The sequence below is a fragment of the Alcanivorax sp. HI0007 genome, from assembly GCF_001635525.1.
GTDB lineage: Bacteria > Pseudomonadota > Gammaproteobacteria > Pseudomonadales > Alcanivoracaceae > Alcanivorax.
In genome coordinates this window covers 1-55844 of the sequence record NZ_LWEJ01000093.1, presented here as the reverse complement: position 1 = coordinate 55844, position 55844 = coordinate 1, and the positions used below count along the sequence as shown (strand labels likewise).

Here is a 55844-nt window from a genome sequence, read left to right as displayed (position 1 = left end):
GGGTGAGCCGATCCTTTCACGGTATCGGCATACGGTCGGGACAGGCGTGGTCCCTTTTGTTCCAGAACAAGCATGCCGGCGATGACGTTTTCCCGGTCTGTGTCGTTGAGTGCATCGAACCATTCATCAAACCTGTCCGTGGTTTGAATCTGCCACATTGTCAGTCCTTCATCCTTGAATAGGCTATAGCCTATATAGGTTTTGTCCTATTAACAATATAAAGGGATAGGCGGGCTGAGGGGGAGACAGAGTAATTGGTTGCAGATAGAGGTTGGTGGCTTGGATGCCACCAACCTAGGCCGGAGATTCGCACCTCGAGAGATGTATTCGCTAACGCTCACCCTTCGGGCCGCCCTCCGGGCGTTACTCCGCTTCGCTGCGTTCCTACAGGAGGGGCCGTCAGGCGACGGAGCCGAACACCTGAATGATATTACCCAGCCGGGCGGTAAATTTATCGCCGCTGTTCAGCGGGCCGACGCCGGCCGGGGTGCCGGTGAAGACCAGATCGCCGGGTTCCAGGGTGAAGGTCTGGCTGATTTCGCTGATTAGCTCGAAAGTGGGGAACAGCATCTGGCCGGTGTGACCGTGCTGGCGCACCTCGTCGTTGATTTCCAGGGTCACGTTGAGCTTCTGCTTCACGGAAATACCGCGGGCATCGATAAAGCCGGAGACCGGGGCGGCGCCGTCGAAGGCCTTGGCCCGTTCCCAGGGGTGGCCTTTTTCTTTCAGGGTGTTCTGTACTTCACGCAGGGTCAGGTCCAGCCCGACGCCGTAGCCGGCGATGCTGAAGCGGACGTTGTCCAGGTTGGTTTCCCGGTGAATCCGTTTGCCGATCAGCACCACCATCTCCACTTCGTGGTGCACGGCGCCCTGCCCTTTGGGTAGCGCCAGAGGTTCGTGCAGGCTTACCAACGAGGTGGCCGGCTTCATGAACAAGATGGGGGCATCCGGGACGTCATTGCCCAGTTCCCTGGCGTGGTCCGCGTAGTTGCGGCCCACGCACACGGCCTTGCCCACGGGAATGTCGATGGGCGACCCGTCGATCCAGCGGTGCTGGTAACCGTCCTGATCCACCGGGGTGTTGATTTCATCAAACATCGAACAGCTTCCCCGGGTTCATGATGTTGTTGGGATCAAAGACGTGCTTCACCGCTTTCATGCAGGCGATTTCTTCCGGGCTGCGGGAGTATTCCAGGTAGGGCTTCTTGGTCATGCCCACGCCGTGTTCCGCAGAGATGGAGCCGTTGTACTTCTCGACGATTTCGAACACCCATTTGGACACGTTGTTGCACTGGGCGAAGAAGTCTTCCTTGGCCAGGTCCGCCGGTTTGAGGATGTTCAGGTGCATGTTGCCGTCGCCGATATGACCGAACCAGACGATTTCGAAATCCGGGTAGGCGTCCTGCACCACGGTGTCGATGTCTTCCACGAAGTCCGGCACTTTCGCCACGGTGACGGAGATGTCGTTCTTGTAGGGAGTGTGCGGCGCAATGGACTCGGAAATGCGTTCGCGCAGTTGCCACAGCTGGTCCAGCTGCTGCAGGGACTGGCTCATGACGCCGTCCAGTACCCAGCCTTCTTCCACACATTTTTCGAAGATGGCCATGGCCTGGTCGCCGGTGGCTTCGGACAGCTGTTCGAATTCCAGCAGACAGTAGAACGGGCACGCGGTGTCGAAGGGTTTGGCCACGCCGTGTTCCAGCACATGGGCCATGGCCTTGTCGGAAAAGAACTCGAAGGCGGTCAGGTCGATGTCCTGCTGGAAGGCGTGCAGGATCTTCATCACTTCCCGGAAGCCGGGGGCGCCCAGTACCAGGGCGGTCAGGTCTTTCGGCTGGCGGGCCAGTTTCACGGTGGCTTCCACCACAAAACCCAGGGTGCCCTCGGCGCCGATGAACAGGTGCCGGAAGTCGTAACCGGTGGCGTTCTTGATCAGGCCCTTGTTCAGGTCCAGCAGCTCGCCCTTGCCGGTGACCACTTTCAGGCCGGTGATCCAGTCACGGGTCATGCCGTAGCGGATCACCTTGATGCCGCCGGCGTTGGTGCCGATGTTGCCGCCGATCTGGCTGGAGCCGGCGGAGGCGAAGTCCACCGGGTAGAACAGGCCCTTCTCGTCGGCGAATTCCTGCAGTTGCTGGGTGATCACACCGGGCTGCACGGTAACGGCGCGGTCGAATTCGTTGAAATCCAGGATCTTGTTCATGCGATCAAAGGCCACCACCAGCTCGCCATTGGCGGCCACCGCCCCGGCGGACAGGCCGGTGCGGCCCCCGGACGGCACCAGGTGCAGGCCGTGGTCGTTGGCTATCTCCACGATCTGCTGCACCTCGTCGATGGTCTCCGGCAGCGCGATGGCGCTGGGGGCCGGGGCCCATACCTTGGTCCAGTCGACCCCGTAGCGCTGGGCGCTTTCCGGGTCGGTAAGGAGGCGATTGCCAAGCAAATCAGTCAGTTGCTCCAGCGCAGCATGGGCATGGGCGGTCATCAACGGGTCTCCTGAACGGGTCGTGCCGGGTGCTTGAGTCGGGCTCATGGGGACATGAAGAGAAGTCCCGCACGGGTTGCTCTCAATTTGAGCGCGCTATGGTACCATACGCGCCCATTTCACAGGCTACCGAGACTTCCATCATGGCCGATACTTCTCTTGAGAAGGACAAGATCCGCGTTCTCCTGCTCGAGGGCATCCACGAAAACGCCGTGGAGAACCTGAAGGCGCACGGCTACAGCAACGTGGAGCTGCTGCCCACTGCGCTGACCGGCAACGACCTGGCAGACAAGATCAAGGACGCCCATTTCATTGGCATCCGTTCCCGCACCCAGCTCACCGAAGAGGTGTTCCAGGCAGCGGAGAAGCTGATCGGCGTGGGTTGTTTCTGTATCGGTACCAACCAGGTAGACCTCAATGCTGCCCTGAAGCGTGGTATCCCGGTATTCAATGCCCCCTATTCCAATACCCGTTCCGTGGCGGAACTGGTGATTGCCCATACCATCAACCTGATGCGCGGCATTCCCGAGAAGAACGCCTCTGCCCACCGCGGCGGCTGGCTCAAGTCTGCCAAGGACAGCTATGAAATCCGGGGCAAGACCCTGGGTCTGGTGGGTTACGGCAATATCGGCGCCCAGGTGTCCGTACTGGCCGAGTCCATGGGCATGAAGGTGAAGTTCTACGACGTGATTCCCAAGCTGCCGCTGGGCAATGCCGAGCAGGTGAGCAGCCTCACCGAGCTGCTGGGCATGAGCGATGTGGTCAGCCTGCACGTGCCGGACACCGCCGACACCCGCTGGATGATCAAGGAAGAGCAGATCCGTGCCATGAAGCCCAAGGGCTACCTGATCAACTACGCCCGCGGCAAGGTGGTGGATATCGACGCCCTGGCGGCGGCCCTGAAAGACGGTCACCTGCTGGGCGCGGCCATCGACGTTTTCCCGGAAGAGCCCAAGGGCAACGACGACGAATTCATCAGCCCGCTGCGTGAATTCGACAACGTGATCCTGACCCCGCACATCGGTGGTTCCACCCAGGAAGCCCAGGTCAACATCGGCACCGAGGTGTCCGAAAAGCTGGCCCGCTATTCCGACAACGGCGCCACCCTGGGCGCGGTGAACTTCCCGGAAGTGGCCCTGCCGGCTCACCCGGACATGCACCGCCTGCTGCACATTCACAAGAACGTGCCCGGCGTGCTCACCCAGATCAACACCATTTTCTCCGAGAATGGCATCAACATCTGTGGCCAGTACCTGCAGACCAACGAAGAGATCGGTTACGTGGTCATCGATGTGGACAAGGGCTACAGCCAGTTGGCGCTGGAGAAGCTGCGCACCATCGACGGCACCATTCGTACCCGGGTGTTGTTCTAGGCGAGTCGGCGTTTCTCGGGGAGCGGCTGTTCGGGTCCTCCCTGAGAACGGTGAAACACTCGACAAAAAGCCGGTGGCGGGCTACCTTGCCTGCTCCGGCTTTTTTCGTATCTAACCTATGAGACGACTCAGGAAAGGATGCCTGTTGGTTGCAGGGCTGCTGGCATTGTCCGGCTGTGCCACAAACTCCCTGTTTGTGCCCTACCCCAATCAGGCCCAGCAATGGAAGGCCTCGCTGGCCACCGCTCCGGTGGCGCCGGCGGCCACCGAGAAGCTGGAAAAAGCCGCTGCTGGCGGCGATGGCGTCCTTTATCTGCAGGAACTGGGCCGGGTCAGCCAGCTCACCGGCCAGCGCGAGCAAAGCCGTGAGGCCTTTGCTGCTGCCATCCAGAAATACGACGAGGAGGATGCCAGTGCCCGTATCCAGGTCTCGTCCCTGGCGTCTTCCACCACTTCCCTGGTCACCAACGACAATGCCCGCAGCTACGTGGCCCCGGACTACGAGCGCATCTTCACCCATGCCTACCAGGCCCTGAATTACTGGGATGCCAACGACCCCACCGGCACCGCCGTGGAGTTGCGTGGTGCGGCCCTGGAACAACGGGTGGCCGCGGACAAGCGTGACAAGGAAATTGCCAAGGCGGAGGAAGCGGCAGAAGAAAACAACGTGGACCTGAGCCAGTTCGATGGCTATTTCCAGGGTATCAATGCGGTGGCCGGGGAAGTGAAGGCCAGTTTCCAGAATGCCTGGACCTTCTACCTGTCTGCCCTGTTCTGGGAAGCCCACGGCGAATACAACGATGCCCTGGTGGACTACAAGAAGGCCCTGGAGATTCATCCGGAGCTGGACATGCTCAAGGAAGACGTTGAGCGCGTGTCCAATGCCATGAAGGGCCGGCCTGAAAAAGACGGCATGGTAGCGGTACTGTACGAGCAGGGTTTTGTGCAGGCCCGGGAAGAATTCAGCTTGCCCATTCCCACGGTCCACGGCATCTTTTCGGTGGCCTTTCCCACCTATTCCCTGACCAGCAAGCCGCGCCCCAACAGCCTGCGGGTGCTGGACAGCGCCAGCCAACCGCTGGGGGAAACCGTGGTGCTGGCGGATGTGGGGGCCCTGGCCGCCAAGGACCTGAAAGAGCGGTTGCCGGGCATGCTGGTGCGCCAGACCCTGCGGGCCACCGCCAAGTACAACCTGCAGAAAAAGGCCAACGATGATTTCGGCCCGCTGGGGGCCTTTGCCACCCAGCTGTACAATCTGGTCAGCGAGCAGGCGGACCGGCGCAGCTGGCTGACCCTGCCTGCCTATGCCCAGGCAACACGATTTTCACTGCCCCAGGGGGAACATACCCTTGTATTGAGCACCCCCGGGGGCAATGCTACGTTGACGGTACCGGTGGTTAACCGTGGCCTCACCGTGATTCATGTGGCGGCCGTTCCCGGCCAGCTGATTACCCGCGTGTTACCCGTTCAGGAGGGACCCTTATGACACTGTTACGCCCGATGCTGGCGCTGCTGCTGGCGGCCATGCTGGCGGCCTGTTCGGCCACCAATATGGGCCGCATGGAAGTGGATGAAGACGGCGAGACCATCACCAAGGTCTATTCCAGCAACAGCCTGTTATCCAGCCGCATTTCCGTGCAGGACCTGAAGCAAAAGACCGTGGGCGACCTGCTCTACATACAGGCCACCCTGGAAAATGACTGGAAATTTGAACTGGATTTCCAATACAAGTTCAAATGGTTTGATAAGGACGGTTTCGAGCAGGCGCCGGAAGGCCAGCCCTGGCGGCAGGTGGTGATGGCAGGTCGTAGCCAGAACAGCGTCCAGGCCGTTGCCCCCAACCCGTCCGCCGTACGCTTTGAAATCTGGGTGCGCGAATAATCGTCGCGTGCCTTCCTAAAAGGAACAAGGAGAATCTCATAATGCTACGCCTACTTTCCCTGCTGCTGCTGGGCAGCGCCCTGGCCCTGTCCGGTTGTGCCTCCAAGGTGGATTACGGTGATGCCCAGGCCCGCGAAACCGTCAACACGGATTTCGGTTCCACCGACCTGCAGATGATCGCCGCCAAGATGGTGGATGACATGATGGTGTTTCCGCCCATCGTGCAGATGACCCAGAACCGCCGTCCGGTGGTATTCGTGGATCGCATCAAGAATAAGACCACCGAACACGTGGACACCGAGTCCATCACCGACACCATCCAGTCCAAGCTGATCAACTCCGGCAAGTTCCGTTTTGTGGACATGTCGGTGGTGGATCGCGTGCGTCAGCAGCTGGAATACCAGAGCGATTCCGGCATGGTGGACCAATCCACGGCCGCCGCCATGGGCCGCCAGATCGGTGCCGAGCTGATGATGTACGGTAACTTCTCCTCCATCGTCAAACGGGATGGCAGCACCAAGGACGTGTACTACAAGTTCACCCTCAAGCTGCTCAACATCCAGACCGGCATCATCGAGTGGACCAACGAAAAAGAAATCCGCAAGACTCGCAGCAAGAGCCTGTTCGGGTTGTAAGGACGCTGCACGCAACCGGGGTGACCGGCTGCGTGCAAGCTAACCAGACATGGAGGCCGTTATGACCAAGCACCTGTTCGCTCCGTTATGTTTCATCCTGTTGTTGTGTGCGTCGCTGGCCCAGGCTGCCACGGAGACCGTTTCTGTATCGGCCCGCGGCTACGGTGACAACCCGGAACAGGCCATGACCAATGCCCTGGTGGCGGCGGTGCGACAGGCCGGCGGGGTCAGCGTGGCCGTGGACCCGAACTTCCGCACCAATGTGCTGCAGTGGGTGGTTCGCCAGCAGGGTGATGTCAGCACCTGGATCGGTACCGAGACCTCGGTGCCGGAGCCGCAGCTGCCTACCCTGGGCAATATCAAGAGTTACCAGGTGCAGTCGGTGAAGCAGGTGGAAGACGGCCTGTGGCAGGCCAACGTGCAGGCGGAGGTGCTTCGTCCCAAGACTCTGGGTGCGGACCGCTCGCACCTGCCTGGTATTGCCATTACCACCTTCGACAGCCGCCAGCCCCTTTATGACCTGGGTGACGTGCAGGTGCCGGCCAGCCAGGTGCAGCGTCAGCTGCGCGATGATCTGGTTACCGCCTTTACCCAGTCCGGTCGCTTCCGGGTGCTGGACCGGGCCAACCTGGATGCCATTGATCAGGAGCAGTCCGTCGTCGCCAGCGGCAGTGTAGCGCCGGAAGAGCTGGCCCGGCTGGGGCAGCGCAAGGGGGCCGATCTGCTGCTGGTGGGCACCATCGAAGATTTCAGCATCGGCGACAGCCAGCGGGAATTCTATGGTGCCAAGTTTTCCGGTTATGAGCCGCGCATCCGGGTTCGCTATCGGTTGATCGATACCACCACCAGCGAAATCCTCTGGGCAGACCTGTTCGACTGGAACCAGTCTGAAGCTTCCATCCGCGAGGTGGCCCGTCAGCTCAAGATCGACGACCGTAACCACCCGGAGCGGCTGGCGGATGAACTCTATCCCGTCATTGCCCGGGCCATGGCCGGTGCCGCCACGGATGTGCTCTATCCGGTGCAGATCATCAAGGTGCAGGGCGATACCGTATTCCTGAGTCAGGGCCAGGGCCGGCTGGAGCAGGATGCCAGCATGCAGGTCTATCGCCCCGCCGGGGAAATGAAAGACCCGGACACCGGCCTGACCATCAAGCTGGAGGGTAACGCCCTGGCCACCCTGACCGTCACCGATGTGCGCCCGGATTATGGCGTTGCTCGCCTGGACGGCCCGGCCAGTAGCCCCCTGCAGGCCGGCGACCGGGTACGCAGTGCCGCTGGCGCAGACAGCCCGGCGGCCGGCCCCGCCGGGCAGGCGCCCAGCCCGGGCTCGTCGGAAGCGCCGATTCAGTGGTAACAACAAGCCCCCGACAGGGGGCTTTTTTTGGGTTCAGCCGGAGGCCATGTGTCCCGTCCCGACATTTCACGCCCCAACATCCTGCTGGTCTACGACAAGGAATGCCCGGCCTGCCACGCCTATTGCCAGGTGGTGCGCATCCGCGAAAGCGTGGGTGAGCTGCGTATCGTGGATGCCCGGGAAGACACGGAGGTGATGCGCGAGATTACCGGTGCCGGCCTGGATATCGATCAGGGTATGGTGCTGAAAATGGGCGACCAGCTTTATTACGGCGCCGATGCCATCCATGCCCTGGCCCTGATCGGCAGCCGCTCGGGGATCTTCAACCGTTTAAACTACTGGATGTTCCGTTCCCGGCGCGTCTCGAAAGTGCTCTACCCGCTACTGCGTTTCTTGCGCAATCTGTTACTGAAACTGCTGGGCAAGACCCGCATCAACAACCTCAACCAGCCCGGTCGTGATCGGTTCTGATGGGGGGCGTGGGTTTCGAGCACCACCCAGCCGCCGTTGGAGCTATGCTTGCATGGCGAACCGCCGTTGTCCTTGAAAGCGCTGCCCGGGATGGCGGTTCCAGCAATAGCTAGCCAGCATCTACCGCAGCAGCCATTTCCTGCTTACGCTTTTTGCTCGCCACCCGCGCCTTGCGTTTCTTCCACCAGATCACTACGCCGGTGATGGAGAGCATGGCCACGGCAATGCCCATGATCGATACGATGATACGGCCGGGCAGGCCGGCGATGCGGCCGGAATGCAGGGGGAACTGCAGCTGGTTGAACACATCGGCGGCGGTGCCTTCCCAGGGCACTTCGTCACCGATCAGCTGGCCGTTTTCGCCATCGTAGTAGAGGCTTTTCACTTTCATGCCGCCGCTATCGTGGTCTTCGCCCGGGTAATAGAAGCGCACCCCGAACACGGCGAAGTTGTCGCTGTAGAAGGTATCGCCGATGGGTTCTTGCCACTGGCGGTTATCCGCTTCGGTGCGCGCTTTATCGAACAGGGCCGGCCAGCTTACCTGCGGCTCTACCGGGTCATGCAGGGCGGTGGGGGTGCGGGTCTCGAAAGGCCCGGGGGTGGTCTCGGAGACCATGGACATGACCGGGTAGAAGATTTCCCGGTACAGGTTCAGGGAGAAAGAAGTGAACGCCAGAATCAGTAGCAGGCCGAACACCCACAGGCCCACGGCCCGGTGCAGGTCGAAATTCAGCTTGTAGGCGCCAGCGCCGCGGCGAATCATCCAGGCAGGTTTCCAGCGTTGCAGCCAGCTCTTGCCAGCGGGCTTTTGGGTACGGCGCTTACGCGGCAGGGTCAGTGCCATGGCGATAAAGGTATCGAACAGCCAGACCATGGCGGCGGCACCCATCAGCCAGATCCCCCAGCGATCAATGCCCTTCCACTCCGGCAGGTGCAGAGTGAAGTGCAGCTTGTAGAGGAATGACATCAGGTGTTCCGGGTGCAGGGAGATCTTGCCCCACAGGCGTTTGCCGACGATCTCGCCGGTGACCGGGTCCACGAAGGCGTGGTCGTAGTCCAGCTCATAGCGGCGACCCGTTTCCGGATTCACCCTGGCGTCCACCCAGATTTCCGCGTTGTGGCCGGGCTCCGGCTCCAGATGGAAAAAGCTGGCGCGTACCCGTGGGTCGGCCTGCTCCACCCGGTCCACCAGTTCCAGCATGGGCAGCGGTTGCCCTTCACTCTGGCTCTCGAACAGGTGCGGGTTGAGCCATTCATCCAGCTCGTGGTCCCAGGAGATCAGCGCCCCGGTCAGGCCGGCAATAATCAGAAAGCCGGCAATAAAGAGGCCGAACCAGCGATGAAGAACCACCAGAATTGCGCGCATGGGGCACCTGTGACGATCAGACTGAGCGCCGCAGTCTATCAGGAATAAAAGTAATTCTCATTGCGAAAGTGGCTCAGGCGTTCGCCTTGTTGCTGCGCCACAGCGGATAGGGAATCCCGGCAACCCGGTTGATGATAAAAGCCTGGGCGACCAGCAGGGCTACGGCGCTGATCAGCACCGGTAGTTGCTGCAGCTCATGCATCAGGCCCAGGGAGACAATCAGTGCCGTGGCCCCGGCGGGGGGATGGGCGACCCGCAACAGGATCATCAGGGCACTGGTGAAGCCCAGCGAAAGACTGGCCGCCACCACACGAGGCCATTCCACCCCGGTCAGAAACGCGGCGGGGGCATCGTCCAGCCCGCATATCCACAGGGCAGCCCAGCCACAGAGCACGCCGATCACGTGACCGCTGAGCACATTGCGCGGCGAGGCGGCTTCCGCCAGGGGCAGGTGAAACAGCAGAAAGGCGGTGGCCCCCAGGGAGGGAAAGATAAACGACTGCTGGGTAATCAGCGCCACGATGGCAATCAGGGCAATGCTCAACCCACCGTTGACCAGGTTGAACAGTGCCAGCACCAGGCGGGGATTGAACCGCTGGCTCATCACGTCCAGATGCAGTTGTCGCAACAGGCCTCCGACCAGTTGCTGGCGAAGCCTGTCGTTCTGCTCACTCATCGCACGCACTATTCCGGGGCAGACAAAGAGCGCGCATGGTAAGGCTTTGGCCAGGCTTGGGCAATTTTGGTGCAGGCCAGGATGAAAGCGCTTTTTAACAACGGCCCGGGGGTAAATCCGCTAGCATGAGCGGATCAGAAAAAGGAGATCACCGTGGAAGGCTTTTTCTCTCAGGCGCTGGTGCTGCTGGCGGCGACCCTGTTGTTATTGCCCCTGTTCCAGCGACTGGGACTGGGCAGCATTCTGGGCTATCTGGCGGCGGGGATCGCCGTGGGGCCGCTGGGGTTGGCGCTGGTCAGCGGCGGCACCGACGTGCTGCACTTTGCCGAGCTCGGTGTGGTGCTGATGCTGTTTCTGGTGGGGCTGGAACTGGCACCGCAACAACTGTGGGCGCAGCGGCGCCGGCTGGTGGGACTGGGGGCCAGCCAGGTGCTGCTCAGTGCCGCGCTGCTGGCGGGGGCCTTTCTGCTGCTGGGCTTCGAGACCAACGTGAGTCTGGCCATCGGCTTCACCCTGGCGCTGTCCTCCACCGCCTTTGTGGTACAGATGCTGGTGGAAAACAATCAGCTGGGTACACCCCAGGGCCGCTCCGCGTTCTCCATTCTGCTGTTCCAGGATCTGGCGGTCATCCCCATCCTGCTGCTGTTGCCCCTGCTGGCCGGCACCCAGGCCGGTGAGGACAGCCCGCAGTTGCTGGCCGGTCTGGTGGCATTGGTGGCCATGGTGCTGGCGGGCAAGTATGCCCTCAATCCCTGGCTGGGCTGGCTGGCGAAACTGCGCAACCGGGAGTTGATGATCGCCAGTGCCCTGATGCTGGTGCTGGGCGCCGCCGCTCTGATGGAGCACCTGGGACTGTCCATGGGCCTGGGGGCTTTCGTGGCCGGGGTTCTGCTGGCCAACTCGCCCTACCGGGAGCAACTGGAAACGGATATCCAGCCCTTCAAGAGTCTGTTGCTGGGCCTGTTCTTCCTGGCCATCGGCATGACCATGGATCTGCGCTTGCTGGTCGAAAGCCCGGGGGACATTGCCCTCTATCTGCTGGTGCTGTTGGGCCTGAAAGCCCTGGTGCTGGCGGTGATCAGCCGGGTACGCGGGGTGGAATGGCGCAACACCGCCCTGTTCGGCATCCTGCTCTGCCAGGGCGGTGAATTCGCCTTTGTGCTGTTCACCCAGGCCCAGGCCCTGAACCTGCTGGACAGCACCCTGGTGGGCCAGCTCAACCTGGTGGTGGCCCTGTCCATGGCCGCCACCCCGCTGCTGCTGAAACTGGTCACCCTGCTGTGGCCGGAGCGCAGCAAGAGCACCTCGCGCCCGGACCTGGAAGCGGAAGACATGCCCGACCATCACCCGCGGGTGGTGATCGCTGGCCTGGGCCGTTTCGGGCAGATCACCGCGCGGATCCTGGTGGCACGCAAGATCCCGTTCACCGCCCTGGATTCCGATCCGGACGAGATCGACATGCTGCGCCGCTATGGCAACGAGGTGTACTTCGGTGATGTGACCCGCCTGGACCTGTTACGCAATGCGGGACTGGAATACGCCCGGGTGCTGGTGCTGGCGGTGGATGATGTGGATGACTCGCTCAAGGCCGCGGAACTGGTACGTCACCACTTCCCTGATGTGACTATCGTGGCCCGGGCCCGGGACCGCTTCCACGCCTACAAGCTCCATGCCCTGGGGGTCGATCAGGTAATCCGGGAGACGTTCGAGTCCGCCCTGCTCAGTACCCGGGTGACGCTGATGCAACTGGGTGTGCCGGAATCCACCGCCATCGATCTGGTGCGCAGCTTCCGGGAACTGGACGAGACACTGCTGCGCGAGCAGGTGGAACACCAGCACGATGGCGACAAGCTGGTGGAAGCCAACCAGCGCGGCCGGGCAGAGCTGGAATCCCTGCTGTCCAGCGGCGACTGATGCGCGTTGCCGAGCCGTTGTCGCCGGGACAGGCGCCGGGCTCGCCGGGTCGCTCAAGCCAGGAGCGCCCCGCCAGCCCGGACAGGCGGAACTACAGCTTCAGCTTGTTCAGCCCACGGCTGATGGCCTGACCCAGGCCGGCTTTTACTACCGGACCGAGCAGCGGCAGCTTGCCTTCAAACTCGATCACATAGTGCAGCTGACTGCCGCCGTTGCCGTTTTCGGAAAAGCGCATGGTGCCCTTGTGGTTCTTCAGGGGGCTACCCTTGCTGATCTTGTATTCGATCAGTTCGTTGGGGACCACCTTGGTGACGGTTTCTTCGAACGGCGGCGCGATCAGGATGCGCATACGGCGGGTGGAGCCCACGCCGTTGGGGCTGTCGATGCCGGGCTTCACTCGCTTGATCTTGGCCGGGGCGAAAATCACTTCCAGATTTTCGTGGTCACTGAGAAAGTCGAACAGCTTGTCCACGGAAAACGGGAAGGTCTTGGTAATCTCGATACGCTGCATGTAAAGCACTCCGCTGGGGCCCGGCAGCGGGCCGGGCAAGTCTCACACCGGCATGGCCGGTAAACAGGATGTCGATTCTGACCGCTGCCCCGCAACCTGCAAGGTTAAATCGGGCCATAGGGGACGCGGCCCTGACGGGTTTTTCGGTAGGAGCTATGCTTGCATGGCGAACAGGCGCTTCGCCATGCAAGCATAGCTCCTACAAACACTAACCCCAGCCCTCGGCCAGCCACCGGGTCACCTTTGCGGCCGGCACCTCTCGGCAACCGCTGGCAAACTGCCCTGCCCATAACGGTGAGCAATCACCGCTGCCCTGTGCCTCTGCCGCAGCGCGTAACGGACCGATGGCATTGCCAGCCAACGGGAAGGCCGGCACGGCTCCCGGCATAGGGCCCAGGGTATCCATCAGCCGGTTCACCATGCCCCGGGCGGGACGCCCGGAAAACACTGTGGTCAGGGCCGTATGCCGGGCGCGTTCACTCTGCAGCCACTGCCGGTGCACGCCCTTGGTGGTGGCTTCCGGGCACAGCAGATAGGCCGTGCCCACCTGAACGGCGCTGGCGCCCAGCGCGCGGGCGGCCCGGACCCCTGCCGGGGTGGCAATGCCGCCGGCGGCGATCACCGGCAGGGAAATGGCGTCGCAAATCTGTGGCAGCAAGCTGAAGGTGCCCTGCTGCAGGCTGAGGTCGTCACTGAGGAAATGGCCGCGATGGCCGCCGGCCTCCAGCCCCTGGGCAATCACCCCGTCGGCACCGTGCTCTGCCAGCCAGAGGGCTTCTTCTACCGTGGTGGCGCTGGACAGCACCCGGGCCCCTGTGGCTTTTACCCGCGCCAGCAAGGCCGGGGCCGGCAAGCCGTAATGGAAGCTCACCACCGCCGGGCGAAACTGTTCCAGCACCGCCGCGCTGTCTTCGTCGAAGGGTTGCCGGGAGGGGCCGCTGGCAATGGCCGAGGTATCCGCTGCGAATTCCTCATAGAAAGGCCGCAGGGCGTCCACCCAGCGCTGCTCCCCTGCCGGGTCCGGCGCCGGAGCCGTGTGGCAGAAAAAATTCACATTCCAGGGTTGGTTGGTGGCGGCAGACAGTTGCGTCAGTTGTTCTTCCAGCCCCTGGGCACTGAGCATCCCCGCCGGCACGGATCCAAGACCACCGGCCTCGCACACTGCCGCAGCCAGGCGCCAGTCCTGCACGCCGGCCATGGGGGCCTGGATCAGGGGAAAAGCGGTATGAAACAGGGCAGACATGGCGGCTCCGGTCGCAGTCACGGGAAGCAGCCACGCTAACCGGAAACCGGCTGCCAGGCCAGCGTGGCGGCTAGTCGTTCAATTCCCGGCGTTCCCTTTCATAGTCGTCATAGGGCTTGCTGGCCCGCTCCATGCAGGCATCGTATTCCGACAACGGCACCTTGTCGCACTGGAGGCGGTTGTTGTGCTGGAGGTTGTCGTAGACCGCCTTCTCACTACAGGCGGCCAGCAGTGCGGCGAAGCTCAACAGCAGAAGTCCTTTCATGGGGTCAGGTTCCTTTGTGACTTAATCCGTGCCGGTTTTCTTCAGCGGTGCCTGCCCGCTGACGGCGGCGCTGCCTATGCCGCGGGGATCGCTGGCGGCGGTGACCTCATTGCTGCCCTTGCGCCACAGGATCGCCTGCATGTTGCCGTAATCGCGCCCGGTGGAGACCACATGGTGGCCGCGCAGCATCAGTTCCTTGGCGGCCTCGCTGCCGACAAACGCCGGCTCCGCCTGCACTTCATCGGGCAGGTACTGGTGATGGAAACGGACCCGGTTGACCCAGGCATCCACGGGCTGGTCGTTGGCCGCTTCCAGCACGCCCAGCATGACCATGGTGATGATACGGCTGCCACCGGGGGTGCCGAGGATGGCCACGCGGTCGTCGAATTCCACGAAGGTGGGGGTCATGGATGACAGGGGCCGTTTGCCGGGAGCGATGGCATTGGCCTCGCTGCCCACCAGGCCATAGGCGTTGGGGCTGCCCGGCTTGGCGGAGAAGTCGTCCATTTCGTTGTTGAGCAGGACGCCGGTGCCCGGTGGCACGAAGCCGCTGCCAAAGGGCAGATTGATGCTCAGGGTGGCGGCGACCCGGTTGCCGGCCTTGTCCAGCACCGACAGGTGGGTGGTATGGAAGCCCTCCTCCACGGTCAGCGGCTCGCCCAGGGTATGGCTGGGGGTGGCTTCGTCCGGGTTGATGCTGCGGGCCCGTTGCCGGGCGTATTCGCTGCTCAACAGCTTATCCACAGGGATATCCACAAAGTCCGGGTCGCCCAGATAGCGGGCCCGATCCTGGTAGGCCCGGCGCATGGCTTCCACGATCAGGTGGGTGTCCGGCTCGCCGTCGAACTGGCTGAGAATATTGAGGGCCTGGCCCATCACGATGCCGCCGGCGGAGGGCGGCGGTGCAGAAACGATACGGGCATTTTTAAAGGTGCTCACGGTAGGTGAGCGCTCAATCACGTCGTAGTTGGCCAGGTCTTCCAGGTTCCAGATCCCCCCGGCCTGCTCCACCCCTTCCACCAGTTTGCGGGCGACCTCACCCTGGTAGAAACCGTCTTTGCCCTTCTCGGCCAGCAGGGTGAGTACCCGGGCCAGATCCGGTTGTTTGATCACATGGCCAGCGGGGGGCACTTTGCCGTTGTGCAGGAAGAGGGCGGCGGCTTCGGGAAAGCGGTTGAGCACCTCTTCCCGGTAACCGGCCAGTTTGCGGTAGTGGTCTTCCACCTCGAAGCCCTCCCTGGCCAGCCGGATGGCCGGTGCCAGTGAGGTCTTCAGGGGCAGCTTGCCGTAGTTGTCCGCCAGATGCACAAAGGCGGCGGCCTGGCCGGGGATGCCGGCGGCGCTGGGGCCGTTCAGGGCCCAGTCACGGACCACCTTGCCGTCGCGATCCTGGTACATGGTGGGGATGGCCGCATCCGGGGCGGTTTCCCGGGCGTCTACGAAGGTCTGCAGACCGTCACTTTCCCGGTGCAGCAGCCAGAAGCCGCCACCGCCCATGCCGGCCGAGTAGGGTTCCACCACCGCCAGGGCTGCCGCCACGGCGATGGCGGCATCGTAGGCATTGCCGCCCTTCGCGAGGATCTCCATGCCGGCGTCGGTGGCCAGTGGGTGAGCACTCGCTACCGCGTTCTTGCCCGGCCCGGCAGCCTGGGCGGTGACGGTGATCAGCAGCAGCAAGGGAAGCGGAATGCGCATGGTTCCTCCGTGGATGGGGACTGTCTTCGCTGTAGGAGCGTCGCTGGCGGCGCGATAACCTCCGTATGGATATCGCGCCGCCAGCGGCGCTCCTACAGAATGTTGCCGGCGGAATGGTTGCCGCGCCAGGGTGATCAAGGCTAGCGGTTATGTCAGGCCAGAACCCGCGACTGGTTCCGGTTCGCGGGGTCGCTATCGTTTCTTTCTTTCCTGACGTTTCTGCTCCAGGGCTTTCGCCACCAGCGGCGGTACGAAATTGCTCACATCCCCGTCCAGCAGGGCGATTTCGCGGATCAGCGAACTGGAGATAAAGGACAGGTGCTCCGCCGGGGTCAGAAACACGGTTTCCAGCTCCGGGGCCAGTTGCCGGTTCATGTTGGCCAGCTGGAATTCGTATTCGAAGTCACTGACCGCGCGCAGGCCGCGCAGCAGGATGTTGCCATCCTCTTCCTTGCAGAAGTGGGCCAGCAACTTGGAAAAACCGGTGACCCGGACATTGGGCAGATGGGCCAGTACCTGAGTGGTCAGCTCCACACGTTCTTCCAGGGTGAACAGGGGCCCTTTCTTTTCACTGGCGGCAATGCCGACGACCACTTCATCAAACATCTTGGCGGCCCGTTCGACCAGGTCCAGATGGCCGTTGGTGATCGGATCGAAGGTGCCTGGGTAGATTACGCGGTTGGTCATGCTTGGCTCGCTTTATCGCTGAATACCGTGCCCGGCCGTGCCGGGCACCCACAATGCCCGCAAGCATACCCCAAGCGCCCGCAAAGATGCAGGGTCAGGCCGGTGACGGATCCGCCTGATCATGCCCTTGTTGCTGGTACCAGTGGGCACTTCGGGCAATCACCGCCGCCATGGCGGGGCGAGTTAGCCCCTGCTGCGCCAGAAAGGCATCGGTGGCGGTGGTGTCGAAACGGGTGGTCTGGATGAAGTGCAGGGCCTCCGGCCAGGTGTTCATCAGCCGTGGCATCCCCGGCAGGTGAAGCAGAGCCGCCAGAACCGGAATCGGCACATGCCGCTGCGGAGGGCGCCGCCCCAGGGTGTCGGCGGCGATAGCCAGCAGCCCCTGCAAGTTGGGCGTGGTGGGGTCCAGGGCCAGTAGCCGTTGCGGCACGGTCTGAGCCCGGGTCGCCTCCGCAATCAGCGCCGCCAGATGGTCCACCGCCACCAGAGGCAGCCAGTGATCCGGGCTGCCGGGGACCATGGCCATCCGCCCCCGCGCCAGGTTATCGATCAGCGAATACAGCGGCTGGGCACTATCCAGGGCGCCGGTATGGCTGTGACCGGCGACCGTCGCGGGCTGCACTTCCACCAGTTCCAGGTCACTGGTGGCGGCCAGGGCCCGCACCCGGATTGCTGCTTCCAGTTTGCTGGCTTCATAGCCGCCCGCCCGGCGATAGACCTGCTGCCAATCCACCTGGTCCGGATCGTCGCCGGTGATACCCAGCCGCTGAAGATGCTCATGGTTTTCCAGCATGAAGCCACTGATAAACACCAGACGGCTGCCATGGCGGCGGGCCAGCTCCGCCACCGCCAGGCTGCCGGCCACATTGGTGCGCTGGGCGGTCTCCCGATCCAGTTGCCAGGCAAAGCGGGCGCCCAGATGAATGATGGCCTGTGGGGCAGGTAGATCCTCCGGCAAGCCCAGGCCGGGTAAATCCAGATCCCCCTGCACCGCCTGCAGACGCTCGCCCTGCCCGCCCAGGGCATGGACTTGCTGGCGCAGGGCGGGAAGCTGACTGTCCGGCTGGCGCAATACCGCCAGGATGTCGTGATGATGGCTTAACTGAGCGCAGACATGGCGGCCGATAAAGCCGCTGGCGCCGGTGATGAGAATGGTCATGGCAGGTCTCCGTGATGAGGTATGCCACCACCCTAAAGGATAGAGTATGCTCTAAGGTCAACAGCGGATTGCGAGGCCGCCATGCAGATTGCGGAACTGGAACAGCGCACCGGGGTGAACCGCCATACCCTGCGCTATTACGAAAAGGCCGGATTGCTTCAGGAAGTGGGTCGCCGTGGCAACAATTACCGGGACTATCCGGAAAAGGCGGTGGAACGGGTGGCCATGGTGCGCCAGCTCAAAGCGCTGGGTTTTTCCCTGCGCGAGATACGAGAGGTGCTGGACGCCCTGCGCAGTGACAGCATCGATTGCGAACAAGGTGCTGTGCTGATGGCGGAAAAGAAGGCGGCGGTGGACGAGAAGATCCGCGAATGGAAACGGGTCAGCGCCCTTCTTGGTCGCGAGCAAAAACGGCTGGAAGAGAGTGCCGCCGCGTTGCGGCAGCAAGGACATTGCAACAGATGATGCGTTGTTACGTGAGGCGGCTACGCCGGGCTCAGTAAACAATAGCGTGTGATATTTCTCTTTTTAGCGTTCGTTTTTTCCAGAAGACCGTTTTGGTCAACGAATGGTGTTTTTGGTGAACACCCTTGCCTGACAATGGCGCACAAACACTGGTGATTTCACCGGGCTGTGCTTAGCGTATGGGTCCATTCTTCGTGCGGCTTCAGGAGTAGATCATGGGTGTGTCTCAGGCAGACAAGAAAAGCATGAAAGAAATAAGTTTTGCGCAAGCACAGCAGGCCGGCCCGGTCTCCTGTGAGGATGCGCTGGCCATTTATGATGCGCTGGAGCCCATTGATACGGACTTCATGCTTGGCGCCTGGAAAGGCGAAGGCTTCGCAACCGGTCATCCGCTGGATGGGGTGCTGGAGCGTTGCCACTGGCATGGCAAGCGTTTTGACAGCGCCGAACACGTGCACCCGCTGGTGTTCCGCAAGGCATCCGGTAAATTGACTACGGTAAAGCCGATGTTGGTAATGCCCGGCCTGGGACTGCTGGACCGGTTGCCGTTTTTGAGTTCGGAGTGGGTGGGCAAACTGTTCCAGTTTACCCTGCCGCTGCTGTCCGGGCGCCGCTCTGCTGCCCGCCTGCGCATGATCCACTACCGGGGAAAAACCTCGGCCACCATGTCCTACGACAACCTGCCCATCAATGATGTGTTCCGCAAGGTGGACGACAACACCGTGCTCGGCATCATGGATCTGAAAGGCATGAAGCAGCCGTTTTTCTTTGTGCTGCGTCGCGACGACCGCTAAGTCTTTCTGCCAGAATATCCCCTGAATAATAAGGAACGCCTGTGCGAGACACCGCTCCCACAGGGACGTCGATTCGGGGGAAGCTTATGGCCGATTGGGCACCGCAATACAGCAAGGCCGAGCGCATTCGCCTGTTATTGTTTCATGCCGCTTGGGCTGTGCCCCTTTTCCTGCTGACCGAGGTTTTCTTTTTCCCCTGGTTCGAGCGCTATGTGGAAACGGCCCACTGTCACCACTATGGGTCTCTTAACGGTCTGGAGCTGGTGGTCTACAGCCTCTTTATCGGCTTGCCGCTGGGTCTCGCATTGATAGTGCTGGCCATTGAAGGGCGGCACAGTGTTCGTGTGTTGCGACTGGGCCAGTCGCCACTGCCTGACGAAAAAGTGTTCCGCCCTGCCCGCTATGTGTACGGCCACCGGGCGCGTATCAAGCCGCTGATCTTTTTCCTGTTGGTGCTGTTCTTGTGTGGGTTATCGGTGCAGGGGTTTTTCTGGGCGGATGCCATGATCGATGACCTGTCGCCGGACGTTAGCCGGTGCCTGGGCGTACCTGTCGCTCAGCGATACACTCTCCCGTAGGAGCGTCGCTGGCGGCGCGATAGCCAACGCATGAAATCGCGCCGCCAGCGACGCTCCTACGGATAGGTGGGGATACCGGCAATTCAGGTTTTCCGCAGGATGCAGTTCGCCTCAGGCTCAGTGCACCCTACCGTGTCTTCTATTTTAAAATGCGTGGAAAGCGGATTGTGGACAGGGCCGTTCAATAACCACTGTCTTCCGCGTCGCCGCTGAGTCGTTCCCGGCGTTCCTGTTCTTCCTCGAACGCCGCCTTGATCTCTGCCAGCACGTCTTCTACATCGGCGATGTGACCGTCGTCTTCCACATGCCCGGTGAGTTCGCTGTCCGGGGTCAGTTCGCCGCTTTCATACAACGCCCAGATTTCCTGGCCGTAACGACTGCCGCGTAGTGAGGGCGCGTACTGGCCGTAATAGCGGGTCATGTTGTCCACGTCCCGGTAGAGCATGGCTTCGGCGCTGTTATTGGCGGCGGCGTCCACGGCCTGGGGCAGGTCGATGATCACCGGGCCGTAGTCGTCCACCAGCACGTTGAACTCGGACAGGTCGCCGTGGATGATGCCGGCGCACAGCATGCGCACCACGTACTGCATCATCAGCGCATGATCCTCTTCTGCCTGTTCGGCGGACATCACCACTTCACTGAGGCGCGGGGCCACGTCACCGTCATCGTCGGTGACCAGCTCCATCAGCAGCACCCCTTCGAGCATGTCGTAGGGCTTGGGCACGCGCACGCCGGCCTCGGCCAGTCGGCGCAGGGCATCCACCTCGGCGCTCTGCCAGATTTTTTCCTGCTGTTCCCGGCCGAACTTGGAGCCTTTCTCCATGGCCCGGCTGCGGCGGCTGTTACGGACTTTGCGGCCTTCCCGGTACTGGGCCGCTTTCTTGAAGTTCCGTTTGGCGGCTTCCTTGTAGACCTTCGCGCAGCGTATCTCGTCGCCACAGCGGACCACGAAGATATCCGCCTCCTTGCCACTCATAAGACGGCTGATGACCTCGTCGATAAGGCCGTCATCCACCAGGGGTTGTAATCGTTGCGGGGTTTTCATGCCGCACTTATACCTTATTTGGCGTCCGGCTTCCCCTGCTACCTGAGGTTTCGGGGTGAAATCGGGAGCGGCTGGGAGGGCAAAGGGCACGACCCTGCCCCGTTGGGGGCCAACGGAGCAAGGTCGGTGCAGGCAGGTCAGGCTTTCAGTTTGTCTGCCAGGGCGGTGGCGTTGCGGGCGCTCATGCCATAGATGGTGAGCTGCGGGTTGACGCCCAGACTGGTGGGGAACACGGAGCCGTCGATAATGTAAAGGCCGTTCAGGTATTTGTAGCTGCCATCGCTGTTCACCACACACTGGGACTCATCCTGACCCATGGCACAGCCGCCCATCACATGGGCGCTGCCCAGACCGGTGATCACCGGATCATAGGCCAACTTGTTGATGGCCTCTTTGGCCTCTTTCCAGCTTTTGTAATAGCCGGCATGGCTATGGCTGGGCCGGATCTCTTTGGCCCCTGCCGCGAAGTGCATTTCCGCCATGGTCAGGTGGGAGCGCTTGGCGCCTTCCAGCAGATAGGAGTCAACGGGATAGTCGATGACCGGCTCGCCATTATCGCGCAGTTCCACATTGCCGCCCGGGTTATCGGCGTGGAAACCGTCTCGCAACAGGGCGATGGAGGAGGCCAGGTTCGGCAGCCGCTCGATTTCGTTGCGGGCATCGCCACCGTAACCGCCCATCAGGGCACCGGTGAGGCCCGGGTGCATGGGCATCATTTCCAGCTTGTACCCTGCCGGGCCGTCCACCCCGTGCTTGAACACGAACTCGTCGGAATACAGGGACTGGGGTGCGCCGTAGTACGGTGCCACTTCCTGGTCATAAATGCCGAAAGTGAAAGTGGTCGGGTGCAGGAAGGTGCGCTTGCCCACCCGGCCCTGGGGGTCCGGTGCGTCGGAACGCATCAGCAGGGCCGGGGTCTGGATACCGCCGCCGGACGCAATCACGGTTTTCGCCTTGACGGTAACGGTGGCGCCGGTGGGCACCTTGTCGTTGTTGAGCGGACGCACTTCCACCCCGGTGACGGTGTCGCCATCGATAAGCAGGCGGTGGGCCTGGGCGCTGTGGATCAGGGTGGCGCCATTATTCATGGCGGCAGGCAGGGTGGTCACCAGCATGGATTGCTTGGCGTTGGTGGGACAGCCCATACCGCAATAGCCGATGTTCCAGCAGCCTTCCACATTGCGCGGGATCACCGCCCATTCCCAGCCCAACGCGTCGCAGCCTTTTTTCAGCACGTCGTTGTTGGCGTTGGGGGGCATGATCCACTGGCTGATCTTGAGCCGCTCCTCCATCTTCTGGAACCAGGGGTCCAGATCATTGCGCAGCAGGTCTTCCACTCCGAAGGTGTCCTGCCAGTACTGCAGGGTTTCGCTGGGGGTGCGGAAGGAGCTGGTCCAGTTGACCACGGTGGTGCCGCCCACAGTGCGGCCCTGCAGAATGGTCATGCCGGCATCCTTGGTAGCGCGCATGGCGCCTTCCTGATACAGGTCCCGGTAGGCCTCGCCTTCGTTCAGGGTGAAGTCGTCAGAACTCATCAGCTTGCCGGCTTCGATGAGAATCACCTTGAGGCCGCGCTGGGTAAGAATTTCCGCGCTGACGCCGCCGCCGGCACCGGTGCCGATGATTACCACATCCGCTTCCAGGGTGCGGTCAGCGGAAACGGTACGCCCGTCGATTACATCCCAGCCGTTCTTGATGCCGGTTTTCCACGGGTCGTTAATGCCCTTGATGGGCAGGGAAGACAGATCCTGCATGGCGTTGTCCTTTTATTTCGGGCTGGTGCAGAAAAAGCGTTGCTGTTCAGGCGACGATTTTTTGTGGGGGGCCCGGGTAGCCGGTGCTGCGCGCGGCCTCGGGTTTCACATACCAGGCCATGAACATGGGCTGGGTCAGTCCCTTGAAGGCCATGCGCGACAGGCCGCGATCACTGGAGGACCAGTGGGCCAGGGTCTGTTGCAGCTCGTCCTCGCTCTGCTCGGCAAAGCTGGCCCAGGTGCCGGTGATAAACCAGCGGGCGGCGCCCAGCTGCATCAGATCAAGAATCTGGAACAGGGTGGCCCGGGTGCCGGGCATGGCCCCGTCCAGCAGATCGTCGTAAGCCTTCATGCCGTCTTCGGCACTGGCGCCCACATCCGTGAGGGCCTTGCCCAGCACGGCGCCGACCAGCGGGGTGAGCAGGTCCACATCCTGTTGGCGAAAATAGCGATACCCTGCCGCCGGGCCGTCATTGCTGGAACAGCCGGTGAGTAAGGTGAGGCTGGAGCCGGTGGCCAGCAAGGCACTACCGGCGGCGCCCAGCTTGAGAAAGCTGCGGCGATTGAGTCCCTGATCCATAGCACACTCTTATTTTTTTGTTGGTGGTTATCTGTAGGAGCGTCGCTGGCGGCGCGATTCCACACGTCGGGTTATCGCGCCGCCAGCGACGCTCCTACAGCAAGGTAACGGTAACCCTGTAACCGTCGTTGTTATTTCAAAAAGTACTTGTCGATGATCTTGTGCATGCCACGGCCGTAAGGAGGCAGGATAAACTTGGTGGCGTTGAACTTGCCCTTCTTGTAGATGCCCTTGGCCTGGGAGAAGGTCAGGAAACCTTCCGGACCGTGGTAGGCGCCCATGCCGGAATCGCCCACGCCGCCGAACGGAATATCGTCCACGCCCACATGGGAGATGGTGTCGTTCAGGCAGACGCCGCCGGAGTGGGTGTTCTTCAGCACCCGGTCACAGTTGCCCTGATCCCAGTCGAAGTAATACAGGGCCAGCGGACGGGGACGCTCGTTCACGTAGTCGATGGCGTCATCCAGGTTCTTGTAGGGCACCACGATCATCAGCGGACCAAAGATCTCGTCCTGGGCGATCTGCATGTCGTCGGTCACGTTCAGCACCAGGGTATGGGGGATCTTCTGGCTGCCGGTGAAATCTTCATTGGCCGGGTTGATCTCGATAACATCCGCGCCCTTCTCGCGGGCATCCTTCAGGTAGCCCTGCAGACGGCCGTACTGGCGCGGGTTGACGATGGCGGTGAAGTCCGGATTGTTGAGCATGGTCGGGTAGGACTGGGCTACCTGGGCTTTCCAGGCGTCCACAAATTCCTGCACCCGGTTTTCCGGGCAGAGAATGTAATCCGGGGCCACACAGGTCTGGCCGGAGTTCAGGCACTTGCCGAAGGCGATCCGCTCGGCGGCGTCCTTCATGGGGAAGTCCTGGCCGATGATGCAGGGGCTCTTGCCGCCCAGCTCCAGGGTAACCGGAGTCAGGTTGGCGGCGGCGGCGCGCATGATGTGGCGGCCCACGGTGGTGGAGCCGGTGAACAGCAGGTGGTCAAACGGCAGGCTGGAAAACGCCTGGGCCACATCCACTTCGCCATTGATCACGGCCACCTGTTCTTCCGGGAAGGTGTCGGCGATCAGTTTTTCCAGTAGCGCACCGGTGCGCGGCGTGGCTTCGCTCATCTTGATCATCACCCGGTTGCCGGCGGCCAGGGCAGTAATCAGCGGCACCACCGCCAGCTGGATGGGGTAGTTCCAGGGCACCATGATGCCCACCACGCCCAGCGGCTGGTATTCCACCCAGGTCTTGCCCGGCCAGCTCAGTGCGCTGACGCTACGCTTCTGCGGTTTCATCCACTTGCGCAGCTTCTTGGTGGTGTACTTGAGCCCTTCCAGGGTGATCAGCATTTCCGCCAGCTTGGTTTCGTCAGCGGCGCGGGTGGTGAAATCGTTGTTAAGGGCCTCGATCCAGGCATCCAGGTTATCCAGCAGCAGCGGCTTGATGCGGCTGATCAGCTCGATGCGCTGCTCCGCGCTGGGGTAAGGGTGCTGGCGGTAGGCCGCTTTCTGGGCAGCAAAGATCTGCTGCATGCGTTCGACGTCAGCATTGTTGCTGTGGAGATCTTTCACTTCGGCGACCATGGTCACTTGCCTCCCGAGGCTTTTCATTATGTATGATGGCAAAACCGGCGGCCCTGGCCGCCGATCAAAAATTAACCTTGAGTCTGATTTTTAGAGTAATTACTCTAGGAGTCAACCGGCAGTAATAAAATCACTACATTTGGCCCACAATGACCAGCACCAAGGAACGGATCCTCAATACCAGCCTGGCTCTCTTCAATCGGGAAGGTGAGCGCAATGTGACCACCAATCACATCGCCGAGGCCCTGGGCATCAGCCCGGGCAATCTCTACTACCACTTCCGTAACAAGGGCACCATCGTGGCCGCCCTGTTCGAGCGCTACAGCCAGAACTTGCTGGCCCTGCTGGAAGCCCCCCAGGGGCCGCTGACCTGGACCATCAAGACCCATTATTTCGAAGGGCTGTTGGCCTCCATGTGGCAGTACCGGTTTTTCCACCGGGACCTGACCCACTTTCTGCACGCCGACCCGGCCCTGGCGGCGCGCTACCAGGCTTTTGTGGAAGTGGTGCTGGAACGGGGGTTGGTGATTTACGGGGAGCTGCGCAGCAGCGGCATCATCGCCGTGGACGATGAGCAGCTACAGGGGCTGATGGTGAACACCTGGGTGCTGATGTCCTCCTGGGCAGCACTGGTTCACGGCCTGCGCCCGGATGCGGCGGCGGATGAAGCCCTGGACGAATCCCTGATGCGTCACGGCATCTACCAGATCATCTGCCTGGAAGAACCCTTCCTGCGCGGCGAAGCCCGCGAACACCTGGAAGAAATGAAGGCCCGCTACCGGGCGGTGGATACCACCTCGGCGTTGCTGCTCGGCCATGTGCCCGGGCTGGACAGAACCGGCAGCGAATAGGGGCCTTCCCCTCCCGCTGCCGTTATAAAAACGGTCTTACCACGAGGGCACAGAGAACACGGAGGAAAACCTTCTTTTCTCTCTGCCCTCTGTGGTGAATGCGCCAGACTTTACCCCGCTAATAACCCATCCCCCAATCCCTTTTCAGTGCAGGCGTTGATGACCGTTGAATGTCTGGTTGTTAGTTTGCCGATGTCCCTCCCCTTTTTTGCTCGCCATCCCGCCGTTTTTCACCCGCGCGCAAGTTGAATATGTAGGATATGGCTTACATATTTTTGTAAGTTGCTGAGATAAAGTGAATTTTCTGATTTGGCATTGCAAGAAAAGTCCGAGCAAAAATTCCCGTTCAACACGCAAGTGCAAGAAAAGTCAGCTGAGAATGATTCTTGAGTTGAGGTTAAGAGATTGATTGGCGGGATTTTTCGGGTAGGTTCAGGGGAAAGTGGGACTGGGGATATATTGCATAGTGATATATCGCATCTGCAATTGAATACGCTGTTATGCATACACAATAAGGGGGTTGCATGGATTTCGATTTTGACAAACTAGCCTATCCAGAAACGGTCGTTATTGATGGTGCCGAGTACAAAGCGAAGAGGGATACCTCTAAAGGAAAAATGAATATTCCATATTCAGAGGAGCCCGATGTAGGAATTGGTGATGTAATAGTTCAAAAGGCAGGTAAAAGAGAGATACACCTCAAAGTAACTGATGTTCAGTTTCTCGAAGGTGGTAGCCTGAACGTTGGGACCAATCACCCGCATATGCTCACGCTGAATGTACAGAATGCAACAGCAGAGCCACACCTAACGAACAAAGCGTCCTCGACGATAAATATCGGCTCTGTTTCCGGCGAAATGGTACAGATTGGCGATCAAAACGTTCAGGTCGCTAATGTCAGTATTAAGCAGCTTGTCGAGCATGTGGCTAAAAGTGGCGACAAGGAAGCAAAATCAAAACTTAGAGCATTGCTAGAGAATGGCACAGTGGCCAGCTTGGTTGGCGCAGGGGCAACCACACTTCTCGGGTTGCTCTAATGCATAACAAGGCGCTGCTGCCGACAAGCGGCAGAGCGCGGCGTTAGGCATGCAAAGAAATGAGATCTGAGAACTGGATTAAGATTATTGCATTGATAGAGCTAGTCGCAGCAATGCCATGGCCTGGTGTTTATCTATATGGTTGGTACTTCGCAAAAAAATCTGAATCCCTTGATGCATGGATGGTTGCGCTGACTATAGAGGGAGCCCTATTTTTAATTGCACCCATGTTGGCCGCAGTTGGGGCATTCCTACGAAAAAAATGGACTGCTTATTTGCTAATGGTATTTCCGGTCCTGGCATTTATTCATGGCATTTCTGCAATACCATATTTGTCGAATATCGCCCCAATAGGCCCATGGCGCACATTGGCGCTTGTGGCAATTAACGGAGGCTTGATCATTTTAATTTTCAGGCATCGCAAAGGCCTCGAGCCAAGCAATGCCTAACAAGCAAAGGCAGCATCGCCCTGCGGGCTGGACGCGCTAACGCGCCCCGCTGCTTTGGGCGTTAGAGGCAGAAAGCGTGGATGAAGTAAGTTTCGCGGCTTCGGCCATATTGGAGCTATATCCCTCATCCGAGTCAGGCAGGGAGCAACCGATTAGCTTCCCGAATAGGCCAAAGCATTCTGCGGAGGGAGACCATGACTATTTCATGGGAGAAATCACTTCTACGGAAAAAAGGGAGCTTTGGCCTGGAGAGTCGGCAACGGTTCACGTTGTAGTGGTGGCCGGGTCTAGCCAGATAGAAAGGATTAGATCAGGCTCGAAGTGGTTAGTATTCGGCGGGCCATCTAATCTGATTGGAGAGATTAGAGATGTTGCGTGGCCAAAAGGGCTCTAACAAGCGGCTGAACCGGATAAATTTCCGCTGTCACCTTTTGTGCATACAGCCGTACAAAAGCCGCCAACAAAAATTTACCCGGTGCGCCGGGCGTTAGGCACCTAAATGAAAGATATCGACGGTATTCACGAAGTTCTGGAGGCTCTGCAGCCACACTGGGCGGACATTGAGGCTGACTTTGAGAGGCATAACCAAAGGTTTCTTCAGCTCGCTTCGGTCGACCACGACGCGATTGGTCGTGTGCTCAGAGCCCACCTAATCATCGAATCGTTTCTCAATACGTTCCTAGAAGCACAGCTCCACCTCGAAAACATTCACGCGGTAAAGCTGTCGTTTTTTCAGAAGGCGAAGCTGCTTCCAACACAGGGATAAAGTGCTGCCGCCGTTCGCCCCGGAATACTTCAAGTCAACGCTGTTCGGAACAAATTTGGCCATCGCCTAGATCATCAAATTGAGCAGCATGAAATTAGCGCCGTATTTGAAATCCTTCATGCAGCACGCCCTGGTGTTAGGTTTTCCGGGCCAGTAGAGGCAATTGAAGCATTCTCGCCGGTCGCATGTGCATTCCTGGCTGTGCCGCCTTCAAATTTGCAAAAGCTTTTCATTGAAGCATTCTCAAATTTACGTTCACATGATCCTTACGAAGACGGCGTCTAACAACACGTTGAAGGTGACATTTGACCCGCTGCCCACTGTTGCTGCTGCAAAAGCAGGAGTCGCCTCAAATGCACCTGTACGTGGGCGTTACGCGTAACGAGTTAGTCACGGAGAAGAATTGAAAATCAGAAATAGAGAAGATCTGGCGGAATACGTAAATCACGGAAACAGAGTGAAGTATGTATTTTTCTGGGGGCACAAAAAACCAAAGAGTGGCGTGTCAAAAAGTTGCTTTAGTCAGTGGTATGACGCGCCATTTGAATGCGAAGGCAACAGTTTCATGACAGCTGAGCATTACATGATGTATCGCAAAGCGTTACTTTTTGATGATTGCGTTGCAGCAAGAAGACTTCTAGCCGCGAGCAATCCCGGAGAAGCAAAAGCTATTGGCCGTGAGGTTAAGAATTTCAATCAAGAAAAATGGGACGCTTGTCGTTTTGAAATCGTGGTTTCGGGTAACTTAGCAAAATTCAGCTGCAATCCGGAACTAAAAGAATTTTTACTTAACACTGGAAACCGGGTGCTCGTCGAAGCAAGCCCAGTGGACAAAATTTGGGGTATCGGCCTGGCCGAAGATGACCCTGCCTGTGAAAATCCAAACTTGTGGAAGGGGACTAATCTATTGGGATTTGCGTTAATGGAAGCACGTGAGCAACTATCGCGGTAGGTCGCAAAAAAAGCGGTACCGGCGATGCCCTTTACATTGCACCTTCGGCTTCATTCCAAGGGAGCACAGCCTGTCAACGAAACCCAAACCCCTGCACAAACGCCATCAACCGCTGCTCCAACCAGTAGCGCTGGGGCGCATGGTTGATAAAGCCCACATGGCCGCCGTACTCACTCACTTCCAGGGTCACTGCCGGGCCCAGTTCTTCCTGGCGCGGTAGGGTCTCCGGGGTCATGAAGGGGTCGTCGCGGTTTTGCAGCATCAGTGTGGGGGTGCGGATCTGCAGCAGCTTGGGGCCGGCGGAGCATTGGGCGTAGTAGTGGTAGGCCCCGCGAAAACCGTATAGAGGCGCAATGATCTGGTCGTCGTAGCGCCAGAAGGAGCGGATGCCGCTCATGTTCAGCCGGTGCAGGCGCTTGGCTTCCGGCGGGTTGACCTTGTCCAGGTGGCGTTTCTTGTCGCCGAGCTGAGTCAGCAGGGTTTTCAACAAATGCTGTCGGTACAGTTTCGACAGGCCCCGATCCAGCCGGTTGGCGCACAGGTCCAGCCGCAGGGGCGCACACACCGACGCCACCGCCGTCAGCTTGCCGTTGTCCCGGTGCGCCAGCCAGTTCAGCAGTCGGCTGCCTCCCAGGGAGACACCAATGGCGATGCGATTGCCGGTGGGGTCCTGATCAAACACATGCTCGATCACCGCATCCACATCGTCGGTTTCCCCGGCGTGATAGCACAGGGCGGTGTCATTGGGCTGCTTGGCGCCGCGACTGTTGATGGCCACCGAACGGACCCCGGCATCCGCCAGTGCCTTCTGAATGCCCCGCATATAGTGGGAGTCACTGCACCCGGAGAGGCCGTGGAGCAGAATCACGGTCAACTGCCCGGGATGACGCTCGGGGCCCGCCCAGTCCAGCAGGAGCCGGTCGCCATCCGCCAGCGGCAGCCATTCGCTGTGCCGCTCCACCTCCGGCAAGGCCCGGCCCAAGGGCCCCCACAGGGTCTGCAGATGCGGGTTACGCAGCCACAGGGGCGGCTGGAACGGGGAGGCTACGATTTCGCCCATGGAATCTCTCACTCAATAGCAGTCGCGTTGACCGGCGCTATGGTAGCCTTTTGCTTTTCCCACTGGCACCCATTGTTGATGGAGACCCCATGGCCCGCCGCTTTTACGACGATCAGGAATTCCAGTCCGGCCTTGCTACCGAGCTGGGCGCCAATGCCAGTCATCATATTGGCAAGGTGCTTCGCATGGCGGAGGGGGACGAGCTGGTGGTATTCAATGGGCACGGCGGTGAATGGTCGGCGCGGATCCTTGCCGTCGGCAAGAAGGCGGTGACCGTGGAACCGTTGGCGTTTGTGGCCGAAGACCGCACCGCGCCGCTGGCGGTCACCGTGGCGCTGCCCATGATCAAGGGCGACCGGATGGACTATGCCATCCAGAAAGCCACGGAACTCGGGGCCACCCGGATTGTGGTGCTGGACACGGAACGCTGCGAGGTGCGTCTCAAGGGCGAGCGGCAGGAAAAAAAGCTGGGCCAGTGGCAGCAAATTGCCATCAGCGCCTGCGAACAGTGCGGGCTCAATCGGCCACCCGTGATTGAAGGGGCCGTGCCACTGTCGGCCTGGCTTGCCGGTGATCTACCCACGCTGCGTCTGATCGCCCACCCCGGAGAAAAACCGTTCTCGCCGGCAGCTCTGGATGGTGTGGACGAGCTGGCTCTGCTCACCGGGCCGGAGGGCGGGTTCTCCGATGACGAATTGCAGGCGGCAGCGGACAGGGGCTTTATCCCCTTCGCCCTGGGCAACCGGGTACTGCGCGCGGAAACCGCACCGGTGGCCCTGCTGGCGGCGTTATGGGCGTGGCTGGAAAGAAGCCCTTGATGGCTGCAGTGAGTAATGGCTCAAAGTTTATTGAGCGCCCCGGGGAACCGTAAAAGCATCACCCATAAATCGTTCTGTACTCAGATTTTCAGGGGAAACTTCGTAGCGGTTATGCGATAAAAAGCCTGGCAAGTTGCGATCAAGTCAGCCATGACAGGAAAGTTTTTCCCTTATGGTTGCGTAAACAGGTGCCGGTTATTCGACGGCCAGGGCCGAGGGAATATGGCCGTCACAATGCGGGTGAAGAAACATCATGAAGAAGCAAGCGGGAGTGCTGAAGCAGTGGGATGATGCACGCGGCTTCGGTTTTATTACCGATAAAAAAGGGCGAGACATTTTTGTTCATGTCAGTGCCTTTGAGGGGAGCCGCTCGCGCCCGAAAGCGGGAGAGAAAGTCCGGTTTCGTGTTGAGCCGGATGCGGCCAAAGGGGTGCGTGCCGTGGACGTGGAACGGTGCTGGCGTCCCGGTCATCTTTTGTTGCCGGAGTTTCTGGTGCCGATGTTTGCGGTGGCAGCTTTCTATGGTGGCTTGTGGGGGATCTTATCGCAGTATGCGTTCCGGTTTTTCCTGATGAGTTACCTGCTGTTGATCGCCGCCGTGACGTTCCTGATATTCGCGCTGGACAAGCGGGCGGCGGTGCATGACCGCCAGCGAGTATCGGAAAATACCCTGCACCTCCTGTCCCTTGCCGGTGGCTGGCCCGGCGCCATGCTGGCCCGCCCGCTATTTCGCCATAAAACCCGCAAGCAGCCATTTCGTACTGTTTTCTGGCTGGGGGTCGTGGTAAATCTTGTTGTGCTGGGTCTGTTCGTTTTCAGCCCGCAAATGGCGCCCTTGCGTGACTGGCTGGATGTGCGAGCGCTGGGCGGGTTGATCACCCTCAAGGAATGGGGCTGGATCAGCGGCCAGCTTTGAAAAAAGCAGGCTGCCGCTGAGGCTGCTGTTGATGCGGCCTGCAGGGTAAGAGTTTTCTGGAAAGACTATCAATAATAAAAAAACAGGGAAGAACCATGAGACTGCCGGAAGATGTGGAAAGCGTATTGTTTGCCAGAGGGGAAAAGGCCGCCGTGGCACTGTTGTGTCGGCGGCATGCGATGAGTCGCGGTGCCGCGAAAGCCTGGGTTGCGTCCTGTTCCGTCTGGGGATTGCCTGAGCTAACGCCACCGGTTTCCAAAATAAAAATAGCCGCAGTGATGCTGTCCGCCTTTATGACCGGCTTGCTGCTGGCGGCTCTGGAACAAGCGTTATGATGGTTTCAGGGCGCACTGAGCGCGAGGAATAACCATGCAAGTGACAAGTCCGATTCTGGCCCCGGTGGTGGTGTTGGTGGCCTGGTCCATGGTCATGTGGCTATGGATGTATGTCACCCGGTTGCCGGCCATGAAAGCCGCCAGCATGAAGCCGGACCCGCTGGCGCCGCGGGGCGAGCAGATGAGCACCCTGCCCGCCAGGGTTCGCTGGAAGGCGGATAACTATAATCATTTGATGGAGCAGCCGACGGTATTCTATGCGGTGGCCCTGTCACTGGCCCTGCTGGGCCAGGGGGATGGCATCAACCTGACACTGGCCTGGGCCTATGTGGGGATCCGCGTGGTGCATTCCCTGTTGCAGGCATTGATCAACAAGATCGAACTGCGTTTTGTGCTGTTTGCCCTGTCTTCTCTGGCATTGATCGGGCTCACCGTCAACGCGATGCGCGCCGTGTTCTGATGGCGTTTGATGCTGATCTGGCGCAGCGGGTCCGCGAAGGTCTGCTGGCCGTCAGTGGCGCCCTGCCCGATGAAAAGCGCATGTTCGGCGGCCTCTGTTTCATGATCGCCGGCAACATGTGCTGCGGCATTCTGGGTGACCGCCTGATGGCCCGGGTCGGGCCGCAGGCCCATGAAAGGCTGTCCGTTGAGCCTGGCGCCGGCGAAATGGATTTCACCGGCCGGCGCATGAAGGGCATGCTGATGATTGACGCGGAGACGGTAGCCGAGGAGGCTGCGCTACAACGCTGGCTGACTCACTGTTTTGCCTTCGTGCGCACCCTGCCCGCCAAATAACTGCCTGGAATTGCCATGCTGCAAATCGGGATTGTGATCTACGATGACGCCGAGGTGCTGGATTTTGCCGGCCCCTACGAAGTGTTTGCCACCGCCGCCCGGCTCTGTGATGCCCCGCCCTGGCAGGTGTCGCTGATCAGCGAACGCCATCAGGTGATGGCCCGTGGCGGCTTTGCGGTGCAAAGTCACTTTACTCTCGCGGATCACCCGCCGCTGGACGTATTAGTGGTCAGCGGCGGGGTACATACCGCTGCCATGGAAAACCCCGTGTTGCTGGCAGCCTTGCGCGAGGCCGGCGACGGCGCCCGCTGGGTCACATCGGTCTGTACGGGGGCCTTTCTGCTGGCCCGGGCTGGCCTGCTCACCCGCCATCGGGTAACCACCCACTGGGAAGATATCGCTGACCTGCGCCATGGTTTCCCGGCGCTGGATGTGCAGGAAAAAATCCGCTGGGTAGAGGATGGCAATCGTCTCACCTCGGCGGGTATTTCCGCCGGTATCGATATGAGCCTGCATCTGGTGGAAAGACTGCATGGCCGGGAGTTGGCGGACAAGACGGCCCGGCAGATGGATTATGCCTGGCAGCGGTGACGGCTTGGCTCGCCACCCTGACAAACCGGTCGGGTAATTTAACGGTACCGCCGGCTGTACGCCCAATACACGCCGGCCAGGGAGACGGCCAGGGTGGCCGGGGCCAACAGGGCGGTGAAATGCAGCAACCGGAACAGCCAGGTGCCGACCACGCCGCCACAGACGAAGCCGCCAATCAGCAAGACGAACAGCAACAGCCGGCGGCCGTTGAGGGGAATGCCACGCAGGCGGTTGCCGAGCATGATGCCCAGATCGGTGAAGATCCCGGACAGGTGCGTGGTACGGATAATGGAACCGCTGTAGGTGGTCACCATGGCGTTCTGCAGGCCGCAGGCCATGGACGCCAGATAGATGCCCAGATCACTGCCCTGTTGCAGAGACAACATGGCCATGACCAGCAGAGCCGCTTCGATCAGCAATGAGAACCCGTAATGGCGGCCCAGCTTCAGGGCAGTACTGGTGATCAGTACGCCGCTAAGGGCGGCGCCGGCGAGAAAGCTCAGCAGGGTGAACAGCAGGTGCAGGGCCACGGACAGATCAAGATCCGCCAATGCCAGGCCCAGCAGCGAGGAGGTGCCGGTAAGGTGTGATACGGATTGGTGGCTGAATCCCAGCAGGCCCACGGCATTGACGCTACCGGCCAGAAAAGCGAGCAGGAAAGCCCCGACTTCCACCCAGGGCGGTAAACGTGTTAGCAAGGCATCCCCCGATGTTGCCGGTGATCAAGCCCGCAGTGTAGCACGCAGCGCGGAGTCGGGGGCGTGGTGTCTTCCGCTTCCGCAGTCACTCTCGCTTACCCGCTAGTCAGTGACATTCTGGCGTGGATGCCCCGGCTGCTGCCGCTCTTCGTGATGCCAGCCGCGTTACTTTTTCTTGCTCTTCTTTTTGCCTTTTTTGCCGTCGCCTTTCTTGTCTTTCTTCTTGGATTTCTTGTCGCCCTTGTCAGTCTTGGGCTTGATCGGTTTCAGCTTTTTGTCTTTCTTTTTCGATTTTCCTTTCTTGTCATCTTTTTTGTTCTTGGACTTCTTGTTGTCTTTGGCGGGCTTGCTGGCAGTTGCGCCATCGGTGGCGGCGGCGGTAACGGTTTTGGCAGCTGGCTTGTTTGCCGTTGGCGTGGCGGGGTCGAACATGTCCAGGGCCACGGTGCGGAAACGGCGGAGGCAGTAGCGTACCTGGCCCAGTGACAACCCGGATGCTTCCGCCGCCTGTTGCTGGGTGTTCCCTTCATCCAGGGCCAGCAGGGCTTTGGCGCGGGGGCCGTTGGGTGCAGGCTGGTTGCTTTGGGTCTGGCAGAGCTTGCGCTGTTGCGCGGTCAGTAAGGAAGCGGTGGCCACGGATTGTCCCCTCAGTAAAGGTTGCGAGTAAAAGCCAAAAACTCACCTTAGGGACAAGCGTCCAATGTGGCAAAAAAACTTTTTGGCTGTCAAAAAAGTGAAACGATTCAGTCCCTTTTCTGCTGCCTTTCCATCATGTCGGCCTGCAGTATTTCAATCCAGTATCCGTCCGGATCCTTGATAAAGGCAAGGCCCTTCATTTTGCCGTCATCCGGTTTCTTGACGAAGGGGACGCCCAGGGTTTCGAAGCGCTCGGCGGCGGCATAAACATCGGGGACAGTAATACCGATATGGCCAAATCCCTGGGGCTGGTCATTGCCATTGTGGTAGGAAAAATCCGTATCCTTCTCGGTGCCCCAGTTATGGGTCAGCTCCAGCATGGCTTCACGGCCAAAGGTATAGGTAAGCCGTTTGGTATCGTCCTGCGGGACCTGACTGGCCTCTTCCTCATCCAGGTAGGCGAGGAAGTAGAGAGAGAATTGCATTGCCGGAAAGTCCAGCTTGCGCACCAGGCGCATCCCCAGCACACGGGTGTAGAAATCCAGGCTGACCTGGGGGTCCTTGATGCGCAGCATGGTCTGGTTGAACAGGTAATCGCGGGTGGCGTCGTCCGGGGTGTCACAGAGGCCGTCGGCCTGTTCGAAATGACGGGACATGGGGGCTCCTAATTGGCGTGGGCACAGGTATTTAAAGAATGTCGGGATGGTAGGGAGGGAATGCAAGCCTTGGGGGGTGAGTTGAAAGTTTAAAATTGAAAGTGAAAAGGCGCGAGATAGGGTGTTGGATTCTGCGCCGTTGTGCCCGCGAAGTGGTGTTGGGATAGGCAAGATTCAAGTTGCCAGTTTCAACGCGAGAAAGTCGTTCGCCGGCTGAGACGCCAAGGCCGCGAAGGGAGCCTGGCGGCTGCGGCGCGGGGCAAGCGGTCTCGATTACCGCTTTTACCCCGGTCGCGCTTTTCAACTTTGAACTTTTAACTTGCTCTTCAGGCCGGGGTTTTTTCCACGGTCTTGAGGACTTTCTGCAGGCCGGCCACGGCGCCACCGATGTCGCTGAGGCCCTGGGGCAGCAGCAGGGTGGTGGATTCCTTGGCGACTTTTTCGAAGGCGGCGACATATTGCTCGGCGATGCGCAGGCTTACCGCCTCTTCGCCACCCTCTTCCTTCACTGCCCGGGCGACCATGTTCAGACCTTTGGCCGTCGCCAGGGCGACCAGCTCGATCTGTTTGGCGCGACCTTCCGCCTCGTTGATCTGCTTCATCTTTTCACCTTCGGAGATATTGATCATCTCCTGCTTCTCACCTTCGGAGCGGTTGATCGCGGCCTGGCGGTCCCCCTCGGAACGGTTAATGGCGGCCTGGCGCTCACCCTCGGACTCGGCAACCACCGCGCGACGTTCCCGCTCGGCGCGAACCTGTTTCTCCATGGCATCCTTGATGGACACGGGCAGGTTGATGTCGGCCACTTCGTAGCGCAGTACCTTCACGCCCCAGGGCTGGGCCGCTTCGTCCACGGCGCGCACGACTTCCATGTTGATCTCGCCCCGTTCCTCGAAAGTCTTGTCCAGGTCGATCTTGCCGATCACGGAACGCAGGGTGGTCTGGGCCAGTTGCTGGGCAGCCATGACATAGTCATCCACACCGTAGCTGGCGGCCTTGGGATCAATGACCTGCAGGTACATGACGCCGTCGATGGAGACTTCGATGTTGTCCTTGGTGATACAGCTCTGACGCGGCACGTCCCGGACGATTTCCTTCTGGGAATGCTTGTAGGCAACCCGGTCGATAAAGGGCATCAGAAAATGCAGGCCCGCCTCCAGGGAGGTCTGATACCTGCCCAGCCTCTCCACCACATACACCTGCCGCTGTGGCACGATGCGGATGACCATGAAGAGCAGAACGATAACGCCGAGGGCGATAAGAGCGGAAATGATTAAACCTGCCATGGAGAGAGTTCCTTGTTATTGGGAGCGAATTGAGAGGAATACGGGTTGGCCACAGGGCTTATTCAGCCGGCGTCTGTGGTCCAGGTGTCCAGGGCTCTACGGTGAGCCAGAGGCCGTCGTGTTGGGTGATGCGCACCATGTCACCCGGATGCAGGGGATGAGCGCACTGGGCCTGCCAGCGGGCGCCCCGATAGGACACGGTGCCCACGCCGTTGCTGAACGCCTCTGCGACGGTGGCCCTGGCACCGACCAGGCCGGCACTGTCTTCTTCGCCTTGCCGTTGCCGTTCGGTACCCATCAGTTTGTCGTTGATGACACGACGCACGAAGACCAGCAGCAGCAGGCTGGTCATTGCGAAAAGGGTCAGTTCCCAGGCGGTATCATCCAGCAGCCCAAGAAACTTCAGGCAGCCCACCAGCAAGGCGGCAATACCAAAGAAAATCACCACCAGCCCGGAGACGGCAAATTCCGCAATGACCAGGGCCAGCCCGGCGATAATCCAGTAACTGTATTCCGGCAGATCCATTTCTGAGCCCCTGTCGCGTGTGCATTATTTTGATGAACTAAGATAGCACGGAAGCGCTCGGCTGTAGGAGCGTCGCTGGCGGCGCGATCACACACTTTCTATCGCGAGTGCAATCTTTACAGGTTCGGTTATCGCGCCGCCAGCGACGCTCCTACATGAAGTCAAAGATCAATGAAGGCAGAGTTCAGTGCTGATGCCCGCCCACGCCATGGGCATGCTTGTGGGCTTTTTCTTCGTCGCTGGCGTCGCGGATGTCGGTGATTTGCACCACAAAACGCAGGGACTGGCCGGCCAGGGGGTGGTTGGCGTCCACATCCACGGTTTTCAGGCCCACCTTGAGCACGGTGAGCATGCGCGGGCCCTCGTCGGTGGACACCGTGACCACCTTGCCGGGGGTGAGTTTGCCGGCGTGTTTCAGGTATTTGCGGGAAATACGCTGGAACAGGGTGTTGTCGTATTCCCCGTAGCCCTCTTCCGGGCTCAGAGTCACATCCACCTCATCGCCGACAGCCTTGCCAGTGAGGGCGTTTTCCAGCCCCTTGATGATGTTGTTATAGCCGTGCAGGTACGCCATGGGCTCGCCGGTTTCCCGGGAGTTTTCAATTTCGCTGCCGTCGTCGGCGTTGAACAGGCTGTAATGCAGGGTAACGACCTTGCCGTCTTCGATGGTCATGCATGCTCCGGTTGTCAGGCGATGGGAATGGGGGGCAATTGTGGCGTCTTCCCCGCTGCCGGGCAATTATCTCAGTCGTTATGGTTGCCGGGGAGCATGCGTTTCAGGGTGGCGTCCCCGTCGATGAAGTGATGCCACAGGGCGCCAGCAACATGGAGGGCGATCAGGACCAGCAATACGGTCCACAGCACTTCCTTGTGGATGAAGGCAATCTGCTTGGCCAGGTCGGTATTGATCTCTGTCAGCTGGGGGACGCTGAACATGCCGAAGATTTCGATGGTCTTGCCGGCAAACTGGCGCATGGCAAAGCCGCCGAGCGGCATGGCAAGCAACACAGAATACAGCAGGACATGGACAAGACGGGATAGCTGGCGCTGCCAGGCGGCGCCCACAGGTGCCGGGCGTGGGTATAAGGTGCGGGCATACAGTCGAACCAGCACAACGACCAGGATCGTCAATCCCAGGGAAAAGTGCAGCATCTTCCACCATTCCCGCATGGGGTCTCCCTTTGCGTAGAACTCGTGGAGTTCTACCGCTCCCCAGACCATCACCAGCAGCAAGACCACCAGCCAGTGGAGGCCTTTGTGCAATCCATGCCAGTTTGTCGGTGTTGTTTTCATGGTGTTCTCCCGTTTCCAGTAACCGCAGTATGGCGGGTAAAGATTAATCCTGGCTTAACGGGGATTCACTGATCCGGGTCAGTGTCCGGGTGCAGGCCCAGACTCTTGCGGTCCTCGCCTTGTGCGATGCGGCCCAGTATCTCCCGGGATTGCCGGTACCAGCGCCGTCGCCCATTTGGCCCCCATTTGAAGCGTTTGTAGGTCCACTGGTACTGGGCCAGGTTGCGATCAATGCAGCGCTGGAGACCGGCGTTCATGGCGGTAAGGATTTCCATGCAATCGCAGGCCTGTTCGATCTCCGGTGCCGCTTCGAAGTGCAGATGGATGTCTTTGACGCCGCCCTGACCGCGGATGCAGGACACGATGAACACGTGGGGCCGGTAGCGTTGCACCAGCTTGTCGATCAGTGCGGGTGTGGGCACCTCATAGCCAAAGAACGGCACGCAGGGATTACTGCGGTTGCCCGGGTTATGGTCGGAGAGAATCCCCAGGGTGCCGCCGGCTTTCATGGCCGCCAGGGCCTGTTTCACGCCCTGGCTGTTGGTGGGGATCAGTACCGAGCCGGTGCGTTCCCGGGCGGCCTTGACCATGGCGTCCATCAGGGTGGCGGGATGGGGCTGGTACATGATCAGGGTCCGGTCACGGTTGCCCTTGTCGCCCACATACAGATTACTGATCTCCCAGCTGCCCTGGTGCAGGGACAACATGAGTACCGGCCGCTCACTGGCGCAGGCATCCAGAAAGGCCTGTTCGCCGTGGATATGGGTGATGCGGGACAGGGTTTCTTCTACCGGGCGGTGCCAGACATGGCTGAATTCGGTGAGCGTACGGCCCAGTTCCGCCATGCTCTGGCGGCCAATGCGCTTGGCGTCGGCCAGGGTCATGTCCGGATGGGTGGCCAGCAGATTGATCAGAACGACCCGGTAGGCGCTGGCGTAACGTAGCGGTAACAGGGTGATCAGGGTGGCAATCGTGGCCCCGAAGGCGGTGACCAGTGGCAGCGGTAACCAGGCAAGCAGACGGACCACCAGCCAAAGGCGGCGGCCCTGGTATTGTTTACTCATGACGGCAATTCAATTGTCAGGGTCTCGCCATGCTGCGGGACCCGAAATGTCTCGGTATCGATCTGTTGTTCTTCCAGCGCCCGGGCCAGGGCCCGGGGCGGCGCGTCCATGGGCTCGTCGGTGAGCACGAAGGTGCCCCAGTGCATGGCAACCGACTGGCGGGCGCGAATCTCCCGGTGAATTGTAACCGCTTCCGCCGGGTTTATGTGTACTGGCGACATAAACCAGCGGGGTTCATAGGCTCCAATGGGTAACAGGGCCAGATCAACGGGGCCGAAAATGTCGCCAATTTCGCCGAATAACGGGGCATAGCCGGTATCGCCGGCGAAATAGAGGCTGAAATCCGGAAAGTTCAGCCGCCAGCTGCACCACAGGGTCCGGTTGTGGTCGCCGGGTCCGCGGCCACTGAAGTGTTGGGCGGGCAGACAGAAGGCTTCCACCTGGCCATGGTATTCGCTTTGCCACCAGCCCAGTTCGATGATGCGTTCCACGCCCAGGTTGCGCAGCCAGGATGCGACGCCGGTGGGAACGAACCAGAGAATCTCCCGGCCAAAGCGGGCCTGCAGCTGCTTGACGGAGGCCCGGTCCAGGTGGTCGTAGTGGTTATGGGACACCAGCACCGCATTGATGGCTGGCAGGTCGTCGATGGTGATCGCCGGGGGGACCGCCCGTTTCGGCCCGGCAAAAGGCAGTGGCGAGCAGCGTTCAGAGAAAACCGGATCGGTGATCAGGTTCCAGCCCCGGTGCTGGAACAGGAAAGTGGAATGGCCAATCCAGGTGAGCTGGGGATGTGACCCCGGGTTGGCCAGTCGTCGGGCATCCGGTTGCTGGAGCGGGAAGGATTGGCGGCGGGGAAAGCGGCCCCGGGTATCCCATTGCCAGCGCAGGAAGGCACCCAGGCCATGGCGGGGGGTGGCGAAGCGATTGCGATACACCCCGGATCGGGTGGGTTCCTCTGCCGCCAGGGCTGCCAGCCGTTCCCGATCGATCATGCGCCGTCCCGCAGCCCTGCCACGGCGCCTTCGATGGCATCCAGATCGGGAATCACCGCCAGGTCGCCGCCCACCTGAATATACATGGCCTCCGCAGGGCCGGTATCCACCGGCTCTTCCACCGGATCGTCCTTGGCCACTTTCATCATCCGCGGAATCCCCTGCACGATGACCGCGTAGAAGGTGCTTTTGCCGGCCACGGTGTTGAGGACGGCGATACGGGCATCCTGGCCGATGGTGATCTGCCCGGATTCGTTAAGCTTCTCGAAGGACAGCAGCGGTATGTTCTGGTCCCGCCAGCTCAGCCAGCCCAGCAGCCACTCAGGCCCATGGCCGGGCCGGTCCGGCTGGCGCAGGGGAATGATTTCAGCGACCACGATGTTGGGCACCAGCCAGGGGCGCCCCTGCATGGGGATCAGCAGGCTGGAAATATCGGATGGCAAGCTGCTCATGGTTGACCTCTGAGTGACGTTTCAAGTGGCAAGTTGCAAGTTTGCGGGTCCGCGAAAGGCTGACTGAAACCGGGCCGGCCCTGCCGGTAGCGGTGGGCAGGTGTCATGCCAAGGCTGCGGCGGTGGTTGGGTAAACCCCGGGCCCCGCGTTGCCATTTCCCGCGTGGCAATGTGAAACCGGCAACGTGTTCCTTCATGCAGACTTTAATTCTCTTCTTAACCGTTCCACCAGCTGCAGCGCAAGCTGCTCCGGTGATCCGCTGAAGCTGACACAGCCGGTCTCGCGGACGGAATCGGGCTGGCTGCTGACCGCACAGGTATCGGCGCTCTGTGCCCACACCGGGCAACCGCTGGCGGCCAGCCGCGGCGCAGCGATGGCGCCATCGTTCCCCATACCGGAAAACAGGATGGCGCCGCAGGCGTTGCCGAAGCCCTCGCTGACATGCTGTATCACCTGATCGATGGAGGGCGCGTAGGGGCCCTCCCAGGCCTGGCCCGTGGACTGGATGCGACCGTCGTGGCGGAACTTGACCGCATAATCCACCGGGGCAATGGCCAGTTCCCCGTGCCGCAGGGCACTGCCGTCCACGCCCACTTTGCAATCAATATTGTTGTCCCGGCCCAGGACTCCGCACAGGGTGTCCAGAAAGCTGCCATCAATATGCTGGGCCAGCACGAAGGCCACCGGCAGATTGGCCGGCAGGCAATCAAGAAACAGTTTTACCGCCGCCGGCCCGCCCAGGCTGGCTCCCAACACCCAGACCCGTCGGGGCCGGTCGCCCGGGCGAATGGTTTCAAATTCCCGGGGGGTGGGGATTTTTACGGTTGGTGGCCGTTGCGGGATCACGTCCAGACGTTCTTCCACCGCCGGTTTGCCGATGAAGTCCACCAGCTTGGTCACCAGCCGCCGTTCCCATTTCGGGTAGCGGGCATCGGTGCGGGCCGGTGCCTGACCATCGCAGAACAGAATCGGCGCGGCGGCCTCTTCCAGCAGATTATCCAGAAAGCTCTGCCAGCGATCTTCGCTGGACAGGTCCACCACCCACAGGTCCAGCGCGCCTTCCGCCAGCCAGCGTTGTTCCAGGGCTTCCGGGTCCGTGTTGACCACCACCTGATACCCCTGGGCCTTCACAGCGCTGGATAGCAGGTGGCCCTGCAATGTGCTGTCGGCAATCACGCCGACCCGGCCCGGGGCGGTCATTCGTCACCGGTTTCCTGCAATTCGCCCAGCAGTTCGCGAATGGTGGAGAGCAGTTCGTTCTCCTGGAACGGTTTGCCCATGTAGCAGTTCACGCCAATATCGAAGGCCCGCTCGCGGTGTTTTTCGCCGGTGCGCGAGGTGATCATGATGATCGGCACGTCCTTCAGGCGGCTGTCGTGGCGCACATGGGTGGCCACTTCAAAGCCGTCCATGCGTGGCATTTCGATATCCAGCAGCATCACATCCGGGCGGATGTCTTCCAGCTTGGCGATGGCATCCATGCCGTCCTTGGCGGTGACCACCTCGTAGCCGTTCCGCTCCAGCAGACGGGTGGTGACCTTGCGCACGGTGACCGAGTCATCGGTGACCATGACCAACGGAGTATCGCGTCTGGTGTCGGTGTCCTGGTCGTCTTGCTCAACCGGTTCCTGAGGCAGTACCGGAATATCGGCGACACCCATTGCCGGCACCTGCACGTGGGCGGCACGGATCAGCGAGTGGATATCGAGAATGATCACCACGGAGCCATCACCGAGGATGGTGGCGCCGCTGATACCGGCCACCGAGGCCAGCTGCGGACCAACGGATTTCACGACCACTTCCCGGGAACCCACCAGGTTGTCCACCACGATGGCCACGGTGTGCTCGGTGCTGCGGATCAGCAGTACCGGCATGGGAGTGGTGTGATTGTCCAGATGCGGGCTGCGGGTGCCATGGACGAAGTTGCCCAGGTATTGCAGTTCATAGTCCTGGCCCACATAGGTGTAGACCGGGTTGTCTTCTTCGAAGTAATGCTGCAGTTCGAAGGGGCTGATGCGCACGATACCTTCGATCTGGTTCAACGGGATGGCGTAGGTATCTTCGGCGGCTTTCACCATCAGGGCCCGGTTCATGGCCAGGGTGAACGGCAGGCGGATGATAAAGCGGGTGCCCTGCCCCTTGTGGGAATCGATGGTCACCGAGCCGCCCATCTGTTTGATTTCGCTGGCCACCACGTCCATGCCCACGCCGCGCCCGGAAATCTGGGTGACGGCGGCGGCGGTGGAGAAACCGGCGTGGAAAATAAACTGCTGGATTTCCTGCTCGGAGAGCTGGGCATCCGGGGCGATCAGGCCACGCTCCACGGCTTTACGGCGTACCGCATCCGTGTCGATCCCCTTGCCGTCGTCGGACAGGGTGATCACCACCTCGCCGCCTTCCCGGCCCAGTTCCAGATTGATGCGGCCCGTGTCGGCCTTGCCGGCACTCTGGCGGCCTTCCCGGGTTTCGATACCGTGGTCCACCGCGTTACGCAGCATGTGCTCCAGGGGCGCGACCACGCGCTCCATCAGGGAGCGGTCCAGTTCCCCTTCCGGATTGAGCACATCGAAATCCACCCGCTTGCCCACTTCGCCGGAGATCTGCCGGACGATGCGACGCAGGCGGGGCACCAGGCGGCTGAAGGGCACCATGCGAGTGCGCATCAGTTTTTCCTGCAGCTCGGTGTTAATTCGTGATTGCTGCAGCAGCAGGGTTTCCGTGTCCTTGGTGCGGTCCAGCAGAGTGTTCTTCAGATCGAGCAAGTCCGAGGCGGATTCCGACAGCTGCTTGGTGATCTGGTGCAGCTCGGAGTACTGGTCCATTTCCAGGGGGTCGAAATCCTCGTCGATTTCGCCCCGGTCCACGCCCTTCTGGTAGTTGGACATGATCTGCGCTTCGGTTTCCGAATCCAGCCGTCGCAGCTGTTCATAGAGACGCTGAACCGTGTTGCCCATTTCCTCAACGTTGAAGGTGAACTCGGAAATCCCCTGCTCTACCCGACCGCGGTTAATGGAGGTTTCCCCGGCCAGGTTCACCAGGGCTTCCAGCACGTCGGCCCCCACCCGCACCATTTCCTGGGGCTGGGCCTGGTTCTGGCGCTGGCGACGATCATCCTGTTTGGGCTGCTGCGGTTGTGGCGCGCTGTCCGCCGCCGGTGCCAGTGTGGTGCCGGTCTCCTGGGCGGGAGAAGGGGAATGGCGCCGGGCACTGCGGGCCACGGATTCCATGCCGCGGACAATCTGGTCATACCAGTTGACCATGGGCTGGAAGTCTTCCTGGGTGGGCGCTTCGCGGCGTTTTTCCAGTTCCAGCAGATAGGTTTCGAAATCGTGGCTGATGTCGCCCAGGGGTTTCAGGCCGGCCAGTCGGGCACCGCCCTTGAGGGTGTGCAGGGCGCGTTTGAGATCGTCGGTGAAATCCTGGCTCTCCGGATGGTCTTTCCAGGAGGTCAGGCAGGCGTCAATGATCTCTGCCAGTTCATCGGATTCTTCCAGGAAAATTTCCAGGATTTCCGGGTCGCTGTCGGATTCCCAGTCGCTGTATTCATTGTCGTCGGGTTCACTGGCCGGGGCGGTCGTCTCCGTGGCTGCCGCGGGCGCAGGATCTGCCGGTGTGCTGGTGGCCAGGGTGGGCAGGCTGAAGCCGGCCGGGTCGGCCACGTAGTCGTGGATGGCCTGAATCAGCAGGTCGCCCTGGGGAATCGGCTCGCCAGCCTTGAGCGCCTCGACCATTTCCGCGAGCTTGTCGTGGCAGCGATGCAACAGATCCAGCAGGGTTGTTTCAACAGCCAGACGGCTCTGGGCCAGCCCCTCGTACAGGGTTTCCAGTTCATGGCCCAGATCGCCCAGCTCCCGGACTTCGGCCATGCGGGCACCCCCCTTGAGGGTGTGCAGGTCCCGTTGCAGTGACTGCAGTTCGATCAGGTTGTCCTGCTCGCTGATCCACTGTTCCAGGCTGCTGCCGGCGGACTCCAGAATTTCATCCGCTTCTTCCAGAAAGATTTCCACCAGCTCCGGGTCACGCTCCGGTTGAGGGGGCGCCGGCATGCTGGGCGCGTCCTCAAACGCAACGGGCGCGGGACCGGTGTCTGCAGCAAAATCGGAAGGCGTGTGGTCAGCAAGGTCGTCATTGTCCGGGGAGGTAACAACGGTGCCCGGGATGTCGGCAGCCGTCGTGTCGCCACGCAGGAAGGCCTGGATGGCACTGACCAGTTCCGGTGCGCTGTCGGGGGTGCGGCCGGCGCGCAGGCCGTCGATCATGTCGGCGAGCCGGTCATGGCAGCGATGCAGCAGGGCAAACAGGGCCGGATCCGCCTCTAGCTGGCCGGTATTGAAGGCTTCGTAAAGGTTTTCCAGTTCGTGGGCCAGGTCTCCCACCGGCGCCACGGCGGCCATGCGGGCGCCGCCCTTGAGCGTGTGCAGGTCCCGCTGCAGGCCATCCACATTGCTGGCATCGCCCTCTTCCCACTGATCCAGGGTGTGGCTGGCGGATTCCAGAATTTCTTCGGCCTCTTCCAGGAACAGGCTGACCAGCTCCGGATCCATATGGGCCTGATATTCATTGCTGTCGGCCCAGCTCTGGGTATCCGCATCGCTGTCCGCTTTCGGGGTGTCGGCAGTGTGATCAGAGAAGGCGTCATCCCACTGTGGCGCACGAGTGCCGGAGCCGGGGCCATCGTCGTCCGGGCCGCTGCTTTCTGCCAGTTCGTGCAGGGCATCCACCAGTCCCAGTTCCGGGCGCACGGTCTGGCCGGCAGCCAGGCAGTCCATCATGTTGACCAGGGCATCCTGGCCTTCGCCGGCCAGGGACAACATCTGTTCGCTGTACGCCAGCCGGCCGGATTCCACGGCGCTGTAGCAGGCCGCCAGGCCCGCAGCCAGGGCATGAATTTCGCCAAGCCCGGCGGTGGTGGCGCTGTTGGAGAGCAGTTGCAGCTCGTCGCGCAGTTTCACCAGCTCTTCGGTCTGCTCCGGATTCTTGGACCACTGCTCAAGCAGTTGCTCCGCATCCACGATCAGGTCCATGCCTTCGGACAGGAAGACGGAAAGGATGTGCGGGTCCGGGCCGGAATCCCGTTGTTCGGCCAGTCCGTCCCGTTGTTGCTGCAGGGCGGCAATCAGGGCATCAGCACCGGGCAGGTGGGCCTGGTCGAGTTGTTCCAGGTTGTCGCGCACCAGTTGGTGGGCCTGGCGCAGCAGTTCGGCCTGCTGGCTGCTGGCCCGGCGGTTACTGCTGATCAGGTCGCGCACCAGTTTCTCGGCCGGCTCGGCCACTTCCGCCACCGCTTCGATTTCTGCCATGCGGGCACTGCCCTTGAGGGTGTGCAGGGCACGGTGAACGCTGTCGTCCAGGCTGTGCTCGGACAGGTCCGGGTCCACGGTCTGCAGCCACTCCTCAATCAATGCCAGATTGCGAAGGGCTTCGCTGGCAAAGATTTCCAGCAGTACCGGGTCCGAGCCTTCCTCGCTGGCGCTCTCTGCCGGAAGGTCATCGCCGTCACTCATGTCCGGAATGTCGGCCAGGCTGTCAATTTCGCTGTCGCTGCTGGCGTCCGTGTCGAGCGGCTGGGCGGGTGCGTCCGTTTGCGGGGCGTCGGCCTCGGGCAGGTTGAACTCGATGATGCCATCATCTGACGCATCGTCGCTTTCCCAATCAAGCGTCGTGTCATCGTCGCTGGCGTCGTTGAAGGCGGCCAGATCTTCCACGGACAGGCTGTCGCCGTGGTCATCGCTGCGGTCCGTGAACCCGTCACTGTCTGCGGGCAGGGTCAGTTCCAGGGTGTCGTCGTCCTGGTCGACGGTGTCAGCGCTGTCCGCAGGGAGGGTGTCGCTACCGGTCTGGCCCGCGATAGCCGGTACCTGATCGATCTGTCCACCGGCGGCCAGGGTATCGGCGGCGTCGGCCAGGGGCTGCACATCGAACGGATCCGGTTGTCGCTGGGTAAAGGCATCCACCAGGGCGGGTACCCGGTTGCGGACTTCCTGCACCAGATCAATGAGTACGGCGGTGGGCTCAATGGTGCGGTCAATCACCCGGTTGAGCATGTTTTCCACGGACCAGCCCAGCTCACCCACGGTACTGGCACCGACCATTCGGCCGGAGCCTTTCAGGGTATGGAAGGCGCGCCGGAATTCCACCAGGGACTCTTCATCGCTGGTGTTGGCGGCCCAGCGGGGAAAATACTGGTCCAGGGCTTCCAGCACTTCGCCCACTTCTTCCTGGAAAATCTCGATGATTTCATCATCGATCAGATTGTCATCGTCTTCATCCGCCAGGTTTTCGGTGGTCTCCGATGCTTCTGGCTCCGCGCTGTCCGTGTCCTGACCAGTGGGCGCCAGGCCGGTAATCTCGAGAGTCGGGTCGTCCTGGTCATCCGCGGTGTCCCAGGTCACTTCGGCGGGATCGTTGAAGGCCGGCTCCAGGGAAATGTCCGACTCCGGATACTCCTCGGTGTGGTCGTCGCTGTCGCCGATCTGGCCAGTGGCATCGCTGTCGATCTGCACGTCGGCGTCCAGCTCGATGCGTTCCACTTCCACCGGGTCATCGCCGAAGCCGCTGCCCTGATCCAGGGGATAACCGAGCGCGTCCACACTGGCGCGGGCCAGCTGCAGGATATCGTCGGTGGTTTCCGGATCGTCGCTGAGACGTTCCAGGTAGTACTCCACCGAGGTGATGGCATCCGCCAGAGTGTCCATGCTGCGCCAGTCCGGCTTGGGCTGGTCCGCATCAAGCAGTTTTTCCTGAATGAACTGCACGCACTGGCGCAATATCAGTGCCGGCTTGTTGAGCTGGATCACTTCCAGGCCGCCGCGCACGGCACTGAGTCGTTCCGGTACCGGGTGAAGATGTTCCGGGTTCCACTGGGACGCAATGAATTCGACGATACCGTCCTTGGCCTCTTCCAGGCCGGCTCGGCATTCGCGCAGTACCGCTTCCATGGCCTGGCCCACGTGGCCGGGCACGTCGTTCTGATCACCGTTATAGGATTTGCCGCGGCGGTCGCCGCCGCTGATACCGGCCAGGGTCGCTTCCACATAAAGCAGGGCGCCGGCGATATCCATCAGGGTTTCGCGTTCCGCAGGGCGTTTACCGGCAACAATGTCCTCTACCGCGTGGAGCTGTTCTTCCACCAGGGTGCGTGGCTGGCCCAGGCCCAGTACGGCCACGGTGTCGGCCACCTGTTTCAGGGTCACGGTCTGTGGATGCAGCTTGCTGGCATCGCTTTCGCCGTTATGGACGAAGGCTTCCAGGGCGTCCTTGACGGTGGTGATCTCTTCGGAAAGCGCCTTCACCACGGAATTCATGGCTTCGGCATCCGGGCCGGTCATGCGGGCCCGTTCCGCGTTGATCAGGTCATCGGAGGGCAAGGCATCGTCAAGACGGAAACGGGCTTTCACGTCTCGGATTCGCGGGCTGTCCGCGTCCGCCTTGGCCACGTAGTACAGCAGGTTCTTGAGCAGTTCCGTGGGCGCCGGACGATTCAGGCTGGCCGCGCCGTCGCTGACCAGTTCACGCAGGTTGCGGTCCACGTGGCCCAGCATCAGTTTTACCGAGGTGCCCAGGACAATGGCGTCTTCGGAGAGCCCTTCCACCAGGGCATTGCTGATGCTCCACAGGGGAGCGCGAGGGGCGTCGCCGGTGATCTGCTCCAGCTTGGTGAAGACCTTGGCCATGTAGCCCAGGTTCTCGCCCATATTGTCATTGCGCAGCACACCGAGCAGGGCGATCTGGAACATCTGGCGGATTTTCTTGGCCAGCTGGATAAAGCGCGGGTCGTTGAGCAGGTCTTCGGGGATCTGGCCGCGGCCGGTGGCATCGGTGAGATCCGGTTTGAACAGGGCGGTTTCCGACAGCAGCGGTTCGCCACGGGCGGCTCGCAGATCATTGAGCAGGGGCAGGAGTACCACCGGCAGGTCGCGCCGGTTGCTGGCTACTCTATCGAGATAAGGCGGCAGCTGCAGGATGGCCCGCATCAGGGTTTCCTGGCCATCTCCCACGTTGCCGACCCGGGCTTCCAGCAGCGCCTGAGCCAGCTTTTCCATTTCTTCGGCGAGCAGAGCAGCACCGTAGAACTCCACCATTTGCAGGGTGCCGTACACCTGGTGCAGATGGGCCTGGCAAAAACGCATGCGGGTGGCGTCGTCCGGGGTATCCACGAACGCTTCCAGTGCCTGCTGCGCCTGGTTCAGGGTTTCCTGGATCTCCCCGCGAACCCAGTCCAGAGCCAGATAGTCGTGACGGTCACTCATGACGTCTCCTGTCATACTCAAACCTGCCGTCACTGCGGGCAGGTTTTTTATTATCTACAGCGCTTATCGACAGCGCCGAAAAGCCAGCGTATCGGCGAAATGTATGCGTTCCAGATCCGGATGCTGCCAGTCGGTCACTTCCCCGGGACCGAGTACCAGAATGCCACCGGGCGCCAGCCGTTCCGCCAGTCGGTTGACGATCTGACGTTTCCGCCAGCGGCGGAAGTAAATCAGCATGTTCTGACAGAAAATCAGATCCATGTCGTTCATTGGCGCAGTGCTCAGATCCAGCACGTTGAGCCGCGCAAAACAGATGCGTTCGCGCAGCACGGGCGCCACGGCCAGGGTCTGTTCGTTGCCGCTGGGCTGGAAATATTTCTCCCGCAATTGCGGGTCCACCTGCAGTACCCGGCGCGCGGGATATTCCCCTTTGCGGGCCTTGGCCAGGGTGGGCAGGCTGATATCGGTGGCGGTGATGCCGTAGAACAGTTTGCGATCCGTGTCGTTCAGCTGCTCATTGATCATCATGGCGAGGGAGTAGGCTTCCTCGCCGGTGGAGCACCCCACGCTCCACACATCCAGGTTGGCGCCGTCCGGCTGTTCTGCCTTGAAGCGCTGCACGAATTCTTCCACCAGAGCGTAGGAGCTCGGGTGGCGAAAAAAACTGGTTTCCTGAACCGTGAGCCGGTCCACCAGTACCGACCATTCCATGGCCCGGGATTCGGTGGAGCCCACCATCAGGTGTTCGTAATAGGTGTTGTAGTCCTCGATGCCCAGCTCTCGCATGCGAATGCTCAAGCTGGTTTCGAGAAAGGTCTTGCGCTCGTTGGACAGGGTCATGCCGGTGCGCTCTTCGAGCAGCGCCTGCCATAGCTGGAACTGCTCCGCATCCATGGCGGGCGTGCTTTTGATCGACCAGCGGTCTGTCACGGCAGCACCCATAGCATCACCCCGCTAACCGGCGCGAGCCGGATCAGGAGTGCTCCGGCAGGCGGAAGCCGGCAACGGAATTACGCATCTCCTGCGCCATCTCGGCCAGGTTACCAATGGACCGCGCAGTGGCGGTGGTACCGGCGGAGGTCTGCGAGGTAATTTCCTGGATCACGTTCATGGTGTTGGAAATGTGACCCGCGGAGGCGGCCTGCTGGCGCGCCGCGTTGGAAATGTTCTGGATCAGGTCCGCCAGGGTTTTCGATACGTTCTCAATTTCTTCCAGTGCCACACCAGCGTCCTGCGCCAGGCGGGCCCCTTTTACCACCTCGGCGGTGGTGGCTTCCATGGAGATTACCGCTTCGTTGGTATCGGTCTGAATGGTTTTTACCAGGGTTTCAATCTGCTTGGTCGCAGCAGCGGAACGTTCCGCCAGTCGCTGTACCTCATCCGCTACCACCGCGAAGCCCCGGCCGGCTTCACCGGCCATGGATGCCTGAATGGCAGCGTTCAATGCGAGGATGTTGGTCTGGTCGGCGATGTCGTTAATCAGGGATACGATGTCACCAATCTCCTGGGAAGACTCACCGAGACGCTTGATCCGTTTGGAGGTTTCCTGAATCTGTTCGCGGATGGTGTCCATGCCGTGGATGGTCGCCTGTACCACTTCGGCGCCCTTGTTGGCGATGGCTACCGCCCGTTCCGCTACCGCGGCGGATTCGGCGGCGTTGGCGGATACCTGGTCAATGGAGACCGCCATTTCGTTCACCGCGGCAGAGGCCCCGGCAATTTCCTGGGCCTGGTGCTCGGAGGCCTCGGCCAGATGCATAGCCGTGGACTGGGTTTCCTGGGCCGCAGAGGCCACCTGTACCGCCGAGTTGTTGATCGTTTGTACCAGGCTGCGCAGCTGGTCAATGGAGTAGTTGATGGAGTCAGCGATGGCCCCGGTGAAGTCCTCGGTTACCGTAGCCTGTACGGTCAGGTCACCATCCGCCAGGTCGCCCAGTTCGTCGAGCAGACGCAGAATCGCCGCCTGGTTACGCTGGTTTTCGCTTTCCAGTTCGTCCTTCAGTGCGGCCGCCTGACGGTTACGTTGCGCCATGATCAGGAAGAACAGCAGCACCGCGATGGCGGCAGAAAGGCCACCGAGTGTCACGGACGGGAAGAAGGTGTTGGTGGAGCCTTCGAATTGGGTGTTGAGGTTGCTGGATTCCTGCAGCAGATCCTGGGAACGGCGGAAAATGGTGTCGGCCGCGTTACGTACCTGGAACAGTTCGGGAGCAGTTTCCAGAATTTCGTCCACGGACTGGTTAACGAATTCGTCGAACAGGTCAGCAATTTCAGCCAGGTAATCCAAGGCATCCGGGTCGTTCACCTGGTCAATGCCCATGGCGTCGTCGCCTTCGATCATGCCATTCATGACCCGACCGAACAGGCTGGCGTCACGACCGAAAGCATCCGCTGCGATCACCGCGCCATCGCCCCCTTCCAGTACCTTGGAGATGGAGCTGAGAATCCGTTCTGCGAGCAGGGACTGACGTTGGGCAAACGCGATCTGATCCGGCTCGGCACCGGTGGCAACCAGGATCTCTACCACGCCTTCGTATTCCGCTTGCAGGGAAGGAATGGTCTGGGCCAGGGTATCTGCCACTTCGTGCAGATCCAGAACCGTATCTTCCCCGCGCAGGATGGTGCCGGCGTTGCTGTTCACTTCGGACCACAGGCTACTCAGGCGTTCTTTCACCTCCGGGTTCTCGACCGGCTCGTCTTTCACATCATCCCAGGCAGACTGGAAGCTCTGTTGGGATTTGGCCAGCAGCTCGAAAGCGTCCGCGTTACCGGCAGCCGCTTCCAGGGCGTTCTTGGCGATTTGCTGGGAAATAACGCGCATTTCCGAGGCCAGGGTAATGTTTTCCTGGGCCTGGTTCGCCGTGGTGGCGGACAGCAGAAAGTTCACCACCGCCAGGACGATAAAGACGGCAAGCCCGATATACAGCGCGATATTCAGCGTGCTGCCTTCCGCGCCCCCCCGCAATTTGTCAAAGATTGCTCCCGAATTGAACTTCATAGTCTGGCTCCTGGCCTGGCGTTCGCTCTTCTTATGTACCCCAAATGCTTGTCTGCGGATCAGCCGGTGCGGGCGACCTGCATAAAGCGTGGATCCTCTGCCAGCCGAGTCAGGCTGAACACGGACCAGTACTCCCCGTCCCGCCGGTAGGCGCCGCGCACAAATGGCGTCACGCTGCTGTCGCTGACCGGCAGTGATTCCACAAATTCATCAATGGGAAAATGTTGCATCCCCAGTACTTCATCCACCGTCATGCCGGTGTACAAGTCGTCCTGGTCCAGCACCAGCAGTCGCCGACGTTTTTCCTGGACCGGTGAACTCTTTTCCAGAAAGCCGCTGAGATCCATCACGGTCATCAGTCGGCCCCGGACATTGGCCACGCCCTTCATCCAGCTGCGTGCGCCGGGAATGCGGGTGTAGGCCGGCACCGAGAGGATTTCGGAAACCTCATCCAGCGGTGCCACGTATTTCTTGCCATCCATCACAAAGCCCACACCGCTCCAGTAGCTCACCGCATCCTGCTGCATGGGCAGGTCTTTGGCCTGCTCACGGCAGCGACGGTTGTAGTCGGCCAGTTGGATATAGGCGGCGGAAGCAGTTGCGCTCATCGTGGGCTCCGGATTAGCCGTCGGCCAGCATGCGGTCGACGGTTTGCAGGAGCACATCCTCGTCCACCGGCTTGGTCAGATAGTCCTTGGCGCCCTGGCGTTTGCCCCAGACACGGTCGGTTTCCTGATCCTTGGTGGTAACGATAACGATGGGAATGTGCGCGGTATCGGCGCCTTTGGTGAGCTGGCGGGTCGCCTGGAAGCCGTTCAGGCCAGGCATCACCACATCCATCAACACCAGTTCGGGCAGCTCGGAGCGGGCCATGGCCACGCCATCAGCCCCGTTGGCGGCCTCGAGTACTTCGTGGCCGTGCTTTTCCAGAATCTCCCGCAACTTGTAGGTTTCGGTGGGAGAGTCATCCACTATCAGAATACGTGCCATCTTATCCTCTTCAGGCTCAGCGACGCTGTCGCTTAACCGTTGATATGCTGTCGAATCGCGCCGAGAAGCTCGTCCTTGGAAAACGGCTTGGTCAGATACTCGTCGGACCCCACTATTCGCCCCTTGGCCTTGTCGAAAAGGCCGTCCTTGGACGACAGCATGATCACCGGGGTGGCCTTGAAGGCACTGTTGTTCTTGATCAGGGCGCAGGTCTGATACCCGTCAAGACGCGGCATCATAATGTCGACGAAGATGATATTGGGTTTGCTGTCGGCGATTTTGGCCAAGGCATCGAAGCCATCGGTGGCGGTGATCACTTCACAACCTGCTTTCTTCAACAAGGTTTCCGCGGTGCGACGGATGGTTTTGGAATCGTCGATCACCATTACCTTGAGGTCTTGGAAATTGTCAGTCATGGAAACTGCCTTTAACCGTGAACCGTTTTTGGCCGCAACTTATTGTAATTTTTGGCCTTTCTAGTAATTCGATGGGCGGGGTGTGTAGCGATATAAGCCCAAGCGAAGTTTTTAACACAGATTCTACAATCAATCTATAAGACCCTATGAAACTTGAGAAAATGCCCCGCGCATCCCTGCATAGCGATAGGCGGCCTGCACTGCTAAGATTCCCCGGCCCGCTTTATTGTCTGTGGAGACCCCATGAGCTTGCGTATTGGTGTGGTGATGGACCCCATCGCCAAAATCAAACCCTGGAAAGACAGCACCTTCGCCATGCTGCTGGAAGCGCAACGACGTGGCTGGTCATTGCTCTACATGGAGCCGGCGGATCTGTATGTGCGCGATGGTCGCACCTTTGCGGCCACTCGGGCACTGTCCGTCACCGACAATAACGACGATTGGTACCGTCTGGCCGATGCCGTGAATCACGATCTGGCCGATCTGGATATTATCCTGATGCGCCAGGACCCGCCGTTCAACGCAGAATACATCTATGCCACCTACCTGCTGGAAAAGGTGGAACGGGAAGGTGTACTGGTGGTGAACCGGCCCGGCAGTGTTCGCGACAGCAATGAAAAGCTGTTTGCCACCGACTTCCCCCAGTGCTGTGCCCCTACGCTGGTGTCCAGCCAGTCCGGACTGCTGCGCGATTTTGTACAGGAGTTCGGTGACACTGTGATGAAGCCGCTGGACGGCATGGGCGGCAGCAATATCTTCCGGGTGCGCAAGGACAGCCCCAATATCTCGGTGGTGATCGAGGTGCTGACCCAGCATGGCAAGACGCCGATCATGGCCCAGCGCTTCGTGCCGGAGATCACCGAGGGTGACAAGCGCATCCTGATGATCAATGGCGAGCCGGTGCCCTATGCGCTGGCGCGGATCCCCAAGGAGGGTGAGTTGCGCGGCAACCTGGCGGCCGGCGGCACCGGCCAGGGGCGGGAGTTGAGCGACCGGGACCGCTGGATCTGTGAGCAGGTGGGGCCTACCCTCAAGCGCAAGGGTCTGTATTTTGTGGGTCTGGACGTGATCGGTGATTATCTCACCGAGATCAACGTGACCAGTCCCACCTGTATCCGCGAGCTGGACGCGATCTTCAATATCAACATTGCCGGCCAGCTGTTCGACATGTTGCTGGAGTTGCGGCAGCCGTCATAGACGATGAGTGCGGGCCGGGGCACACTCTCCGGCCGATCAAAGGCAGTAACAAAAAGAAGAAACCATGGCAGCCAATTCCACCGTCAGTGCATCAGATCGTCTCACCTTTACGGTGTTTCTGGCGCTGGCCTTCCACGGCATACTCATCTTCGGGGTCAGCTTTGCCCCGGAGAAACAGCGCGCCGCCCCCCATACCCTGGAAGTGACCCTGTCCCAGCATCGCAGCGATGACGCGCCGGACGAGGCGGACTTTATTGCCCAGAGCAACCAGCTGGGCTCCGGTGATTTGGCGGAAAAACAGGAACTGACCACCACCGAGCAGGTGGACTTCGCCGACAACAAACTCGACAACGTGCAGCTCAAGGAAAAGACCACCCGGGAGCGCCGCGATCGCCAGTCCCAATTGCTGGTTATTACCACCGCCCGCGCCAGCGACCGGAAGGTCAACGCGGACCAGCAGGAAAAAACCGACCCGAAACCGCTCAAGGTGGCCAAACAGGAAAACCTGCAGGACCTGAGCCGGGAAATCGCCAGCCTGCAGGCCCGCCTGGATGCCCAGAAACAGGCCTACGCCAAGCGCCCACGGATTCGTCGCCTTACCTCGGTATCCGCCAAGGCCCACTACGAAGCCCAGTACATCGACAGCTTCCGCCGTGAAGTGGAAGCCATGGGCACCCGCAATTTCCCGTCCCGGGCCCTGAACAGCAATACCTTTGGCGCCGTACGGCTGATGGTGGCGATCCAGAAAGATGGCAAACTGAAGGAGGTGCGTCTGCTGAAATCCTCCGGCCACACCTTCCTGGATCAGGCGGCCATCCAGAGCGTGCGACTGGCCGCCCCCTTCGATCCCTTCACGGCGGAGATGCGCAAGAACATGGACGTGCTGGAAATCATCCGCACCTGGAAGTTCGACAAGAACCAGCGGGTGTCGTCGAAATAATAGAGACGAGCTACGCAGGACTTCGTCATTTCTACGAAGCCGCTGTAGGAACGGAGCGTAGCGGAGTAACGCACGTAGTTCCGTGCGGCCCGAAGGGTGAGCGTAGCGAATAACGCCTCTCGAGGCGCGACCGCGCTTGCGCGGAAATCGTCCGCAGGACGATCAGGCCTGTCAGCATTCGACAGGTCTTTTTAGAGGGATCCGGTGGTTACCATTGTACGTTTCCTTCGCCGATGCTCGGATTCGCACCTCGAGAGGTGCTCCTACAGTCGCATCTTGAAAGGTTGATTCGCGCCATCGTTCCCGCAGGCAATCTGCCCGATATCGGGAAAGGGTGCCTATCTAGCCTCCCGACGCTTGCAGCTCTCCCAC

The 55844-nt window shown here is 60.6% G+C and carries 56 protein-coding genes (1 of these 56 running past the window's edge); 23 read left to right on the top strand and 33 right to left on the bottom strand.

The annotated features are described in order from the left end of the window. The 3 genes from A3714_RS05635 to A3714_RS05625 all read right to left on the bottom strand — a co-directional run. Positions 1-158: the start of a type II toxin-antitoxin system RelE/ParE family toxin gene (locus A3714_RS05635; protein ID WP_063509924.1), read on the bottom strand. The gene continues 205 nt to the left of window position 1, outside the view; the window shows 158 of its 363 coding nt (coding positions 1-158); it begins with the start codon at positions 156-158; its stop codon lies off the left edge, out of view. Between the two features lie 241 nt (positions 159-399). Beyond that, positions 400-1098 (bottom strand): fumarylacetoacetate hydrolase family protein, encoded by a 699-nt coding sequence (locus tag A3714_RS05630; protein WP_063509925.1) that lies wholly within the window; start codon positions 1096-1098, stop codon positions 400-402. Beyond that, complete coding sequence (locus A3714_RS05625; protein WP_063509926.1) at positions 1091-2485, bottom strand: FAD-binding oxidoreductase; 1395 nt, start codon at positions 2483-2485, stop codon at positions 1091-1093. Before A3714_RS05625 ends, A3714_RS05630 begins: the two co-directional genes overlap by 8 nt. A 143-nt stretch (positions 2486-2628) precedes the next feature. Between A3714_RS05625 and serA the strand changes: the two genes are divergently transcribed. From serA to A3714_RS05595, 6 genes are all read left to right on the top strand, one after another. Further along, the gene (gene serA / locus A3714_RS05620) at positions 2629-3858 is read left to right on the top strand and encodes a phosphoglycerate dehydrogenase (RefSeq protein WP_062815482.1); all 1230 of its coding nucleotides are present in this window, start codon (positions 2629-2631) and stop codon (positions 3856-3858) included. A gap of 145 nt (positions 3859-4003) precedes the next feature. Further along, on the top strand, positions 4004-5344 hold the full coding sequence (locus tag A3714_RS05615) for a COG3014 family protein (protein ID WP_231866062.1): 1341 nt from the start codon (positions 4004-4006) through the stop codon (positions 5342-5344). Then, on the top strand, positions 5341-5739 hold the full coding sequence (locus A3714_RS05610) for a YcfL family protein (RefSeq protein WP_062815113.1): 399 nt from the start codon (positions 5341-5343) through the stop codon (positions 5737-5739). The genes A3714_RS05615 and A3714_RS05610 overlap by 4 nt, the downstream gene beginning before the upstream one ends. Before the next feature lie 41 nt (positions 5740-5780). After that, positions 5781-6374: a penicillin-binding protein activator LpoB gene (gene lpoB / locus A3714_RS05605; protein ID WP_062815114.1), complete on the top strand. Its 594-nt coding sequence runs from the start codon at positions 5781-5783 to the stop codon at positions 6372-6374. Positions 6375-6435: 61 nt separating this feature from the next. After that, positions 6436-7731: a CsgG/HfaB family protein gene (locus A3714_RS05600; RefSeq protein WP_063509928.1), complete on the top strand. Its 1296-nt coding sequence runs from the start codon at positions 6436-6438 to the stop codon at positions 7729-7731. Positions 7732-7779: 48 nt separating this feature from the next. Further along, the gene (locus A3714_RS05595; RefSeq protein WP_231866063.1) at positions 7780-8202 is read left to right on the top strand and encodes a DCC1-like thiol-disulfide oxidoreductase family protein; all 423 of its coding nucleotides are present in this window, start codon (positions 7780-7782) and stop codon (positions 8200-8202) included. Between the two features lie 109 nt (positions 8203-8311). Here the strand turns inward: A3714_RS05595 and A3714_RS05590 are convergent, their stop codons facing one another. Beyond that, complete coding sequence (locus A3714_RS05590) at positions 8312-9568, bottom strand: PepSY domain-containing protein (protein WP_063509929.1); 1257 nt, start codon at positions 9566-9568, stop codon at positions 8312-8314. A gap of 73 nt (positions 9569-9641) precedes the next feature. Continuing rightward, on the bottom strand, positions 9642-10244 hold the full coding sequence (locus tag A3714_RS05585; RefSeq protein ID WP_062815118.1) for an HPP family protein: 603 nt from the start codon (positions 10242-10244) through the stop codon (positions 9642-9644). 153 nt (positions 10245-10397) lie between these two features. Between A3714_RS05585 and A3714_RS05580 the strand changes: the two genes are divergently transcribed. Then, positions 10398-12158 (top strand): monovalent cation:proton antiporter-2 (CPA2) family protein, encoded by a 1761-nt coding sequence (locus A3714_RS05580; RefSeq protein WP_063509930.1) that lies wholly within the window; start codon positions 10398-10400, stop codon positions 12156-12158. Positions 12159-12249: 91 nt separating this feature from the next. Here the strand turns inward: A3714_RS05580 and A3714_RS05575 are convergent, their stop codons facing one another. The 6 genes from A3714_RS05575 to A3714_RS05550 all read right to left on the bottom strand — a co-directional run bounded on the left by A3714_RS05575 (position 12250) and on the right by A3714_RS05550 (position 17718). Beyond that, positions 12250-12669: an SRPBCC family protein gene (locus tag A3714_RS05575; protein WP_052042504.1), complete on the bottom strand. Its 420-nt coding sequence runs from the start codon at positions 12667-12669 to the stop codon at positions 12250-12252. Positions 12670-12877: 208 nt separating this feature from the next. After that, on the bottom strand, positions 12878-13912 hold the full coding sequence (locus A3714_RS05570; RefSeq protein WP_063508711.1) for a nitronate monooxygenase family protein: 1035 nt from the start codon (positions 13910-13912) through the stop codon (positions 12878-12880). Positions 13913-13982: 70 nt separating this feature from the next. Continuing rightward, positions 13983-14177: a hypothetical protein gene (locus A3714_RS05565; RefSeq protein ID WP_062815121.1), complete on the bottom strand. Its 195-nt coding sequence runs from the start codon at positions 14175-14177 to the stop codon at positions 13983-13985. A 21-nt stretch (positions 14178-14198) separates the two neighbouring features. Further along, entirely contained in the window at positions 14199-15872 is a 1674-nt protein-coding gene (ggt, locus tag A3714_RS05560) for a gamma-glutamyltransferase (RefSeq protein ID WP_063508710.1), read from the bottom strand. Between the two features lie 192 nt (positions 15873-16064). Beyond that, positions 16065-16559 (bottom strand): pantetheine-phosphate adenylyltransferase, encoded by a 495-nt coding sequence (gene coaD, locus A3714_RS05555; RefSeq protein ID WP_062815123.1) that lies wholly within the window; start codon positions 16557-16559, stop codon positions 16065-16067. A gap of 94 nt (positions 16560-16653) precedes the next feature. After that, complete coding sequence (locus A3714_RS05550; protein WP_063508709.1) at positions 16654-17718, bottom strand: SDR family oxidoreductase; 1065 nt, start codon at positions 17716-17718, stop codon at positions 16654-16656. An 81-nt stretch (positions 17719-17799) separates the two neighbouring features. Between A3714_RS05550 and A3714_RS05545 the strand changes: the two genes are divergently transcribed. From A3714_RS05545 to A3714_RS05535, 3 genes are all read left to right on the top strand, one after another. Beyond that, complete coding sequence (locus A3714_RS05545) at positions 17800-18183, top strand: MerR family transcriptional regulator (protein WP_063508708.1); 384 nt, start codon at positions 17800-17802, stop codon at positions 18181-18183. Between the two features lie 215 nt (positions 18184-18398). Further along, a complete protein-coding gene (locus A3714_RS05540) occupies positions 18399-18977 on the top strand; it encodes a DUF4334 domain-containing protein (RefSeq protein ID WP_082844676.1) in 579 nt (192 codons plus the stop codon). An 86-nt stretch (positions 18978-19063) separates the two neighbouring features. Continuing rightward, complete coding sequence (locus A3714_RS05535) at positions 19064-19555, top strand: hypothetical protein (protein WP_063508707.1); 492 nt, start codon at positions 19064-19066, stop codon at positions 19553-19555. 181 nt (positions 19556-19736) lie between these two features. Here the strand turns inward: A3714_RS05535 and A3714_RS05530 are convergent, their stop codons facing one another. The 4 genes from A3714_RS05530 to A3714_RS05515 form a co-directional block, all read right to left on the bottom strand. Beyond that, entirely contained in the window at positions 19737-20600 is an 864-nt protein-coding gene (locus A3714_RS05530) for a PA4780 family RIO1-like protein kinase (protein ID WP_063508706.1), read from the bottom strand. Positions 20601-20737: 137 nt separating this feature from the next. Continuing rightward, positions 20738-22354 (bottom strand): GMC family oxidoreductase, encoded by a 1617-nt coding sequence (locus A3714_RS05525; RefSeq protein WP_063508705.1) that lies wholly within the window; start codon positions 22352-22354, stop codon positions 20738-20740. A 46-nt stretch (positions 22355-22400) separates the two neighbouring features. Further along, the gene (locus A3714_RS05520) at positions 22401-22934 is read right to left on the bottom strand and encodes a twin-arginine translocation signal domain-containing protein (protein WP_063508704.1); all 534 of its coding nucleotides are present in this window, start codon (positions 22932-22934) and stop codon (positions 22401-22403) included. 131 nt (positions 22935-23065) lie between these two features. Further along, complete coding sequence (locus A3714_RS05515) at positions 23066-24508, bottom strand: coniferyl aldehyde dehydrogenase (protein ID WP_063508703.1); 1443 nt, start codon at positions 24506-24508, stop codon at positions 23066-23068. A 149-nt stretch (positions 24509-24657) separates the two neighbouring features. On the opposite strand from A3714_RS05515, the gene A3714_RS05510 reads away from it, so the two are divergent. The 5 genes from A3714_RS05510 (at position 24658) to A3714_RS05490 (ending at position 28563) form a co-directional block, all read left to right on the top strand. After that, on the top strand, positions 24658-25359 hold the full coding sequence (locus tag A3714_RS05510; RefSeq protein WP_062815131.1) for a TetR/AcrR family transcriptional regulator: 702 nt from the start codon (positions 24658-24660) through the stop codon (positions 25357-25359). Positions 25360-25883: 524 nt separating this feature from the next. Further along, positions 25884-26396, top strand: a complete 513-nt coding sequence (locus A3714_RS05505; protein WP_063508702.1) for a hypothetical protein — start codon at positions 25884-25886, stop codon at positions 26394-26396. A gap of 59 nt (positions 26397-26455) precedes the next feature. Further along, a complete protein-coding gene (locus A3714_RS05500; RefSeq protein WP_063508701.1) occupies positions 26456-26845 on the top strand; it encodes a hypothetical protein in 390 nt (129 codons plus the stop codon). 499 nt (positions 26846-27344) lie between these two features. Continuing rightward, complete coding sequence (locus tag A3714_RS05495; RefSeq protein WP_063508700.1) at positions 27345-27611, top strand: hypothetical protein; 267 nt, start codon at positions 27345-27347, stop codon at positions 27609-27611. Positions 27612-28014: 403 nt separating this feature from the next. Next, complete coding sequence (locus A3714_RS05490) at positions 28015-28563, top strand: NADAR family protein (protein ID WP_063525689.1); 549 nt, start codon at positions 28015-28017, stop codon at positions 28561-28563. A 73-nt stretch (positions 28564-28636) separates the two neighbouring features. On the opposite strand, the gene A3714_RS05485 is transcribed toward A3714_RS05490, so the two are convergent. Then, positions 28637-29623, bottom strand: a complete 987-nt coding sequence (locus tag A3714_RS05485) for a YheT family hydrolase (protein WP_063509826.1) — start codon at positions 29621-29623, stop codon at positions 28637-28639. Positions 29624-29712: 89 nt separating this feature from the next. Between A3714_RS05485 and A3714_RS05480 the strand changes: the two genes are divergently transcribed. The 6 genes from A3714_RS05480 to A3714_RS05455 all read left to right on the top strand — a co-directional run bounded on the left by A3714_RS05480 (position 29713) and on the right by A3714_RS05455 (position 33078). Then, positions 29713-30441 (top strand): 16S rRNA (uracil(1498)-N(3))-methyltransferase, encoded by a 729-nt coding sequence (locus A3714_RS05480; RefSeq protein ID WP_063509827.1) that lies wholly within the window; start codon positions 29713-29715, stop codon positions 30439-30441. Between the two features lie 253 nt (positions 30442-30694). After that, positions 30695-31357 carry a DUF1294 domain-containing protein gene (locus A3714_RS05475; RefSeq protein WP_063509828.1) on the top strand — a complete coding sequence of 221 codons (663 nt, stop codon included), beginning with the start codon at positions 30695-30697 and terminating at the stop codon, positions 31355-31357. A gap of 95 nt (positions 31358-31452) precedes the next feature. Continuing rightward, positions 31453-31692 (top strand): hypothetical protein, encoded by a 240-nt coding sequence (locus A3714_RS05470; protein WP_063509829.1) that lies wholly within the window; start codon positions 31453-31455, stop codon positions 31690-31692. A 34-nt stretch (positions 31693-31726) separates the two neighbouring features. Continuing rightward, positions 31727-32152 carry an MAPEG family protein gene (locus A3714_RS05465; protein ID WP_082844800.1) on the top strand — a complete coding sequence of 142 codons (426 nt, stop codon included), beginning with the start codon at positions 31727-31729 and terminating at the stop codon, positions 32150-32152. Then, positions 32152-32487, top strand: coding sequence for a TfoX/Sxy family protein (locus tag A3714_RS05460; RefSeq protein WP_063509830.1), 336 nt, complete (start codon positions 32152-32154; stop codon positions 32485-32487). The genes A3714_RS05465 and A3714_RS05460 overlap by 1 nt, the downstream gene beginning before the upstream one ends. 15 nt (positions 32488-32502) lie before the next feature. Continuing rightward, on the top strand, positions 32503-33078 hold the full coding sequence (locus A3714_RS05455) for a DJ-1/PfpI family protein (RefSeq protein ID WP_197463369.1): 576 nt from the start codon (positions 32503-32505) through the stop codon (positions 33076-33078). A gap of 38 nt (positions 33079-33116) precedes the next feature. Here the strand turns inward: A3714_RS05455 and A3714_RS05450 are convergent, their stop codons facing one another. From A3714_RS05450 to pilG, 17 genes are all read right to left on the bottom strand, one after another. Next, positions 33117-33776 (bottom strand): YoaK family protein, encoded by a 660-nt coding sequence (locus tag A3714_RS05450; RefSeq protein WP_063509831.1) that lies wholly within the window; start codon positions 33774-33776, stop codon positions 33117-33119. Between the two features lie 165 nt (positions 33777-33941). Further along, positions 33942-34412, bottom strand: a complete 471-nt coding sequence (locus A3714_RS05445) for a helix-turn-helix domain-containing protein (RefSeq protein WP_063509832.1) — start codon at positions 34410-34412, stop codon at positions 33942-33944. Positions 34413-34519: 107 nt separating this feature from the next. Then, entirely contained in the window at positions 34520-35068 is a 549-nt protein-coding gene (gloA, locus tag A3714_RS05440) for a lactoylglutathione lyase (RefSeq protein WP_063509833.1), read from the bottom strand. Between the two features lie 326 nt (positions 35069-35394). Further along, positions 35395-36354 carry an SPFH domain-containing protein gene (locus A3714_RS05435; protein WP_062815145.1) on the bottom strand — a complete coding sequence of 320 codons (960 nt, stop codon included), beginning with the start codon at positions 36352-36354 and terminating at the stop codon, positions 35395-35397. Positions 36355-36412: 58 nt separating this feature from the next. Continuing rightward, positions 36413-36880: an NfeD family protein gene (locus A3714_RS05430; protein ID WP_062815146.1), complete on the bottom strand. Its 468-nt coding sequence runs from the start codon at positions 36878-36880 to the stop codon at positions 36413-36415. Positions 36881-37064: 184 nt separating this feature from the next. Next, positions 37065-37553: a peptidylprolyl isomerase gene (locus tag A3714_RS05425; protein WP_063509834.1), complete on the bottom strand. Its 489-nt coding sequence runs from the start codon at positions 37551-37553 to the stop codon at positions 37065-37067. A 71-nt stretch (positions 37554-37624) separates the two neighbouring features. Then, positions 37625-38173 carry a cytochrome b gene (locus A3714_RS05420; RefSeq protein WP_063509835.1) on the bottom strand — a complete coding sequence of 183 codons (549 nt, stop codon included), beginning with the start codon at positions 38171-38173 and terminating at the stop codon, positions 37625-37627. Positions 38174-38238: 65 nt separating this feature from the next. Continuing rightward, positions 38239-39237 carry a lysophospholipid acyltransferase family protein gene (locus A3714_RS05415; RefSeq protein WP_062815149.1) on the bottom strand — a complete coding sequence of 333 codons (999 nt, stop codon included), beginning with the start codon at positions 39235-39237 and terminating at the stop codon, positions 38239-38241. Continuing rightward, positions 39234-40229 carry an MBL fold metallo-hydrolase gene (locus A3714_RS05410; protein ID WP_063509836.1) on the bottom strand — a complete coding sequence of 332 codons (996 nt, stop codon included), beginning with the start codon at positions 40227-40229 and terminating at the stop codon, positions 39234-39236. Before A3714_RS05410 ends, A3714_RS05415 begins: the two co-directional genes overlap by 4 nt. Continuing rightward, positions 40226-40681, bottom strand: a complete 456-nt coding sequence (locus tag A3714_RS05405; RefSeq protein ID WP_063509837.1) for a chemotaxis protein CheW — start codon at positions 40679-40681, stop codon at positions 40226-40228. The genes A3714_RS05410 and A3714_RS05405 overlap by 4 nt, the downstream gene beginning before the upstream one ends. A 193-nt stretch (positions 40682-40874) precedes the next feature. Further along, a complete protein-coding gene (locus A3714_RS05400; protein WP_062815152.1) occupies positions 40875-41882 on the bottom strand; it encodes a chemotaxis protein CheB in 1008 nt (335 codons plus the stop codon). Further along, entirely contained in the window at positions 41879-48931 is a 7053-nt protein-coding gene (locus A3714_RS05395; protein ID WP_063509838.1) for an Hpt domain-containing protein, read from the bottom strand. Before A3714_RS05395 ends, A3714_RS05400 begins: the two co-directional genes overlap by 4 nt. A 63-nt stretch (positions 48932-48994) precedes the next feature. Beyond that, positions 48995-49873: a protein-glutamate O-methyltransferase CheR gene (locus A3714_RS05390; RefSeq protein WP_063509839.1), complete on the bottom strand. Its 879-nt coding sequence runs from the start codon at positions 49871-49873 to the stop codon at positions 48995-48997. A 31-nt stretch (positions 49874-49904) separates the two neighbouring features. Further along, positions 49905-51929, bottom strand: coding sequence for a methyl-accepting chemotaxis protein (locus A3714_RS05385; protein WP_062815155.1), 2025 nt, complete (start codon positions 51927-51929; stop codon positions 49905-49907). A gap of 59 nt (positions 51930-51988) precedes the next feature. Next, positions 51989-52537 (bottom strand): chemotaxis protein CheW, encoded by a 549-nt coding sequence (locus A3714_RS05380; RefSeq protein ID WP_062815156.1) that lies wholly within the window; start codon positions 52535-52537, stop codon positions 51989-51991. Positions 52538-52550: 13 nt separating this feature from the next. Then, positions 52551-52919 carry a twitching motility response regulator PilH gene (gene pilH, locus A3714_RS05375; RefSeq protein ID WP_062815157.1) on the bottom strand — a complete coding sequence of 123 codons (369 nt, stop codon included), beginning with the start codon at positions 52917-52919 and terminating at the stop codon, positions 52551-52553. Between the two features lie 32 nt (positions 52920-52951). Next, on the bottom strand, positions 52952-53335 hold the full coding sequence (gene pilG / locus A3714_RS05370) for a twitching motility response regulator PilG (protein ID WP_007148837.1): 384 nt from the start codon (positions 53333-53335) through the stop codon (positions 52952-52954). A 243-nt stretch (positions 53336-53578) separates the two neighbouring features. Between pilG and gshB the strand changes: the two genes are divergently transcribed. After that, complete coding sequence (gshB, locus tag A3714_RS05365) at positions 53579-54532, top strand: glutathione synthase (protein ID WP_062815158.1); 954 nt, start codon at positions 53579-53581, stop codon at positions 54530-54532. A 64-nt stretch (positions 54533-54596) separates the two neighbouring features. Beyond that, positions 54597-55472: an energy transducer TonB gene (locus tag A3714_RS05360; RefSeq protein ID WP_063509840.1), complete on the top strand. Its 876-nt coding sequence runs from the start codon at positions 54597-54599 to the stop codon at positions 55470-55472. Positions 55473-55844 lie beyond the last annotated feature (372 nt).

What these genes read in the sequence shown, in the direction of transcription:
- A3714_RS05630 (WP_063509925.1), bottom strand. Translation starts at nt 1,098, where the DNA reads ATGTTTGATGAAATCAACACCCCGGTGGATCAGGACGGTTACCAGCAC.
- A3714_RS05625 (WP_063509926.1), bottom strand. Translation starts at nt 2,485, where the DNA reads ATGACCGCCCATGCCCATGCTGCGCTGGAGCAACTGACTGATTTGCTT.
- serA (WP_062815482.1), top strand. Translation starts at nt 2,629, where the DNA reads ATGGCCGATACTTCTCTTGAGAAGGACAAGATCCGCGTTCTCCTGCTC.
- A3714_RS05610 (WP_062815113.1), top strand. Translation starts at nt 5,341, where the DNA reads ATGACACTGTTACGCCCGATGCTGGCGCTGCTGCTGGCGGCCATGCTG.
- lpoB (WP_062815114.1), top strand. Translation starts at nt 5,781, where the DNA reads ATGCTACGCCTACTTTCCCTGCTGCTGCTGGGCAGCGCCCTGGCCCTG.
- A3714_RS05600 (WP_063509928.1), top strand. Translation starts at nt 6,436, where the DNA reads ATGACCAAGCACCTGTTCGCTCCGTTATGTTTCATCCTGTTGTTGTGT.
- A3714_RS05590 (WP_063509929.1), bottom strand. Translation starts at nt 9,568, where the DNA reads ATGCGCGCAATTCTGGTGGTTCTTCATCGCTGGTTCGGCCTCTTTATT.
- A3714_RS05585 (WP_062815118.1), bottom strand. Translation starts at nt 10,244, where the DNA reads ATGAGTGAGCAGAACGACAGGCTTCGCCAGCAACTGGTCGGAGGCCTG.
- A3714_RS05575 (WP_052042504.1), bottom strand. Translation starts at nt 12,669, where the DNA reads ATGCAGCGTATCGAGATTACCAAGACCTTCCCGTTTTCCGTGGACAAG.
- A3714_RS05570 (WP_063508711.1), bottom strand. Translation starts at nt 13,912, where the DNA reads ATGTCTGCCCTGTTTCATACCGCTTTTCCCCTGATCCAGGCCCCCATG.
- A3714_RS05565 (WP_062815121.1), bottom strand. Translation starts at nt 14,177, where the DNA reads ATGAAAGGACTTCTGCTGTTGAGCTTCGCCGCACTGCTGGCCGCCTGT.
- ggt (WP_063508710.1), bottom strand. Translation starts at nt 15,872, where the DNA reads ATGCGCATTCCGCTTCCCTTGCTGCTGCTGATCACCGTCACCGCCCAG.
- coaD (WP_062815123.1), bottom strand. Translation starts at nt 16,559, where the DNA reads ATGACCAACCGCGTAATCTACCCAGGCACCTTCGATCCGATCACCAAC.
- A3714_RS05550 (WP_063508709.1), bottom strand. Translation starts at nt 17,718, where the DNA reads ATGACCATTCTCATCACCGGCGCCAGCGGCTTTATCGGCCGCCATGTC.
- A3714_RS05545 (WP_063508708.1), top strand. Translation starts at nt 17,800, where the DNA reads ATGCAGATTGCGGAACTGGAACAGCGCACCGGGGTGAACCGCCATACC.
- A3714_RS05540 (WP_082844676.1), top strand. Translation starts at nt 18,399, where the DNA reads ATGGGTGTGTCTCAGGCAGACAAGAAAAGCATGAAAGAAATAAGTTTT.
- A3714_RS05535 (WP_063508707.1), top strand. Translation starts at nt 19,064, where the DNA reads ATGGCCGATTGGGCACCGCAATACAGCAAGGCCGAGCGCATTCGCCTG.
- A3714_RS05530 (WP_063508706.1), bottom strand. Translation starts at nt 20,600, where the DNA reads ATGAAAACCCCGCAACGATTACAACCCCTGGTGGATGACGGCCTTATC.
- A3714_RS05525 (WP_063508705.1), bottom strand. Translation starts at nt 22,354, where the DNA reads ATGCAGGATCTGTCTTCCCTGCCCATCAAGGGCATTAACGACCCGTGG.
- A3714_RS05520 (WP_063508704.1), bottom strand. Translation starts at nt 22,934, where the DNA reads ATGGATCAGGGACTCAATCGCCGCAGCTTTCTCAAGCTGGGCGCCGCC.
- A3714_RS05515 (WP_063508703.1), bottom strand. Translation starts at nt 24,508, where the DNA reads ATGGTCGCCGAAGTGAAAGATCTCCACAGCAACAATGCTGACGTCGAA.
- A3714_RS05510 (WP_062815131.1), top strand. Translation starts at nt 24,658, where the DNA reads ATGACCAGCACCAAGGAACGGATCCTCAATACCAGCCTGGCTCTCTTC.
- A3714_RS05505 (WP_063508702.1), top strand. Translation starts at nt 25,884, where the DNA reads ATGGATTTCGATTTTGACAAACTAGCCTATCCAGAAACGGTCGTTATT.
- A3714_RS05500 (WP_063508701.1), top strand. Translation starts at nt 26,456, where the DNA reads ATGAGATCTGAGAACTGGATTAAGATTATTGCATTGATAGAGCTAGTC.
- A3714_RS05495 (WP_063508700.1), top strand. Translation starts at nt 27,345, where the DNA reads ATGAAAGATATCGACGGTATTCACGAAGTTCTGGAGGCTCTGCAGCCA.
- A3714_RS05485 (WP_063509826.1), bottom strand. Translation starts at nt 29,623, where the DNA reads ATGGGCGAAATCGTAGCCTCCCCGTTCCAGCCGCCCCTGTGGCTGCGT.
- A3714_RS05480 (WP_063509827.1), top strand. Translation starts at nt 29,713, where the DNA reads ATGGCCCGCCGCTTTTACGACGATCAGGAATTCCAGTCCGGCCTTGCT.
- A3714_RS05475 (WP_063509828.1), top strand. Translation starts at nt 30,695, where the DNA reads ATGAAGAAGCAAGCGGGAGTGCTGAAGCAGTGGGATGATGCACGCGGC.
- A3714_RS05470 (WP_063509829.1), top strand. Translation starts at nt 31,453, where the DNA reads ATGAGACTGCCGGAAGATGTGGAAAGCGTATTGTTTGCCAGAGGGGAA.
- A3714_RS05465 (WP_082844800.1), top strand. Translation starts at nt 31,727, where the DNA reads ATGCAAGTGACAAGTCCGATTCTGGCCCCGGTGGTGGTGTTGGTGGCC.
- A3714_RS05460 (WP_063509830.1), top strand. Translation starts at nt 32,152, where the DNA reads ATGGCGTTTGATGCTGATCTGGCGCAGCGGGTCCGCGAAGGTCTGCTG.
- A3714_RS05455 (WP_197463369.1), top strand. Translation starts at nt 32,503, where the DNA reads ATGCTGCAAATCGGGATTGTGATCTACGATGACGCCGAGGTGCTGGAT.
- gloA (WP_063509833.1), bottom strand. Translation starts at nt 35,068, where the DNA reads ATGTCCCGTCATTTCGAACAGGCCGACGGCCTCTGTGACACCCCGGAC.
- A3714_RS05435 (WP_062815145.1), bottom strand. Translation starts at nt 36,354, where the DNA reads ATGGCAGGTTTAATCATTTCCGCTCTTATCGCCCTCGGCGTTATCGTT.
- A3714_RS05430 (WP_062815146.1), bottom strand. Translation starts at nt 36,880, where the DNA reads ATGGATCTGCCGGAATACAGTTACTGGATTATCGCCGGGCTGGCCCTG.
- A3714_RS05425 (WP_063509834.1), bottom strand. Translation starts at nt 37,553, where the DNA reads ATGACCATCGAAGACGGCAAGGTCGTTACCCTGCATTACAGCCTGTTC.
- A3714_RS05420 (WP_063509835.1), bottom strand. Translation starts at nt 38,173, where the DNA reads ATGAAAACAACACCGACAAACTGGCATGGATTGCACAAAGGCCTCCAC.
- A3714_RS05415 (WP_062815149.1), bottom strand. Translation starts at nt 39,237, where the DNA reads ATGAGTAAACAATACCAGGGCCGCCGCCTTTGGCTGGTGGTCCGTCTG.
- A3714_RS05410 (WP_063509836.1), bottom strand. Translation starts at nt 40,229, where the DNA reads ATGATCGATCGGGAACGGCTGGCAGCCCTGGCGGCAGAGGAACCCACC.
- A3714_RS05405 (WP_063509837.1), bottom strand. Translation starts at nt 40,681, where the DNA reads ATGAGCAGCTTGCCATCCGATATTTCCAGCCTGCTGATCCCCATGCAG.
- A3714_RS05400 (WP_062815152.1), bottom strand. Translation starts at nt 41,882, where the DNA reads ATGACCGCCCCGGGCCGGGTCGGCGTGATTGCCGACAGCACATTGCAG.
- A3714_RS05395 (WP_063509838.1), bottom strand. Translation starts at nt 48,931, where the DNA reads ATGAGTGACCGTCACGACTATCTGGCTCTGGACTGGGTTCGCGGGGAG.
- A3714_RS05390 (WP_063509839.1), bottom strand. Translation starts at nt 49,873, where the DNA reads ATGGGTGCTGCCGTGACAGACCGCTGGTCGATCAAAAGCACGCCCGCC.
- A3714_RS05385 (WP_062815155.1), bottom strand. Translation starts at nt 51,929, where the DNA reads ATGAAGTTCAATTCGGGAGCAATCTTTGACAAATTGCGGGGGGGCGCG.
- A3714_RS05380 (WP_062815156.1), bottom strand. Translation starts at nt 52,537, where the DNA reads ATGAGCGCAACTGCTTCCGCCGCCTATATCCAACTGGCCGACTACAAC.
- pilH (WP_062815157.1), bottom strand. Translation starts at nt 52,919, where the DNA reads ATGGCACGTATTCTGATAGTGGATGACTCTCCCACCGAAACCTACAAG.
- pilG (WP_007148837.1), bottom strand. Translation starts at nt 53,335, where the DNA reads ATGACTGACAATTTCCAAGACCTCAAGGTAATGGTGATCGACGATTCC.
- gshB (WP_062815158.1), top strand. Translation starts at nt 53,579, where the DNA reads ATGAGCTTGCGTATTGGTGTGGTGATGGACCCCATCGCCAAAATCAAA.
- A3714_RS05360 (WP_063509840.1), top strand. Translation starts at nt 54,597, where the DNA reads ATGGCAGCCAATTCCACCGTCAGTGCATCAGATCGTCTCACCTTTACG.